Annotated in this window: 50 protein-coding genes and 2 pseudogenes (2 of these 52 only partly in view); 24 read left to right on the top strand and 28 right to left on the bottom strand. The window is 73.3% G+C overall.

Translation table 11 applies throughout. The features are described from left to right. Positions 1-860 carry the 3' portion of an aliphatic sulfonate ABC transporter substrate-binding protein gene (locus AW270_RS09430; protein WP_061292887.1) on the top strand. It extends 151 nt beyond the left edge of the window, so 860 of the gene's 1,011 nt are visible here — the last part of the coding sequence; the start codon falls outside the window, past its left edge; it ends in the stop codon at positions 858-860. Continuing rightward, complete coding sequence (locus AW270_RS41100; RefSeq protein WP_245674642.1) at positions 857-1,711, top strand: ABC transporter permease; 855 nt, start codon at positions 857-859, stop codon at positions 1,709-1,711. Before AW270_RS09430 ends, AW270_RS41100 begins: the two co-directional genes overlap by 4 nt. Here the strand turns inward: AW270_RS41100 and AW270_RS37585 are convergent. Continuing rightward, positions 1,700-2,377 (bottom strand): annotated as a pseudogene (locus tag AW270_RS37585) (TioE family transcriptional regulator); the annotation flags it as partial. The gene AW270_RS41100 and the pseudogene AW270_RS37585 sit on opposite strands and share 12 nt — an antisense overlap. Positions 2,378-2,458: 81 nt before the next feature. Between AW270_RS37585 and AW270_RS09420 the strand changes: the two are divergent. Together AW270_RS09420 and AW270_RS09415 are read left to right on the top strand one after the other, a co-directional pair. Next, positions 2,459-3,586, top strand: a complete 1,128-nt coding sequence (locus AW270_RS09420; protein ID WP_061292885.1) for an erythromycin esterase family protein — start codon at positions 2,459-2,461, stop codon at positions 3,584-3,586. 56 nt (positions 3,587-3,642) lie between these two features. Beyond that, positions 3,643-4,500, top strand: coding sequence for a fumarylacetoacetate hydrolase family protein (locus tag AW270_RS09415; RefSeq protein ID WP_245674641.1), 858 nt, complete (start codon positions 3,643-3,645; stop codon positions 4,498-4,500). A gap of 17 nt (positions 4,501-4,517) precedes the next feature. Here the strand turns inward: AW270_RS09415 and AW270_RS09410 are convergent, their stop codons facing one another. Both AW270_RS09410 and AW270_RS09405 read right to left on the bottom strand, forming a co-directional pair. Then, the gene (locus AW270_RS09410; RefSeq protein WP_061292880.1) at positions 4,518-4,817 is read right to left on the bottom strand and encodes an STAS domain-containing protein; all 300 of its coding nucleotides are present in this window, start codon (positions 4,815-4,817) and stop codon (positions 4,518-4,520) included. A gap of 119 nt (positions 4,818-4,936) precedes the next feature. After that, complete coding sequence (locus tag AW270_RS09405) at positions 4,937-5,371, bottom strand: DUF5994 family protein (protein ID WP_157521784.1); 435 nt, start codon at positions 5,369-5,371, stop codon at positions 4,937-4,939. 151 nt (positions 5,372-5,522) lie between these two features. Here AW270_RS09405 and AW270_RS09400 point away from each other — a divergent pair, with 151 nt between their 5' ends. The 6 genes from AW270_RS09400 (at position 5,523) to AW270_RS09375 (ending at position 10,669) form a co-directional block, all read left to right on the top strand. After that, positions 5,523-6,413: a tyrosine-type recombinase/integrase gene (locus AW270_RS09400; protein WP_061292876.1), complete on the top strand. Its 891-nt coding sequence runs from the start codon at positions 5,523-5,525 to the stop codon at positions 6,411-6,413. A 65-nt stretch (positions 6,414-6,478) separates the two neighbouring features. Then, the gene (locus tag AW270_RS09395) at positions 6,479-7,402 is read left to right on the top strand and encodes a methyltransferase (protein ID WP_061293511.1); all 924 of its coding nucleotides are present in this window, start codon (positions 6,479-6,481) and stop codon (positions 7,400-7,402) included. A 69-nt stretch (positions 7,403-7,471) separates the two neighbouring features. Further along, positions 7,472-8,314 (top strand): ABC transporter ATP-binding protein, encoded by an 843-nt coding sequence (locus AW270_RS09390; RefSeq protein ID WP_061292874.1) that lies wholly within the window; start codon positions 7,472-7,474, stop codon positions 8,312-8,314. Beyond that, positions 8,314-9,021: an ABC transporter permease gene (locus AW270_RS09385; RefSeq protein WP_061292872.1), complete on the top strand. Its 708-nt coding sequence runs from the start codon at positions 8,314-8,316 to the stop codon at positions 9,019-9,021. Before AW270_RS09390 ends, AW270_RS09385 begins: the two co-directional genes overlap by 1 nt. Continuing rightward, positions 9,012-10,079 (top strand): sensor histidine kinase, encoded by a 1,068-nt coding sequence (locus AW270_RS09380; protein ID WP_061292871.1) that lies wholly within the window; start codon positions 9,012-9,014, stop codon positions 10,077-10,079. Before AW270_RS09385 ends, AW270_RS09380 begins: the two co-directional genes overlap by 10 nt. Then, positions 10,076-10,669: a response regulator transcription factor gene (locus AW270_RS09375; protein ID WP_061292869.1), complete on the top strand. Its 594-nt coding sequence runs from the start codon at positions 10,076-10,078 to the stop codon at positions 10,667-10,669. The genes AW270_RS09380 and AW270_RS09375 overlap by 4 nt, the downstream gene beginning before the upstream one ends. 92 nt (positions 10,670-10,761) lie before the next feature. Here AW270_RS09375 and AW270_RS09370 read toward each other — a convergent pair whose 3' ends face one another. Then, a complete protein-coding gene (locus AW270_RS09370; RefSeq protein ID WP_061292868.1) occupies positions 10,762-11,592 on the bottom strand; it encodes an SDR family NAD(P)-dependent oxidoreductase in 831 nt (276 codons plus the stop codon). Positions 11,593-11,625: 33 nt separating this feature from the next. Between AW270_RS09370 and AW270_RS09365 the strand changes: the two genes are divergently transcribed. After that, positions 11,626-12,090 (top strand): MarR family winged helix-turn-helix transcriptional regulator, encoded by a 465-nt coding sequence (locus AW270_RS09365; RefSeq protein WP_218009138.1) that lies wholly within the window; start codon positions 11,626-11,628, stop codon positions 12,088-12,090. Here the strand turns inward: AW270_RS09365 and AW270_RS09360 are convergent. Then, positions 12,044-12,613: a TetR/AcrR family transcriptional regulator gene (locus AW270_RS09360; protein ID WP_245674640.1), complete on the bottom strand. Its 570-nt coding sequence runs from the start codon at positions 12,611-12,613 to the stop codon at positions 12,044-12,046. The genes AW270_RS09365 and AW270_RS09360 overlap by 47 nt on opposite strands. A 93-nt stretch (positions 12,614-12,706) precedes the next feature. Here AW270_RS09360 and AW270_RS09355 point away from each other — a divergent pair, with 93 nt between their 5' ends. Beyond that, on the top strand, positions 12,707-13,720 hold the full coding sequence (locus tag AW270_RS09355; protein WP_061293509.1) for an aldo/keto reductase: 1,014 nt from the start codon (positions 12,707-12,709) through the stop codon (positions 13,718-13,720). 110 nt (positions 13,721-13,830) lie between these two features. On the opposite strand, the gene AW270_RS09350 is transcribed toward AW270_RS09355, so the two are convergent. The 11 genes and pseudogenes from AW270_RS09350 to AW270_RS09305 form a co-directional block, all read right to left on the bottom strand. Then, complete coding sequence (locus tag AW270_RS09350) at positions 13,831-16,140, bottom strand: alpha/beta hydrolase (RefSeq protein WP_061292861.1); 2,310 nt, start codon at positions 16,138-16,140, stop codon at positions 13,831-13,833. Positions 16,141-16,314: 174 nt separating this feature from the next. Beyond that, positions 16,315-17,079 (bottom strand): hypothetical protein, encoded by a 765-nt coding sequence (locus AW270_RS09345; RefSeq protein ID WP_061292859.1) that lies wholly within the window; start codon positions 17,077-17,079, stop codon positions 16,315-16,317. 46 nt (positions 17,080-17,125) lie between these two features. Continuing rightward, positions 17,126-17,971 (bottom strand): hypothetical protein, encoded by an 846-nt coding sequence (locus AW270_RS09340; protein ID WP_061292857.1) that lies wholly within the window; start codon positions 17,969-17,971, stop codon positions 17,126-17,128. Then, on the bottom strand, positions 17,968-18,288 hold the full coding sequence (locus AW270_RS09335) for a PadR family transcriptional regulator (RefSeq protein ID WP_061292855.1): 321 nt from the start codon (positions 18,286-18,288) through the stop codon (positions 17,968-17,970). Before AW270_RS09335 ends, AW270_RS09340 begins: the two co-directional genes overlap by 4 nt. Before the next feature lie 572 nt (positions 18,289-18,860). Further along, a complete protein-coding gene (locus tag AW270_RS09330; protein WP_061292853.1) occupies positions 18,861-19,553 on the bottom strand; it encodes a carbon-nitrogen hydrolase family protein in 693 nt (230 codons plus the stop codon). Positions 19,554-19,692: 139 nt separating this feature from the next. Further along, positions 19,693-20,271, bottom strand: coding sequence for a TetR/AcrR family transcriptional regulator (locus AW270_RS09325; protein ID WP_061292849.1), 579 nt, complete (start codon positions 20,269-20,271; stop codon positions 19,693-19,695). Between the two features lie 13 nt (positions 20,272-20,284). Next, a complete protein-coding gene (locus AW270_RS09320; RefSeq protein ID WP_061292847.1) occupies positions 20,285-20,695 on the bottom strand; it encodes a nuclear transport factor 2 family protein in 411 nt (136 codons plus the stop codon). A gap of 72 nt (positions 20,696-20,767) precedes the next feature. After that, positions 20,768-20,923 carry a hypothetical protein gene (locus tag AW270_RS40500; protein WP_218009137.1) on the bottom strand — a complete coding sequence of 52 codons (156 nt, stop codon included), beginning with the start codon at positions 20,921-20,923 and terminating at the stop codon, positions 20,768-20,770. Between the two features lie 61 nt (positions 20,924-20,984). Next, a pseudogene (locus AW270_RS42100) lies at positions 20,985-21,626 on the bottom strand (LysR family transcriptional regulator); the annotation flags it as partial. Then, positions 21,607-22,602, bottom strand: a complete 996-nt coding sequence (locus AW270_RS09310) for a glycoside hydrolase family 113 protein (RefSeq protein WP_061292844.1) — start codon at positions 22,600-22,602, stop codon at positions 21,607-21,609. The pseudogene AW270_RS42100 and the gene AW270_RS09310, both read right to left, overlap by 20 nt. 57 nt (positions 22,603-22,659) lie before the next feature. Beyond that, the gene (locus AW270_RS09305; protein ID WP_061292841.1) at positions 22,660-23,454 is read right to left on the bottom strand and encodes an alpha/beta hydrolase; all 795 of its coding nucleotides are present in this window, start codon (positions 23,452-23,454) and stop codon (positions 22,660-22,662) included. Positions 23,455-24,057: 603 nt separating this feature from the next. Between AW270_RS09305 and AW270_RS09300 the strand changes: the two genes are divergently transcribed. The 4 genes from AW270_RS09300 to AW270_RS09285 all read left to right on the top strand — a co-directional run bounded on the left by AW270_RS09300 (position 24,058) and on the right by AW270_RS09285 (position 36,999). Next, positions 24,058-24,375 carry a hypothetical protein gene (locus tag AW270_RS09300; protein WP_061292839.1) on the top strand — a complete coding sequence of 106 codons (318 nt, stop codon included), beginning with the start codon at positions 24,058-24,060 and terminating at the stop codon, positions 24,373-24,375. Positions 24,376-24,868: 493 nt separating this feature from the next. Beyond that, a complete protein-coding gene (locus tag AW270_RS09295) occupies positions 24,869-35,269 on the top strand; it encodes a hybrid non-ribosomal peptide synthetase/type I polyketide synthase (RefSeq protein WP_061293506.1) in 10,401 nt (3,466 codons plus the stop codon). A 24-nt stretch (positions 35,270-35,293) separates the two neighbouring features. Beyond that, positions 35,294-36,166 carry a LysR family transcriptional regulator gene (locus tag AW270_RS09290; protein ID WP_061292837.1) on the top strand — a complete coding sequence of 291 codons (873 nt, stop codon included), beginning with the start codon at positions 35,294-35,296 and terminating at the stop codon, positions 36,164-36,166. Between the two features lie 65 nt (positions 36,167-36,231). After that, complete coding sequence (locus AW270_RS09285; protein ID WP_061292835.1) at positions 36,232-36,999, top strand: SDR family NAD(P)-dependent oxidoreductase; 768 nt, start codon at positions 36,232-36,234, stop codon at positions 36,997-36,999. Here AW270_RS09285 and AW270_RS09280 read toward each other — a convergent pair. Further along, positions 36,980-37,564, bottom strand: a complete 585-nt coding sequence (locus tag AW270_RS09280) for an NAD(P)-dependent oxidoreductase (protein ID WP_174549858.1) — start codon at positions 37,562-37,564, stop codon at positions 36,980-36,982. The genes AW270_RS09285 and AW270_RS09280 overlap by 20 nt on opposite strands. A 49-nt stretch (positions 37,565-37,613) precedes the next feature. On the opposite strand from AW270_RS09280, the gene AW270_RS09275 reads away from it, so the two are divergent. Next, on the top strand, positions 37,614-37,976 hold the full coding sequence (locus AW270_RS09275; protein ID WP_245674639.1) for a winged helix-turn-helix transcriptional regulator: 363 nt from the start codon (positions 37,614-37,616) through the stop codon (positions 37,974-37,976). A 4-nt stretch (positions 37,977-37,980) separates the two neighbouring features. Here AW270_RS09275 and AW270_RS09270 read toward each other — a convergent pair whose 3' ends face one another. Together AW270_RS09270 and bla are read right to left on the bottom strand one after the other, a co-directional pair. After that, the gene (locus AW270_RS09270; protein ID WP_061292834.1) at positions 37,981-40,257 is read right to left on the bottom strand and encodes a transglycosylase domain-containing protein; all 2,277 of its coding nucleotides are present in this window, start codon (positions 40,255-40,257) and stop codon (positions 37,981-37,983) included. Continuing rightward, the gene (gene bla / locus AW270_RS09265; RefSeq protein WP_061292832.1) at positions 40,257-41,105 is read right to left on the bottom strand and encodes a class A beta-lactamase; all 849 of its coding nucleotides are present in this window, start codon (positions 41,103-41,105) and stop codon (positions 40,257-40,259) included. The genes AW270_RS09270 and bla overlap by 1 nt, the downstream gene beginning before the upstream one ends. 83 nt (positions 41,106-41,188) lie before the next feature. Between bla and AW270_RS09260 the strand changes: the two genes are divergently transcribed. Genes AW270_RS09260 through AW270_RS09250 form a run of 3 tightly spaced genes read left to right on the top strand, consistent with a single transcriptional unit; the run spans position 41,189 to position 44,248 of the window. Then, on the top strand, positions 41,189-42,058 hold the full coding sequence (locus AW270_RS09260; protein WP_061292831.1) for a LysR family transcriptional regulator: 870 nt from the start codon (positions 41,189-41,191) through the stop codon (positions 42,056-42,058). Next, complete coding sequence (locus tag AW270_RS09255) at positions 42,019-42,948, top strand: serine hydrolase (RefSeq protein WP_061292829.1); 930 nt, start codon at positions 42,019-42,021, stop codon at positions 42,946-42,948. The genes AW270_RS09260 and AW270_RS09255 overlap by 40 nt, the downstream gene beginning before the upstream one ends. Before the next feature lie 52 nt (positions 42,949-43,000). Continuing rightward, positions 43,001-44,248 (top strand): FAD-binding oxidoreductase, encoded by a 1,248-nt coding sequence (locus AW270_RS09250; RefSeq protein WP_061292827.1) that lies wholly within the window; start codon positions 43,001-43,003, stop codon positions 44,246-44,248. 12 nt (positions 44,249-44,260) lie between these two features. Here AW270_RS09250 and AW270_RS09245 read toward each other — a convergent pair whose 3' ends face one another. Further along, the gene (locus tag AW270_RS09245) at positions 44,261-46,213 is read right to left on the bottom strand and encodes an AfsR/SARP family transcriptional regulator (protein ID WP_061292825.1); all 1,953 of its coding nucleotides are present in this window, start codon (positions 46,211-46,213) and stop codon (positions 44,261-44,263) included. Positions 46,214-46,273: 60 nt separating this feature from the next. On the opposite strand from AW270_RS09245, the gene AW270_RS09240 reads away from it, so the two are divergent. Beyond that, positions 46,274-46,939, top strand: a complete 666-nt coding sequence (locus AW270_RS09240; protein ID WP_061292824.1) for a TetR/AcrR family transcriptional regulator — start codon at positions 46,274-46,276, stop codon at positions 46,937-46,939. Here AW270_RS09240 and AW270_RS09235 read toward each other — a convergent pair. From AW270_RS09235 to AW270_RS09225, 3 genes are all read right to left on the bottom strand, one after another. Further along, positions 46,929-47,909 carry a hypothetical protein gene (locus tag AW270_RS09235; protein ID WP_157521782.1) on the bottom strand — a complete coding sequence of 327 codons (981 nt, stop codon included), beginning with the start codon at positions 47,907-47,909 and terminating at the stop codon, positions 46,929-46,931. The genes AW270_RS09240 and AW270_RS09235 overlap by 11 nt on opposite strands. A gap of 13 nt (positions 47,910-47,922) precedes the next feature. Next, positions 47,923-48,591, bottom strand: coding sequence for an SPFH domain-containing protein (locus tag AW270_RS09230; protein ID WP_061292819.1), 669 nt, complete (start codon positions 48,589-48,591; stop codon positions 47,923-47,925). A gap of 259 nt (positions 48,592-48,850) precedes the next feature. Beyond that, the gene (locus tag AW270_RS09225) at positions 48,851-49,423 is read right to left on the bottom strand and encodes a TetR/AcrR family transcriptional regulator (RefSeq protein ID WP_082801423.1); all 573 of its coding nucleotides are present in this window, start codon (positions 49,421-49,423) and stop codon (positions 48,851-48,853) included. A gap of 110 nt (positions 49,424-49,533) precedes the next feature. On the opposite strand from AW270_RS09225, the gene AW270_RS09220 reads away from it, so the two are divergent. Next, positions 49,534-50,445 carry a zinc-binding dehydrogenase gene (locus tag AW270_RS09220; RefSeq protein ID WP_369408984.1) on the top strand — a complete coding sequence of 304 codons (912 nt, stop codon included), beginning with the start codon at positions 49,534-49,536 and terminating at the stop codon, positions 50,443-50,445. A gap of 18 nt (positions 50,446-50,463) precedes the next feature. Here the strand turns inward: AW270_RS09220 and AW270_RS09215 are convergent, their stop codons facing one another. Beyond that, entirely contained in the window at positions 50,464-51,450 is a 987-nt protein-coding gene (locus AW270_RS09215; RefSeq protein WP_061292817.1) for a GlxA family transcriptional regulator, read from the bottom strand. Positions 51,451-51,552: 102 nt separating this feature from the next. Here AW270_RS09215 and AW270_RS09210 point away from each other — a divergent pair, with 102 nt between their 5' ends. After that, entirely contained in the window at positions 51,553-52,191 is a 639-nt protein-coding gene (locus tag AW270_RS09210; RefSeq protein WP_061292816.1) for an HD domain-containing protein, read from the top strand. Here the strand turns inward: AW270_RS09210 and AW270_RS09205 are convergent. Beyond that, complete coding sequence (locus tag AW270_RS09205; protein ID WP_218009135.1) at positions 52,166-53,029, bottom strand: alpha/beta fold hydrolase; 864 nt, start codon at positions 53,027-53,029, stop codon at positions 52,166-52,168. The genes AW270_RS09210 and AW270_RS09205 overlap by 26 nt on opposite strands. Positions 53,030-53,128: 99 nt before the next feature. Further along, the gene (locus AW270_RS09200) at positions 53,129-54,043 is read right to left on the bottom strand and encodes an RNA polymerase sigma factor (RefSeq protein WP_061292813.1); all 915 of its coding nucleotides are present in this window, start codon (positions 54,041-54,043) and stop codon (positions 53,129-53,131) included. 248 nt (positions 54,044-54,291) lie between these two features. Between AW270_RS09200 and AW270_RS09195 the strand changes: the two genes are divergently transcribed. Then, positions 54,292-55,233: a hypothetical protein gene (locus AW270_RS09195; protein ID WP_157521781.1), complete on the top strand. Its 942-nt coding sequence runs from the start codon at positions 54,292-54,294 to the stop codon at positions 55,231-55,233. On the opposite strand, the gene AW270_RS09190 is transcribed toward AW270_RS09195, so the two are convergent. Beyond that, positions 55,193-55,915 carry a hypothetical protein gene (locus AW270_RS09190; RefSeq protein WP_061292809.1) on the bottom strand — a complete coding sequence of 241 codons (723 nt, stop codon included), beginning with the start codon at positions 55,913-55,915 and terminating at the stop codon, positions 55,193-55,195. The genes AW270_RS09195 and AW270_RS09190 overlap by 41 nt on opposite strands. Beyond that, positions 55,912-56,163, bottom strand: the end of a protein-coding gene (locus AW270_RS09185; RefSeq protein WP_061292807.1) for a DUF1349 domain-containing protein. 1,224 nt of this gene lie beyond the right edge of the window; 252 of the gene's 1,476 nt are visible here — the last part of the coding sequence; its start codon lies off the right edge, out of view — the gene reads right to left on this strand; it ends in the stop codon at positions 55,912-55,914. The genes AW270_RS09190 and AW270_RS09185 overlap by 4 nt, the downstream gene beginning before the upstream one ends.

The following is a 56,163-nucleotide window of genomic DNA, read 5'->3' as shown; positions in this document are numbered from 1 at the left end:
CCAGCCTGGTCATCAGGGACCAGAAGTGGCTGGAGACCGAGCTGGCCGCCAAGAACGTCAAGGTCACCTGGACGCTGTCGGCCGGCAGCAACAAGGCCAACGAGAACCTGCGCGGCAACGTCATCGACCTGGGCTCCACGGCCGGCGCCGCCGCGTTCCAGGCCCGGTCGAACGGCACGCCCATCAAGGCCGTCGGCATCTTCAGCCAGCCCGAGTGGGCCGCCGTCGTGGTGGCGAAGGACTCGGGGATCACCGACGTCGCGGGGCTCAAGGGCAAGAAGGTCGCGGCCACCAAGGGCACCGACCCCTACTTCTTCCTCCTCCAGTCGCTGCACGAGGCCGGCCTCGCCGCCACCGACGTCGAGGTGGTCAACCTCCAGCACGCCGACGGCAAGACCGCCCTGGAGCGCGGCGACGTCGACGCGTGGGCCGGGCTCGACCCGCTGATGGCGCAGAGCCAGATCGACGCGGGCTCCAAGCTCATCTACCGCAACCCGGGCTTCAACTCCTACGGCTTCCTCAACGCCAGGGAGGCGTTCATCACCGAGCACCCCGATCTCGTCCAGGCGACGGTGAACGCCTACGAGAAGGCCCGTGACTGGATCCAGAAGAACCCCGACGCCGCCGTCGAGCTGCTGTCGAAGGAGTCGAAGGTCTCCCCCGACGTCGCCAAGCTGGTGCTGACCGAGCGCACCAACCTGACCGTCAGCCCGGTTCCCGGCGCCGACCAGCGCGCGGTGCTGGAGCGCATCCTCCCGACGCTCGTCGAGGAGAAGCAGGTCAAGACCGAGCAGGACGCCAGGACCGCGCTCGACACCCTGCTGGAGCCGAAGTTCGCCGAAGCGGCGGCCAAGCCGTGACCTCACCCGGCACGACCGGCACGACCGGCTCGTCCGAGCACACGGACGAGCCGGGGCCCGCGGCGGGCGGGGCGAGGAGGGCGCGCGCCCCACGGCCGCGGTGGCGGTGGTCGTCGGTGGCCGCCGCGCTGGCGCTGCCCGTCGTGCTGCTGGCCGTCTGGCAGGCCGCGGCCTCGTCGGGGGCCTACTCGACCGCGCAGCTCCCGCCGCCGCTCTCCGTCCTTTCGGCGCTGGGCGAACTCGCGGGCGACGGGTCGCTGTGGACGCACATCGGCATCAGCGTGCAACGGGTGATCATCGGCTTCGCGGCCGGGGCCGGGCTCGGGTTCCTGCTGGGCGCGGTCGTCGGGCTCTCGGCCCGCGTCCGGGCGTTCGTCGCGCCGAGCGTCGCGGCGCTGCGGGCGGTGCCGTCGCTGGCCTGGGTGCCGCTGCTGGTGCTGTGGCTCGGCATCGGCGAAGGGCCGAAGATCACGCTGGTGGCGATCGGGAGCTTCTTCCCCGTCTACACCACGATCTCGGCCGCCCTCGCGCACGCCGACGCCCATCTCGTGGAGGTCGGCCGCGCCTACGGCCTGCGGGGCGGCGAGCTGCTGGGCCGCATCATGCTGCCCAGCGTCGCCCCGGCGATCTTCTCAGGTCTGCGGCTCGGGCTCGCCCAGGGCTGGCTGTTCCTGGTCGCGGCCGAGCTGATCGCCTCGTCGATGGGCCTGGGCTTCCTGCTCACCGACAGCCAGAACACCGGCAGGACCGACATCCTGCTCATGGCGATCCTGCTGCTCGCGGCCCTGGGCAAGCTCTGCGACGTGGTGCTGGGACTGGTCGAGAAGCGGGTTCTGCGCTTCCACAAGTGACAGGTAGTCGCCGAGCCGCGCCGCCGCGCGCAGCGTGGCCAGCCCCTGGCGGGTGAGGCGGCGGCGCCAGTCGTCCAGGGCGTGGACGAGTGAGGCGGTGCCGCCCGCCGTGCGGATCTGCCGCGTCACCGTCGCGATGTGCGCGAGCGGGTAGCCGCCGCGCCGGAGCAGGTGGGCGAGCTCGGCGTCGCGGACGTCGTCGGCGCGGAAGACGCGGTAGCCCGTCGCCGGGTCGCGGGCCGGGTCGAGGATCCCGGCCTGCTCCCATTTCCGCAGCGTCGCGGGGGTCAGCCCGAGCCTGCGGGCGAGCGCGCCGATGGTCCGCACCGCCGGGTCGGCCCGGCCCTCGGTCAGGTGGTGAACGGCCCCGCGGACGACGTCGAGCGTCTCCCGGTCGCGCAGGAGCTGGGCGTGCCCGCGATCGACGATGGCCAGGGCGTCGTCGAGCCGGTCGCCATGCACGGCGTTCATGATGTCGGCGGCGGTCGCGTGCCCGTAGGCGGGGACGAGCGCCAGGAAGGCGCGCAGCGCCGCCGCGTGGGCCTCGGTGTAGATCCGGTAGCCGCTGGGGGTCCGCCGCGCGGGCGGCAGGCACCCGGCCTGCTCGTAGTTGCGCACCGCCTGGGTCGAGAGGCCGTGTTCGCGGGCGAGGTCGGCCGGTCGCATGGTTGGAGACTCTAGCGGCACCGACCAGGCAGAAGGTGCGGAAAAGTCTCAACCGGACGTTCAACGATACGATTGCGGGACATGAGTCAGGACATCCGCGACGTCGTCCCTCCGTCATGTGAACTGCTGGGCCTCGGCGAGCCGGCCCACACCGAGCCCGCCTTCGGGTGGCTCCGCAACGACTTCCTCGCCCGGCTGGCGGGCGAGGGCTTCCGCTCGATCGCGCTGGAGACAGGCCGCACCGCCGCCCTCCTCGTGAACGATCACGTCCAGGGCGGCGGCCAAGACCTGGACACGGTCATGCGCGACGGTTTCACCCACGGCTGGGGCGAGAAGGACCACTTCCGCGCGCTCGTCACCTGGATGCGCGAGCACAACGAGAAGCGGCCGGAGGCCGAGCGCCTCACCTTCCACGGCTTCGACGCCGCCACCGAGAACTACAGCGCGCCCAGCCCGCGCCGCCACCTCGAACACGCCCGCGACCACCTGGGCCTCGACGTCGACCTCGCGGCCCTGCTCGGCGACGACGAGCGCTGGCACCGCACCGAGGCGGTCATGGACCCCGCCGAGTCGCCCGGCGACTCCCCCGGCGCCCGGCAGGCGCGGGTCGTCGCCGACGACATGCTCGTGCGCCTCTACGCCCAGGCCCCCGACAGCCCCCGGGCCGACTGGATCCGGGCCAGGACCCACCTCACCACCGGCATCGGCCTGCTCCGCTACCACGCCGAGGCCGCGGTCCCCCGCGCCGATCCCCGCGAGCGGATGGTCCGGCTGCTCGGCGTCCGGGACGCCCTGATGGCCGAGAACCTCTTCGACATCCGGGACGCCGAGGCCCGCAGGGGCCGCACCCTCGTGTTCGCCCACAACGCCCACCTGCAGAAGAACCCGAGCACCTGGCGGATGGGCGACAAGGCGGTGACCTGGCACGGCGCGGGTTCCATCGTCGCCGCGCTGTGGGGCGACCGCTACGCCTTCATCGCCGGCGGCCTCGGCCGCAGCCGGGCCGTCGGCCTGGCGGACCCCGCGCCGGGCACCTACGAGGCCCGGGCCGGGTTCTCCACGTGGGGCCTCACCACCGAGATGCCCGAGGGCGTGACCCGGACCGACACCACCCCGCCGCAGGGCTACTTCCCGCTCACCTCCGCGACCCTGACCGGCGCCGACGCCCTTCTCCACGTCGCCGACGCGAGCAGCGTGGCTCCCGCCTGAGGGGCTTTGGGAGGATGGCCCGGAGGAACCACCCAAAGGAGCATTTAGTGCACATCGTGCGGTTTATCGGTCCGGTCACCGGCGAGGCCACGATCGGGCTCGACGACGGCGTCCACATCACGGAGATCGGCGGCTCGATCGGCGAACTGCTCCGGCTGACGGTGGCGGAGCTGCGCGACCGGTGCGCCGCCGCCGACGGCCCGCGCCACGACCGGTCCTCGGCACGCCTGCTCCCGCCGGTCGACGACCGCATGGAGGTGTGGGCGGCCGGGGTGACCTACGAGCGGTCGAAGACGGCCCGCATGGTGGAGAGCGAGAAGGCGGCCGACGTCTACGACCTGGTCTACGACGCCGACCGGCCCGAACTGTTCTTCAAGTCGGCGGCCTGGCGGGTGACCGGCCACGGCCAGCACGTGTCGGTGCGGGGCGACTCGGAGATCGACGTGCCGGAACCGGAGCTGGGCCTCGTGGTCAACCGGCACGGCGAGATCGCCGGATACACCGTGGTCAACGACATGAGCTCGCGGACGATCGAGGGCGAGAACCCGCTCTACCTCCCCCAGGCCAAGATCTACCTGGGCGGCTGCGCCACCGGGCCGGCGATCCGGCCGGTGTGGGAGGTGCTCGACCCGTACACGCTGGGGATCGAACTGACGATCACCCGCGACGGCGGGCGGGTCTGGAACGGGCAGGCGAACACCGGCCAGCTGCACCGCAGGCTCGACGACCTGGTCGGTTACCTCTTCCGCGAGGACGTCTTCCCCGACGGCGTGGTCCTGGCGACCGGGACCTGCCTGGTGCCGGAGCTGCCCTTCACCCTGAGGGCGGGCGACGAGATCGCCATCTCGATCGGCGAGGTGGGCACGCTCACCAGCACGGTCGTCGCGGGGAAGGCCGCGATGCCGGGCTTCTGACCGGGCCAGAACGCAGTTCAGGCCAGCACGGTGAAGCGGCCCTCAAGGCCGGTGATGAACAGCAGCCGGGCCATCCGCGGCGTGACGCCGGTCAGCGTGAGGGCGACCCCGATCGCGCGCGCCCGGCGCTGGGCGTGGAGCAGCACGCCCAGCCCGCCCGCGCCGCAGAAGGTCACCGCCGACATGTCCAGCACCAGGGAGCCGGTGCTGCCGTCGAGGGCGCCGAGGATCTGCCGGCGCAGAGCGGCGGTGGTGAAGATGTCGATGTCCCCGGACAGATGCAGAACGGTCGGCACCCCGGTTTCCAGGACGGTCATGACGTAACTCCCTTGCGGACGATTGGATGGCGGATGATTGCCTGCCGGCCGGAGATCGGCCCGCCGCCAGGACGGGCGGTGAAAGGGCCGCTCAATCCGGCCGGCAGGCGGCACAGGGGTTAGACCAGTAATTCGGCGGCGAGGCCGGACAGGTCTGTGGCGTTGGCCCTGGTCTCGGTGCCCGGCGGGACGACCAGCAGGGTCACCTGCTCGAAGCCGTCGAGCGTCAGGGTGACCATGCGCGGATCGGAGTGGCGGAACCAGCCGACGCGGATCTGCCGCCCGCGCGCCGGGATGCGGTGGGGGATGTCGTCCCAGGCGTCGGCGTGGAGGCTGACCCGCATCGTCGCGCGGCCCATCCACTGGTCGACCGCGGCGATGAGGCCGGGCAGTTCGGCCCCGGCGTCCCGGGAATAGGGCCACCAGACCCCGTCGGCCACGGCCCGCCGATCGAGCGCCGGGTCAAGGCTGAACCGGACGGCCTGGTCGATCTGCGGCATCGCGGACGCGACGGAGGGGAGTGGACTTCGCTGGGTGGTGATGGACGGCGTCATGTTCGCCTGGCCCGTCCAGCCCCGCGAGGGGGCCGGTCATGGTTCGCCGGGGGCGACGCCGACCTGAATGCCAACGCTCGAAAAGACCTCGGTGTCTCCACATTACCTCACTACTTCCGGAAATCCGTGTTTCCGGAAGTAGTATGTGGGTGTGACTTCCGGAAAGACCCGGTCTCGGGCCGTCCCGCTGTCGGCCGCGCACGACGCCGTGCTGGCCGGGTACGCGGCCGCGCTCCAAACCGCCCCCCTGGCCGGCTCCACCCGGGAGAAGTACCTCTCCCGCCTGCGCGGATATCTGTCGTGGCTGGCCGAAGAGACCTTCGACGGCGACCCGCTGACGGACGCATCCACGGCGACCGGAGCGGTCAGGGCCTTCCGGCGCCACCTCAAGAGCGCCCACCGGGCGCCCACGACGATCGACACCTACCTGTCGGCCCTCGACGACTTCTACGAGCGCCGCGGTGTCGGCAAACCCCAGGCCCGCCGCGAACGCGACATCCGCCGCCCCGTCCCCCGCTCGCTCGACGCCCGGCGCGTGCGCCACTACCTCGCCCGGGTGCGCGCCACCGCTACCCCGCGCGACCGGGCCATCGCCCTGCTGCCCTACCTGGCCGGGCTGCGGATCTCCGAGGTCGTCGGCCTCGACCTGACCGACGTGGGGCCCGACGGGCTGAGCGTGCGCGGCGGGCGGACCCGGCTGGTGCCCGTCCACCCCGACCTGCGTCAGGTGCTGACCGCCTGGCTGGAGGCCCGCCCGAGCTGGAAGGGCGCCGCCGGCGACCCCGCGCTGTTCCTCAACCACCGGGGCTTCCGCCTGAGCGACCGCGCGGCACGCGACATCATCACCGGCTTCGCCGACCCCGACGACCCCTTCAGCCCGCTGGTGCTGCGCCACACCTTCGCCACCCAGCTCCTCCGCGACGGCAGGGACCCGGTCGTGGTCGCCGAGTTGCTCGGGCTCGAATCCCTCGACAGCACCCGCCGCTACGGGCCGCCGGTCAAATCGGGCAAGGAAGCGGCTCTGGACGCCCTGATCACCTGAGCGGAGACCGCAATGGCACAGCCGTGGGGCGGGCGGCTCTGGCAGGCCGCGACCTCTTCACCCCGATGTCCCTCCGTGTCGCGGCCACGCTGCGGCTCGCCGACCTGATCGCCGCCGGGGTGACGACCGGCCCGGAACTGGCGGCCCGGCTGGGGGTCGCCGAAGATCCTCTTGTACGCGTCCTCGACCACCTCGTCACCGCCGGGTTCCTCCGCCACGAGCGCGGCTCCTACGCGCTGACCGGCGACGGCGAGTGGCTGCGTGACGACCACCCCGAGGGGGTCAGGGCCCAGCTCGACCTGACCGGGGCCATCGGCCGGGCCGACCTGTGCGCGGTCGAGCTGCTCCACACCGTCCGCACCGGCGAGGCGGCCTTCCCGCAGCGCTACGGGCAGGGCTTCTGGGCCGATCTCGCCGCCCACCCGGAGATCGCCGCGTCGTTCGACGCCTCCATGGGCGCGCAGGAGGTCGGCGAGCTCGCCGCGGCCTACGACTGGGCGGCGCTCGGCGAGGTCGTCGACGTGGGCGGCGGCGACGCGACCCTGCTGATCGGCCTGCTCCGCGCCCATCCGAAGCTGCGCGGCGCGGTGGTCGACCTCCCCGGCCCGGCCGCCACCGCCACCGAGGCGCTGGACAAGGCCGGCCTCGCCGATCGCGGGCGCGCCGTGGCCGGGACGTTCTTCGACCCGCTGCCCGCCGGGGCGGGCGGCTACGTCCTGTCCCGGGTGATCCACGACTGGAGCGACGCCGACGCGGCCCGCATCCTCGCCAACTGCGCCCGGGCGGCCGGGCCCGGCGGCCGGGTGATCGTCGTCGAGGAGGCGGTCGGCGGCGTCAGCACGGAGATGAACCTGCGCATGCTGGCCTACTGCCTCGGCCGCGAGCGCACCGTCGACCAGCTCGTCGACCTGGCCCGTGGCGTCGGGCTGGCCCCCGGCGTGATCGTCTCCACCGAGCGCCGGCAGATCGTCGAGTTCCGGCCCGTATGACATTCGTCATCCGGCGCGGGCTGATCGGCGGCACTACAGCCGGGGGCCACGCCGGGCGAGGCTGGCGGCATGCTGGAACTCACCGATCTGACCAAGAAGTACGGCGAGGTCACCGCGCTCGACGGGGTGAGCCTGCGCGTCCGGGAGGGCGAGAAGGTCGCCCTGCTCGGGCCCAACGGGGCGGGCAAGACGACGCTGCTGTCGATCGCGCTCGGCCTGCTCGCCGCCGACTCCGGCACCGCCCGGCTGCTGGGCCGCCCGCCCCGCGAGACGCTGGCCGCCGGGCTGGCGGGCGTGCTGCTCCAGGACGCCGGGCTGCCCGAGGAGGTGAAGGTGGCCGACCTGGTCGCGGCCGTCGCCGGGATGTATCCCACGCCGTCGGCGCCCGACCTCGGCGACCTGGCCGGACGCCGCGTGACGACCCTGTCGGGCGGCCAGCGGCAGCAGGTCCGGTTCGCGCTCGCGCTCGCGGGCGACCCGGCGCTGCTGATCCTCGACGAGCCGACCGTCGGGCTCGACGTCGACGCCCGGCGGGCCCTGTGGCGGCGGATCCAGGGCCGGACCGTCGTGTTCGCCACCCACTATCTGGCCGAGGCCGACGACCACGCCGACCGGGTGGTCCTGCTGTCCGGCGGCCGGATCGTCGCCGACGGCCCGGTCGAGGAGATCAAGGCTCTGGTGGGCGGCACGGAGGTGCGCCTCACCCTCGACGCGATGGACGCCCCCACGCTGCGGTCGCTCCCCGGCGTGCGGGACGTGGTGGTCGAGGGCGCGTCGGCGACCCTGCGCACGGGCGACTCCGACGCGACCCTCCGCGCGCTGTTCGCCGCGTTCGACGGCGTCCGGAACGTGCGCACGTCCGGGGCCGGCCTGGAGAGCGCCTTCGTCAGCCTGACCGGTGAGGAGCGGTGATGCGGTCATTCCTGGGGTTCGAGGTCCGGCGCTCGCTGTCGAGCCCGGTCAACCTGGTCTTCCTGGCCGGGTTCCCGGTGCTGCTCTACCTGCTGTGGACGAAGGTGCTCGACCTGGCGTCCGGGCCGGTCTCGATGGTGTCGATGGCCACCTACGGCGCGATGGGCGGGGCGCTGTTCATCGGGGGCGCGATCGCGATGGAGCGGGCGAGCGGGTGGCTGCGGCAGCTCGCGGTGACGCCGCTGCCCGCCCACGGCTACATCGTCGCCAAGCTGGTCGCCGGGATGCTGGCCGTGCTGCCGAGCGTGGTGATCGTGCTGGCGGCCGGGGCGCTGCTGGGCGGGGTGCGGCTGCCGGCCGGCACGTGGCTGGTGCTGCCCCTGCTCATCTGGATCGGGGTGGCGCCGTTCGCGGCGCTGGGGGTGGCGTTCGGCTACTCGTTCCGGGGCCAGTCGGCCAATATCGTGACGATGGTGGTGTTCTTCCTGCTGGCCGTCCTCGGGGGGCTCTGGTTGCCGGTGTCGCGGATGCCCGAGGGGCTGCGGGTGGTGGCGGAGCACAGCCCGGCCTACCAGGCGGGGTCGCTGGGGTGGCGGGCGCTCGACGGGCTGCCGCCGACCGGGACCTCGGTGCTGGTGCTGGTCGCGTGGACGGCGCTGTTCGTCGTGCTCGGGGTGTGGCGCTACCGGAGGACCGCGTGGAGGTGAGCCGCGGGAGGCTGCTCCTGGCCCGCGCGGCCTCGCTGGTCTGGCTGGGCGTGCTGGGGTGGCCGCTGTGGCAGGTGTTCCGGGCCGGGCCGCCGGCCTGGGAGATCGCCGCGATCGTGGTGCTCACCGGCGTGTTCGCCCTGTCCTGGGGGCGGATCATGTGGGGGGTCTTCAGCGTGCAGGGGCCGGACCTCCGCGCCGCCGGGGTGCTGCTGGTCGCGGTGCTGGCGCTCTATCCGCTGCTGGGGGCGCCGTGGGCGTACACCTCGTGGATCCTGGTGGTCTCGGCGCTGGGGGCGCTGCCCTTCTTCCTGGCCGGGGTGGCCGTGACGGTGGCGGTGAACGTCGCGGCGCTGGCCGCCTTCGGCGAGGGGTTCGTGTGGTGGGTGCCCCTGGCGACGGCGCTGGAGGCGGGGGCGGTCCGCGCGCTGACCCACATGCGGGAGCTGATCGTCCAGCTCGGCGAGGCGACGGCGGAGAGCGAGCGGCTGGCGGTGGAGAACGAACGGCTGCGCTTCGCCCGCGACCTGCACGACATCCTCGGCCACACGCTGACCTCGATCACCATCCGCAGCCAGCTCGCCGCCCGGCTGGCCGCGACCGACCCCGGCCGGGCCGCCGAGGAGATGGGCGGGGTCGAGCGCGCCGCCCGCCAGGCCCTCGACGACGTGCGCGACGCCGTGGCCGGATACCGGGCGGTGTCGCTGCCCGAGGAGCTGCGCAACGCCGAGGCCGCGCTGGACCTCGCCGGGATCGCGCTCACCGTCTCGGGCGCGCGGCCGGTCCCCTCCGGCTCCGAGTCGCTGCTCGCCTGGGCCGTACGGGAGGCGGTGACCAACGTGCTGCGGCACAGCGGGGCCACCCGGTGCTGGATCACCGTCGGCGCCGGATCGCTGGAGGTGCGCGACGACGGCCGGGCCGGCGCGGAGGTCACCGCGGGGGCGGGGCCCGGGACCGGGCTGCTCGGGCTGGCCGAACGGGTCGAGGCGTCCGGCGGCGTCCTGGAGGCGGGCGCCCTGCCGGAGGGCGGCTACCGGTTGCGGGTGGAGGTGCCGTGATCCGCGTGCTGATCGCCGACGACCAGGACCTGGTCAGGGGCGGCCTGGCGGCGCTGCTCGGGCTGGAGCCCGACATCGAGGTGGTGGCCGAGGTGGCCAGGGGCGACGAGGTCCTCGCGTCGGTGGCCGCGCACCGGCCCGACGTGGTGCTGCTCGACATCGAGATGCCGGGGCTGTCCGGGCTGGAGGTGGCCGAGCGGCTCGCCGGGACGCGGGTGGTCATCGTGACGACGTTCGGGCGGCCCGGTTACCTGCGCCGCGCGCTCGACGCGGGGGTGGCCGGGTTCGTGGTGAAGGACGCGCCCGCCGCCGAACTGGCCGCCGCCGTCCGGCGGGTGGTGGCGGGCGAGCGCGTCGTCGATCCGAAGCTCGCCGTGACGGCCCTGGCGGTGGGGGCCAGCCCGCTGACCGTGCGGGAGGGCGACGTCCTGCGCGCCGCCGACGGCGGGGCGAGCGTGGCCGACATCGCCCGCGCCCTCTTCCTCACCGAGGGGACGGTGCGCAACTACCTGTCGTCGGCGATCGGGAAGACGGGCGCCCGCAACCGGGCCGAGGCCGTCAGCGTGGCCCGATCGCACGGCTGGCTCTGAGACCTGCGCCTATACCGGGCGTATACCGGCCTGCCGGACGCTCGGACCGGGTTCCGTCCCGGCGTTCCCACCGCTCGGGGCGGGACCGTCCCTCAGCCGTCGAGGAGTCGTTCGGTCTCGCGCCACAGCCGGGCCTGGAGCTCGGGGTCGCCGGCCGGCGGGGCGGGCCGGATCAGGCGCGCTCCGGGGACGGAGTAGTAGCCGCCCGTGTGCCCGTCGAACCCGGGATCCACGGCGAGGCGGACGATGAGGTCCGCGCCCCGGGTGGGGTCGCCGATCGACAGCCGGGTGAGGAGTCTCTCCAGGGTCGCCGCGAAGGGCAGTTCCCGGCCCAGGCCGGTGGTGTTGAAGCCGGGGTTCAGGCAGGTGGCGGTGACGCCGGTGCCGGTCAGGCGGCGGGCGAGTTCGAGGGTGAACATGATGCCGAGCAGCTTGGACCTGCCGTAGTGGGCCGACGATCCGCGCGCGGTGAACGGAACGGTCTCGGTCAGGTCCTCCGGCAGCCGGAGCCCGCCGTGACGGCGGGCGGCCTCGGAGGCGACGTTGACGATCCGGGCGGCCGGGGCCCGGCGCAGCGCGGGGAGGAGGTCGCGGGTGAGCGTCCAGGGGGCGAGGTAGTTCACGGCGACCATCTCGGGATGGCCGTCGGGGGTGGTCCGGGGGGTGAAGGCGTGCAGACCGGCGTTGTTGACCAGCACGTCGACGTGGTCGTGGCGGGCGGTGATCTCCCGGGCGACGCGGCGCACGTCGGCCAGGCGGGTGAAGTCGGCGAGAAAGACCTCAGCCCCCGTGTCGGCGCGGAGCCGGTCGGCCTTGGCGGGATCGCGGGCGACGGCCAGGACGCGGGCGCCCCGCCGGGCCAGTTCGAGCGTGGCCAGGCGGCCGAGGCCGCTGGTGGCGCCGGTGATGACGATAGTTTGCATATACCCATCACTTTAGAGCGATATGGTTTGCATGTGCAAACCAGACGGGAGCTCGAACTCGCGCTGGGCGAGCAGATCAACGCCCTGCTGAGCGCCGGCCGCGCACTGAGCGAGCGCAGCGCAGCCCACTTCCACGCGGGCCTGCAGCCGGCCGCGTTCCACATCGCGCGCTGGCTCTACGCGTTCGGTCCCGCCCGTCCCAGCGCGATCGCCGAGGCCGTCGGCATGGACCGCAGCTCCACCAGCACCCTGATCGGCAGGATGCGGTCACTCGGGCTGCTCGACAGCTCGCCCGCGTCAGACGACCGGCGCAGCGTCATCGTCGGGCTCACCGAGGAGGGGCGTCAGCGGGTCGCGGCCACGCTGGAGGAGCGCGGCAGGGAGTTCCAGGCGCGCACCGAGAACTGGCCGGACGAGGATCTGGCCCGGCTCGCCGACCTGCTCGGCCGGCTCACGAAGGGTGAGCGCGGTAGCGCAGGCCGTCGACCAGGAGGGTGACCATGCGGCGGCTGTAGGCGGCGCCGTGCTGGGAGAGGGTGGCGACGGCGTAGAGGAGGTCCTCGGGGGTCACGTCGGCCTGGATGTCGCCGCTCGCCGCCGCCGCGTCGAGCAGGCCGCCGAGGGTCGGGCCCAGGCGGCCCATGAAGTAGCCGGGCAGCGACTCGAACGCCGGGTCGCCCGAGTGGAGGGCGCTCGCGAGGCCGCGCTTGGTCGCCAGGAACTCGGTGTAGCGCAGCAGCCACTTGGCCAGGGCCTCCCCCGGCGGGTTCGCCGCGCTCAGCGCGGGGGCGGCGTCGGCGGTGGCGTCGACCTCCCGCCGGAAGACGGCCTTGACCAGGTCGGAGCGCTGCGGGAAGTGCCGGTAGAGGGTGCCGACGCCGACACCCGCCAGGTCGGCGATCTCCTTGGCGGGGGCGTCGACCCCGGACGTGCCGAAGACGGTCTTGGCGGCCTCCAGCAGGGCGTCGACGTTGCGCTGCGCGTCGGCGCGCAGCCGGCGCGGCGCCTCGGTCTCCGTCACGGCACTCCTTCGGGTTTGCATAAGCGGAAAGCCTTTCCATATAGTTCCGGAAAGACGTTCCGCTTAATCTACCCTCTGCCAGGAGTGATCCGCATGCGATACCGCCCGCTGGGCCGGACCGGCATCAAGGTCAGCCCCTACGCGCTCGGCGCGATGATGTTCGGCGCGGCCGTCGGCAACCCCGACCACGACGACTCGATCCGCATCATCCACCGGGCGCTCGACGCGGGGATCAACCTCGTCGACACCGCCGACGCCTACTCGCGTGGCGAGTCGGAGGAGGTCGTGGGCAAGGCGCTCAGGGGACGCCGGGAGGACGTCGTCCTGGCGACCAAGCTGAGCCTGCCGATGGGCGACGACCCCAACCGCCGGGGGAACTCGCGGCGCTGGATCATGACCGCGGTGGAGAACTCGCTGCGCCGCCTCCAGACCGACCACATCGACCTCTACCAGATCCACCGGCCCGACCCCGACACCGACGTCGAGGAGACCCTGTCCGCGCTGTCCGACCTGGTGCGCAGCGGGAAGGTGCGGGCGATCGGGTCGTCGGCGATGCCCGCCTCCGACATCGTCGAGGCCCAGTGGACCGCCGAACGGCGCGGGCTGGTGCGGTTCCGGACCGAGCAGCCGACCTACTCGATCCTCAACCGGGGCATCGAGAGCGAGGTCCTGCCGGTGGCCCAGCGTCATGGGATGGGCACGCTGGTGTGGAGCCCGCTCGCCAAGGGGATGCTGACCGGCCGGATCCGCAAGGGCCGGGAGACCGACCTGCGGCGGGCCGGCCGGTTCCGTTCGTTCGCCGACGAGCGGCGGCTGGACGCCGTCGAGCGGCTGGTCCCGCTGGCCGAGGAGGCGGGGCTGCCGCTGACCCATCTGGCGATGGCGTTCGCGACCGCCCACCCGGGCGTGAGCAGCGCGATCCTGGGGCCGCGCACGATGGAGCACCTCGACGACCTGCTCGCGGGCGTCGACGTCGTGCTCTCCGCCGACCTCCTCGACCGGATCGACGAGATCGTCCCGCCGGGCACGGACGTCGGCGCGCCGGACGAGTCGGCCTACCTGCCTCCGGCGCTCGTGGACCCCGCCCTGCGGAGGAGGGCCGCTTGAGGAGCCGGGCGGGATCAGCTGGTCGGGTGGCCGGCCAGGCGGAGCCGTAACGGAAAATGCTCGAAAAAGGGCCGGTCCGCCATCGCGGACCGGCCCCCTTCTCACGGAGATCAGTCGTCGTCGGTGACGACCAGGCGGGCGAAGCCGTCGCCGATGGTCGCGCCGGCCGAGACGCCGGCCACGACCTGGTACGACTGCGCGGCCGCCGCCTTGACCGTGTTACCGGTCACCGGGACCGTGAAGGTCCCGCCGGTGGAGCCCGCCGGAATCGTGACGGACGCCGCCAGCGACGCCACCACCGGGTTGGTGCCCGCCGTGAGGGCCTGCACCGACACGGTCACCGGCTGGGCGGAGACCCTCGACAGGGTCAGCGGGATCGTGGCCGTGCCCGGCCCGTTGCCCTCCACCACGGTCACGTCGCCCACCGACACCTGCGGCAGCGTGGCGATGGTCTCCTCGCCGACGCGGTAGCGGGTGAACGACAGGTCGGCCAGGTAGACGCCGCCGGTCGCGGACGCGCCGGTCAGCGACACCTCCTTGATGTCCTTCTTGTCGATGCCGCTGAGCCCGGACAGCGGCAGGCGGACCGCCCGCAGCCAGGTCTTCGGCAGCGGCGAGGCCAGTCCGGGCAGCGCCTCCAGCGCGGGGCTCAGCGAGGAGACCGGCACGGTGACGCTGCGGTCGCGGCCGTCGACCAGGGTGAGCGAGAGGTCGAGCGGCTGCGCGGCCGGGATGTTCTCGTCGCGGGCCACCCGGAAGGTCAGGTATTCGGCCTTCGAGATGTTCCGCTCGGCGAGCGGGACGGTGAGCCTGCCGGTGGTGTCGGTCCAGGCGAACCGCATCAGCGAGGTCGCCGTGGCGTTGGGCAGGTACGTCGCCGGGGTCCACGACGGGGCCTGCGAGGTGGTCAGCTTGGTCGCGCACGACGGCAGCCCGCTCTGCGGCGAGCGGTCGAGCATGCTGGCGCAGACGACGCCGGTCGCCGAGCCGCTGACCGTGGCCGTCGTCGACCCGGAGAAGGTGTCGACGTCGATCCGGCTGGAGGCCGGGGCCTGGGCGACGGAGTGGACGACGGCGCGTCCGGCCGAGGCGACCGACTTGCCGCTGCCGTCGAACAGCGGCATCAGCGCGGTCTCCTGGCCCTGGACCAGCCGGAAGAACCCGGCCATGAGGGCGGTGCCCACGTTGTACTGCTCGCTCGCCGACAGGCGCGAGGGCGCGCGGTTGCCGCAGACGGGGTCGTTGTTGTTCGACCAGTCGTCGGAGGCGGGGGCGGTGGCCACGCCGGGCGTCCACTCGGTGTTGAAGAAGTTGTGGTCGGTGCCCATGACCATCTGGACCGACCGGAAGGCGGTGTCGCCGGGGACGGCGTAGAGGGAGTCGTCGTAGAAGTGCTGTCCCTGCTGGTTGGAGACGTCGCCGTCGCAGTACGGCAGGATCGTCAGCGTCGGGATGCCGGGCAGCGACGCCCGTGCGAAGTCGGTCGGCGCGAGCGGCAGCACGGCGCGCACGCCGTAGGGCTTGGCCCGGCCGGCGTTCATCAACACGGCCTTGGCCACGCCCTCGCCGCCGCGCGAGTGGCCCATCATGCCGATGTTGTCCATGTCGACCCGGCCCTGGAACAGGGCGACGAGCTGGGGGTCGCCCTTGCCCTTCTCGGCCTCGTTGATGAGGTCGAGGTGGCGCATGACGACCTCGCCGCGCGCCAGCGCGCCCCGGTCCTCGGAGAAGTTGGCGTCGAAGGCGTTGACCGCGTTGGCCGAGACCGAGACGACGATGTAGCCGTGGCTGGCCAGCGCGTCGGCCGGGCCCTTGTAGCCGGTGTAGCTGTCGATCGGGATCTGCGGCGCCGGGCAGGGCCAGGCGTTGTTGCTGGTCCGCCGGGTCGCCGCGTCGTAGCAGGCCGAGTGGCGGCCGTGCAGGAACAGCACCAGCGGGCGGCGGCCGGTCGCGTTGACGGGGGCGTAGACGCGGGCCTTCAGCTCGCCGAGCCGGCCGCCGAGACCTTCCAGGGCGATGGCCTGTGCGCCCAGGTCGTAGTCGGTTTCGGTGACCGCGAACGGTCCGGGCACCCCGGGGTCGGTGGGGATCGTCGTCGGCTGCGGGTCGGCGGGCGGGGTGTAGATCGCCCGCGACCGCGCCTGCGCCGACGACTCGACGACGCCGTTCCAGGCGACCTCGACGGTCTGCGCGTCCGCCGCCCGGGGGTCGCCGGTGAGCAGCGTCAGGGTGCGGCCGTCGGCGCTCTCGGTGGCGAACCCGAGCGACTGCCCGTCGACCGCCAGCTCAGGCACGGCGTCCCGGACGGGCAGTGGCTCGTCGAGCGTCAGTGTCACCTTGTATCCCCCGTCGACCTCGTCGACCGACCAGGAGTCGGTCGCGGTCGCGGGATGGGGCAGGGAGAACAGCCCCGTAACCACCGCAAGGATCGCGGCAGCCCTAGAAAGCCTCATGGCATTCCTCTCGTGCACTTATGTCACGCAAGCCACACAAAGCTCACGAAACAGCACGAGTTAAACTTTCAACTATTGTCTCAGCATTAACTCCCGTTGCAGCGGAGTAAACGATCACCTACAAACCGGGATCCGGGACCGTTACAACTCCTTCGTCGTCACCAGCTTGGAGTCGGGCGCCTTGACGGAGACCTTGCGGCCCCAGCCCTGGTAGCGGGTCTCGACGGTGACCGGCGTGTCCTCCCAGCTGCCGGCGGGCGGGAACGTCGTGCGCAGCCGCAGCGGCAGCCCGTTGGCCCCGATCGTCAGCTTGTAGGTGACCTTGGAGCTGTCGAACCGGATGGGCATGGTGGCGTCGAACCAGGGCGAGACCCTGCCCAGGTAGCCCATCGTGAGCGTGCCGGAGTAGGTGCCGCCCGACCGCTTGCCCTCCTTGATGAGAGCCGCGAGCGTGCTCGGCTCGGCGGCGTTCACGACCTGGCCGAACCACCCGTTCGTCCCGCCGGTCATGCCGCCCTTGGCCTGCTTGAACCAGCGCTTGCCCTTCGGCAGCGCGCCGGTGTACTCACCGCCCGAGCTGTAGGTGACCCCGCCGATCCGGATCGTCCGCCCGTCGCGGGCGAGGTCACGCAGACGGCTCACGCCGTCCTTCGTGTACGTCGCCGTGATGTCGGAGGCGGCGATCTTCCCCCGCCCGAACCCGAGCTTCCCGGTGCGCCGCATGAGGGTGACGGTGGGCCTGCCCTCGATCGGGAGGTGGGTGACATCGGTGAACGTGACGCCCTTGCCGGGCAGCATGAGCGCCTTGAGCGCCTTCACCGGGTCCTTCGGGGCGGCGGCGGCCTGCGCGGGGGCCGCCGCGAGCAGCAGCGCGGCGACGGTGAGAACGGAGATCGTTGATCGCATCGGACGATGCTGCCACGAAGAAGATCGATTTGTGGCGATCTCCGGATCAGGTTCTCGCCCGGCTCCGCCTGGCCGCCTCCACGGCCGCCCCGGCCAGGAGGGTGAGGACTCCCCAGTAGACCAAGGTCGTCCAGCCACCGTGCGCCCGGCTCTCGACCGCGTAGACCAGGCCCGGGAGCAGGTAGACGGCCGCGGCCAGCGCCCACCGCGCGTCGCCCGCCGCCCTGCCCGCGAACAGGACGACGACCAGGGCGCCCGCCTCGGCGCCCGCCTTGAGCAGTCCCAGGCCCCCGGCCCCGGCGAGGACCGCGCCCCAGTAGGCCACCGGCAGCAGCAGCCACCACCATGACCGCCTCGGTCGTTCACGTTTCCAGGCGAGCACCAGCGGACCCGCCACGAGCAGCCACATCGCCAGAATGGGGCCGAGATCGCCGTGGACCGGAGCCCACGGAGGGATCGGCCAGTGGTTGATCCCCAGGGCCGTCAGGGTCAACGGCCCGCTCGCGTTCAGGGCCAGCGGCAGCGCCAGCAGGGCGGCCTGCCACATCCATCCGAGAGTGAGCGCCACCAGGATGCCGACGACCGCCGCCGCGTACCACGGGCGGAGATAGTCGATCCGGAACGGCGCGTTGATCGCGAACTGGTTGGCCGCGACCAGCAGGAGGCCGAGCTGGAGGCCGTCCGCCCACCACCGCACGCCCGGCGGCCTGGCCGCCCGGACCCTGGCTCCCAGCCCACCCGTGACCAGCGAGATCGCCTCGCGCAGCGGCGGGCGGCGCAGGCCGGGCGGGGCCGCCTCCAGGAGGGTGCCGACGAGTTCGTCTCCGTGCCGCTCCCGGTAGGGCCGGGGATAGGCGGCCAGTAAGCGGCGGTAGCGCTGTTCGAGGGTCATGCGCCCGCCAGTCCGATCCGATCGATGGCCACGGCGGCGGCACGCTGGAGCCGGGCCGCCTCGGCGCGGACAGCCGCCAGTCCCTCTTCCGTGATCCGGAAGTAGCGGCGGGGCCGCCCGTTGACGACCTCCTCCCGGTCGACACGCACCCATCCGGTCTCGGCGAGCCGGTCGAGAGCGCCGTAGAGCGTGCCGACGGCCAGCCGCACCTCACCGCCGGACTGCTCCTGCGCCTGCTTGATGATCCCGTAACCGTGGAGCGGTTCCTGGAGGAGCGCGACCAGGATGAAGTAGGTCGCCTCGGTCATCTTGCCCATACCGGGGACTATATATCGGCAGCCGAAGTATTGCTCAGACCGCTCGTGGACGAACTCACCGCCCCAGCCCGGAACGACCAGGCCGCCTCCGGGCCGCACCCCAGATTCCTGCGACCAGCCGCATCTCCCCTGCGACCCCACCCCCGAGTTCCTTGACCAGCCGCATCTCCCTCCAGGGCTGCACCCCGGAGTCCCGTGACCAGCCGCATCTCCCCTCCGGCCGCACCCCGGAGTTCCTCGGCCAGCCGCATCTCCCTCTAGGGCTGCACCCCGGAGTCCCTCGACCAGCCGCATCTCCCTCCGGGACTGCACCCCCTCAGAGTCCCGTGACCAGCCGCGTCTTCCAGCCGGGGCTGCATGCTGGTTCTCGTCACCTACTGCGCCTCCCAGCAGGAGTTGGACGCCCAGGTCATGTCCCTGCGGGCCCACCCAAGGGTCTGTCACCTGCCGCGTCTCCAGGCGCGGCTGCACGCCGAGATCGTGTCAGCAACCGCGTCCTTTAGCCGGGATCGCACTTCAAGGTCCTGTCACCAGCCGCGCCGCCCGGCCGGGGGCTGCACCGCTGGGTCCTGTCACGCGATGAAAACCACCCGGGCCACCTCGTCAGGGGCGGGGCCCGCCTCGGCGAGCAGGTCGCCGGTGGCGGACCAGATACCCGATCGGCCGGAGGTGCGGTCGAAGCCGCCGCCCGTCGGGCCGGCGAAGGCCGCGGTGGCGACCCACACGCCGTGGTCGGTTGCGACCCGGCGGGCGCGCTCGCCGTGCAGGCCGGCCTCCCGCTCGGCGTGGACGACCCCCGCCACATAGCCGTCGATGCCCAGGGCGGCCGTGGCCGCCGCGTGCTCCGGGATGCCGGTGTCGCGGCAGACAGCGAGCCCGAGCCGCCATCCGTCGACCTCGATGACGGCGTGTTCGCCGGGCACGAAGCGGGCGGCCTCGGTCTCGTGCAGGCAGACCTTTCCGTAGACCACCCGCGCGCCGTCGCCGTCGACGGCCAGGACCCCGATGTGCGGGCCCGGCACGGGCGCGCCGACCAGGGCGATCGTCCCGGTCGCGGCGCACGCGGCGACGATCGGGGCCAGCCGCTCGTCGCCCGGGGATACGGGGACGGCGTCGAGCTCGTAGCCCGTCAGGGACATCTCGGGGAACACCACCACCCGCGCGTCCGCCGCCGTCACGGCCTCCGCGTGAGCTACCGCGTTGGCCGCCACGTCGTGAGCCACACACCTCGGCTGGGCCACCGCGACGCTCAGCGCCCGCTCCATCACGCCTCCCTCTCAGTCCGGTTGCCGCACTCCAGCATCCGCCCTATCACGCGGACCTCCCGGCCAGATCGACGCGATCCAGCGCCCCCACCATCACGCCACCGCTCCGCCAGGTCGACGCACTCCAATGTCCGCCGCGTCACGCTCGTCTGTCGGACAGGTCGACGCATTTGAGGGCCCGTCGGATGACGTCGGCGAAGGGCTCGCCGGCCGCTGGGGCCAGCCAGTGCCGGCCGGCCACCCGGATCGCCGCGACCACCGCCGCGGCCGTCGCCTCGGGGTGGAGGCCGGTCTTTCCGGTGCGTTCCGCGATCGCCTCGGCCAGCGGGCCCTCGGCCACCGTGAAGGCGCGCAGGGCCTCGGCCTCCAGTTCGGGGGTCAGCATGATCATGCGCAGGCCGGCGCGGTCGGGTTCGGGGTCGGTGAACAGGGCGACCATCGCCTCGGTCACCGCCACGTCGAGGGGCTCGTCGGCGGGGCGTGCCCTCAGCGCGTCGCCCGCGCGTCTGGCCTGGTCGGCGTGGTGGCCGCAGATGGCCTCCTCGCGGCTGGAGAAGTAGTTGTTGTACGTGCGGGCCGACACCCCCGCCGCCGAGGCGATGTCGTGGACCCGGACGAGCGCCAGCCCGCCGGGCCCGAACTCGATCGCGAGCCGCAGGGCGGCGGTGGTGATGGCCTCCCGGGTGGCCTGCTTGTTGCGGGCCCGCAGGTCGTTCATGAAGGGAGCATATTCAGCTCACGTAGCGGCCGACACAGTCGGTGAAGGCGCCGTCGGCGACCGCGCAGTCATAGGTGAAACGCTCCTCGCCGCCGGAGCCGGTCGTGAAGTCGTAGCGGGCGACCACCCGGTCGCCGCCCGCGCCGGGGGTGACGTCGAGCAGCGTGTACCGGCCGCCCGCCTCGATCACCTCCGGGACCAGGAAGCGGTCCATGATCTCGGCGCGGCCCGAGTAGACACGGCCGACGCTGTCGAACCGGGCCGACTCCGCGAACATCGCGCCCACCCCCTGCGCGTCGCCCGCGTTGATCGTCTTGACGAAGCGATCGACCAGGGCACGTTGATCGGATGGGATGCTCGGGGCGGGTGCCGGTTCTCCGGTCGAGCATCCGGCCAGCAGGGCCGCCGCGACTACGCCGGTCATCAGTCTCCTCATGAACGTGAGTCTGCGGACGCGGCCGGGAAGTCGTCCAAGACCTGCTGCCATAACCGATGGCTATGGCAGCGCGGCCAGGAACGCGTGGACCGCCGGACGCCGGTCGGCGGCTCGCCAGGCGATCGCTAGTTCGGCCGGGGGCAGGCCGGTGACCGGGCGGCAGACCACCCCCGGTCGCCGGTAGAGCTCGGCGTTGCCCTCGGCCAGCAGGGCCACGCCCAGCCCCCCCGGCGACCGCCTCGAAGACCTCGTCGGCCGAGGTCACCTCCCCGCCGACGATCGCGCGGGGCCGGACGCCGAGCCCCAGCCAGAAGTCGCGGAGCCGTCCGGAGGAGGCGGGCAGCGCGAGGAACGGCTCGTCGTCGAGGTCGGCGAGGTCGATCTCGTCGTGGCCGGCCAGCCGATGGCCCTCGGGCATGGCGGCGAACGTCCGTTCGGTGGCCAGCACGCGGACCTCCAGCCCGTCGGGCACGGGGAGCCAGAGGTAGGCCAGGTCGCTCGACCCGCCGGCGAGGCCGCCGCTGGGGTCGTCCCACGTCACCAGCCGCAGCGAGACGGCCCAGCCCGGCATGCGGTCGGCGAACCGCCGCAGGGTGCCGCGGTGGAGGTCACGGCCGACCGAGGTGTGCATGCCGACCACCAGCGTCCCGGCCGGGACCGCCTCGCGGGCGGTCTCCACCCCTTCGGCCCACTGGGCCAGCAGGTTCCGGGCGACGGGCAGCAGGGCGAGGCCCTGCGGGGTGAGGGAGACCCCGGCGGGTTCCCGGGTGAAGAGGGGGAAGCCGAGGTGGCGTTCGAGCGCGCGGATCTGCTTCGACAGCGCGGGCTGGGAGACGAAGAGCCGTTCGGCCGCGCGGGTGAAGTGGAGGTCGTCGGCGACGGCGACGAAGTAGCGGAGGTCACGCAGGTGTGCGTCCATAGATCTCGGCGAGGGCGGTGAAGGCGGCCTTGGGCTCCCACCGTAGACGGTCGCCGAGCACCTTCACCACGCCCGGACTCGCGACGTCGAACTCCTCCGGCAGGTCCCACCGGGCGAAGGTGTACCAGAACGCGCCGTCGACCCCCTCCTCGTCGAGGATGGTCAGCACCTCGCGCAGGTAGCGGGCTTGCTCCTCCTCGTCGCGGACGACCTCCTGGGAGAGCCCGACCGCCCGCCCGTCGTCGCCCCACTTCACGATCGCGTCGCCGCGCTCCCCCGCGTCGGCCGCGCCCCGGTAGGTCACGCAGCCGAACTCGTTGACCGAGACGGGCTTGCCCAGCGCCCTGCCCTGCTCGACCAGGGCCCTGACCGTCTCGCGGTAGGTCGCGGCGGTGGCGGCCGACCGGTAGCCCGCGTCGGTGGCGACGATGTCGAACAGCGTCCAGTCGACCTGTTCGAACGGCAGCGACGAGTAGGTCACCCGGCCGCCGAACCGCTCGCGCACCAGCGCCACCGCCTCGGCCAGGAACGCCCGCATCTTCGCCGGCACCTCGGCCATCCCGGCGGGCAGCAGGGACAACCGCTCGCGGAAGGTCTCCCCCGGCAGGAATCCGTCGGTCATCATGCTCACCTCCGACCCGGTGACCATGACCACCTCGGCGCCCGACAGCCGCAGCGTCTCGGCGTGGCCGGCCAGGTCGGCGATGACGCCGAGCAGTTCCTCGGCGGTGATGTCACAGGTGAACGGCGACAGCCACACCTCCAGCCCGGCGCGTGCGGCGGCCGAGGCGGCGATCTTGAGCCGCTCCGGGTAGTGCCCGCTGATCCGGACGGCGGTGCAGTGGAGCTCGTCGCGGATGACCCGCATCTCCGCCGCCACGACCTCGGGGTCGAACGGTTCGTGGGTGGTGTGCCCGGCGGCCCGGCCGTAGGAGTCGGCGAAGCCGGTGTCGTAGTTGACGCCTCTGGTGTCCACGCCGCCGAACCTACCAAAGATTGCGTGTCACGCACTAGATGCGTGACACGCAATTCCTCAGGCGTGGTCGAGGGCCCATTCGAGGGCGGTGTCGGCGATCTCCTCCCAGCCGCGCTCGGCGGGCATCAGGTGGGCGCGGCCCTCGTACTCGATGATCTCGGTGATCGTCTTGGCCGACTTGTAGTGCCTGGCGTTCGAGCGCTGCACCTTCGGCGGCATCAGGTTGTCGAGCTCGCCCGAGATGAACAGCAGCGGCGCGCGGTCGTCGTTGTGGTAATTCACCCAGTTGTCGTCCTTGCCCGGGTGGATGTTGGCCAGCGCCGAGCCCCAGAAGATGTGGCCGCTGGCGGGGATGTGGTAGCGCTCGTAGGTCGCGCGGGCCTCGTCCTCCGGGAAGGTGTTGGTGAAGGCGTAACGCCACTGGTCGAAGGTGAAGCCGACCGCGCGGTGCCGGTTGGCCGGGTTCTTCAGCACCGGGAACGTCGCGCGCAGCTGCGAGATCGGGATGACCTGCACGCCCTCGGTCGGCGCCGAGTTGATGGCCACGCCGCAGGCGCCGTAGCCGTGGTCGAGCAGGATCTGGGTGAAAACCCCGCCGGCCGAGTGGCCCATGAGGATGGGCGGGGTGTCCAGGCCGCCGACCAGGGTCTCCAGCGACTCGATGATCTGGGGGACGGTCACGTTCTCGATCGGGGCCGGGTCGGCGTTCAGCGCCTCCACCTCGACCTCGAAGCCGGGGTAGGCGGGCGTCAGCACCCGGAAGCCGCGCGCCTCGTAGCGCGCCTTCCAGTGCTCCCAGCTCCGCGGCGTGACCCAGAACCCGTGGATGAGGACGATCGTGTCGGGCTTCATCAGCGTGAACCTCCGTGGGGATGTCGTGATGACCCGATCGTGCTGCGGCGGGCCCGGTCCGCGAATCCCGTGAAGTACGTAGTCTCTGAGCGGCCAAGGCCCGGGACGGCCGGCGGCGGGAGGTGACGCCGGACTTCTGGAAGATCTTGTGGGGGTGGTGGTCGACCGTGCCGGCGCTGCGGAAGAGCTGCACGGCGATCTCGGCGTCGGTCGCGCCGCCCCTGGCCGTGGTGGGCGACCATGCGTTCCTGCGGCGTCGGTCAGGGATCTGCCGGTACGCGCGGTCGAGGCCGGCTCCCGCCGGGCGCGGTCGGCGTAGCCGGAAGCGCCGATCCGCTCGTAGATCGTGGCGGCGTCGCCGCACGGACATCCGGACTCGCGTTGGTCACCGCGCCTTCGGCCGGTCCCGGCGAGGAGCGGCAAGCCGCCCGCTAAGGGACCGGCACAGAACTGGTCATCGCCGTGCAGGCGCGTCCGGCCGAGGGCCGTCATCGGTCAAATCCCGCTACGGAAACCCCACACACGTCCGCTGGTGATCGCAGCCCATGATCGCCAACGGCAAGGATGACGGCCGACGTCGTGAAAAGCAAAGGAAGGAACCCCATGAAGCGCTTCCTGCTCGGTTCGGCCGCCGCCGTGTCGGCCGTCTTCGGACTCCTGGCCGGTGCCGCTCCCGCCCAAGCGGCGGAGGGTCCGGTCGTCGTCTTCCGGAACGAGCTCCTGCCGCTCTCCGTCTACAACGACCCCTCGGGCTGCCACCAGCTGCCTCTCGCCGCAACCGTGGTCACCAACCAGACCAACGGCAACATCACCGTCTACATCGATCCGTTCTGCACGATCGCCGCCAGGCCTTTCTCCACCATCACGCCGGGCCATGGCGCTCACGTCCTGCCGACGGGAGGAAGCTTCGCGGTTTCCTAGCGAAAGACCGCCGCAACCGCCGTGCCCGTTCACCAGGACCCACCCCGGAGAACGGGCACGTTTCACCAAGCTTTGCACCGGATGGATCAGCGGAGCCCTTTCCTGGGGCAGCACGGAAAGAACGGGGACCGCCGCAGGTCGCCGGGCATGTCCGGTCTCCCCGGCCGGACACATCACGCCTCGGCATCCACGCCGACACCCTTTCCGCGCCAGCATCTCCGACGCCGCCCGCCCACAATCAGCGCTCAGCCGCAACGCCGACGGCCGGCAGGCCCGGCAAGTCGGCGCGGTGTCTCCGCGATCCAGCGGTGACTACGGCATCTCGTGGAATGCGCTCTTGGTCGCCGGCCCGGCACGTGACCGTCCCGGCGACTCGATCGAGACCGGCCCACGATGGTCGCGGCTGCCCAAGACGCGCGAACCCGTCACCCGGAAGCCGATCGGCCACGCCCTCTGTCATCATGTGCCGAAATCCGCGGAAGGTCGGGGGCTCATGGTGCTGCTGGACGTGCTGCTGGGGGCGGCGGACGAGGCCCCGGACCAGGTCGTCGTGCACGTGCGCGGCGACGGCACCGAACACGTCGTCACCCACCGCGAGCTGCGGGACGAGGCGCTGCGGGTGGCGGGGGCCCTCCTGCGGGCCGGGATCCCGCTCGGCACGCCCGTGCCGCTCGTCGCCGATCGGAGCGAGGACTTCCAGCCGCTCTTCTGGGGGCTGGTCGCGGCGGGGCTGGTGCCGGTGCCGCTGGCGCCCGACCCGCGACGGGTCCGGCCGGTGTGGGAGTCGCTGGGGAGGCCGCCGATCGTGGCCGACGTGCCGCCGCTGCCGGAGGCGCGGGTGCTCACCGCCGACCGGTTGCGGGCCGGAGAGAGGGCAACTGACCTGCCGGTACGCTCCCCGCACGACCTGGCCTTCCTCCAGTTCTCCTCCGGCAGCACCGGGAACCCGAAGGGCGTCGAGCTCACCCACGCCGCCGTGGTGGCCAACCTGGCGCAGATCCGGGCGGCGGCCGAGGTCACCGCCGACGACGTCACGGTCAGCTGGATGCCCTACTTCCACGACATGGGGCTCATCGGCACCCATCTCGTGCCGCTGGCCGCGCGGATGAAGCAGGTCAAGATGGGGCCGCTGGCCTTCGCGAAGCGTCCGGCGCTGTGGCTGGAGACGGCCGCGCGGCATCGGGCGACCGTGCTGACGGCGGCCAACTTCGCGCTGGCGCTGGTCGAGCGGCGGGTGCCGGCCGAGGTCGTCCGGGCGCTGGACCTGTCGAGCGTACGGCTCGTGCTGGTGGGCGCGGAGCCGATCTCGCCGCGCGTCTGGCGGGCGTTCCTGGCCGCGACCGGCCTGCCGCCGCACGTCCCGCAGCCCGTCTACGGCCTGGCCGAGGCGACCCTCGCGGTCACCGTGCCTCCCCTGAACGAGGTCGCGACGCCGCTGGTGCTCGACCGTGCGGCCCTGGCCGACGGGCGGGTCGAGTTCACCGGGCCGGGGGCGCACGCGGTCGAGCTCATGGACGTCGGCCTCCCGGTCCCGGGCTGCGAGATCCGGATCACCGGCGGGCGTGAGGTCGGGCCGATCGAGGTCCGGGGGCCGCAGACCGCGCGCGGCTACCACGGCGGCGTCCGGTTCTCCGAGTGGCTCGACACCGGGGACCTGGGGTTCCTCCATGGCGGCAGGCTGTGTGTGACGGGCCGGGCCAAGGACGTCGTGTTCGTCAACGGGGCGACGTTCCACGCCGCCGACCTGGAGGAGGTCGCGTCCGGGGTCAGCCCGGGACCGGTCGCCGTCGTCGGGTCGCCGGGGCCCGAGGGCGAGCGGGTCGTGGTGTTCGTGCGGGCGCCGGCGTCGGCCGAGGCGGTCGGGCAGGTCCGGCAGCGGGTCGCCGGGGCGTGCGGGCACGACGACGTCAGCGTGGTGGCGGTGCCGGCGACGGCGTTCCCCCGGACGACGAGCGGCAAGCTGCGGCGGGCGGTGATGCGGGCGCGGTTCGAGGCCGGTGAGTACACCCCGGCCCCCCGGTCGAGGGCCGACGTCGAGGCGGCGATCACGGCGATCTGGGCCGACGTACTGGGCGTCACCCCCGGGCCGCATGACCGGTTCGCCGCGCTGGGCGGGTCGTCGCTGAGGGCCATGCAGGTCCTCGCCGCCGTGGAGGACCGGTTCGGGGTGGCGCTGACGCCGTCGGACGTCCGCGACCACGACACCGTCGCGGCCCTGGCCACGGTCGTGCTGGCCCCGCCGTCCCGGACGGCCGCCCCGGCCGCGAGCGTGAACGGCGGGCTGGTCGCGATCACCGGGATGGCCTGCCGGTTCCCCGGCGCGGACACCCCGGAGGAGTTCTGGGAGCGGCTCGACGGCGGCTACGACGCCGTCACGCCGATCACCCGCTTCGACCACGACGGCCACGGCGGTTTCCTCGACGACCCGGCCCTGTTCGACGCCGGGTGTTTCGGCCTGTCCGACGAGGAGGCGGCGGCCACCGACCCGCAGGCCCGGCTCCTGCTCGAACTGGCCCACGAGGCGCTCGAACGCGCCGGGTACGCGGGCTCCCGCCGTCGCCGCCGCCGGGTCGGCGTGTTCGCCGCGTCCGGCGAGAGCGGCTACCGCGAGGTCCTCGAACGCGCCCACGGCGCGACCGGCCTCCCGCCCGAGGCGCTGACCGGCAACCTGCCCAACCTGCTGGCCGCCCGGGTCGCGCACACCCTCGACCTGACCGGCCCGGCGCTGGCCGTCGACACCGCCTGCTCGTCGGCCCTGGTCGCCCTCCACCTGGCCCGGCGCAGCCTCCAGCAGGGCGAATGCGACCTGGCCGTGGTCGCGGGCGTCAATCTCAACCTCACTGCGGCCGGATATCGCGCTCTGAGCAAGACACAGGCGCTCTCGCCCACGGGCCGCTGCCGCGCCTTCGGGGCGGCGGCCGACGGGTTCGTCCCGGGCGAGGGCGGCGCGGCGCTGGTGCTGGCCCGGCTCGACGACGCGGAACGTTCCGGCGACACCGTCCTGGCGGTGCTCAGGGGCACGGCGGTCAACAACGACGGCCGGTCGCTGAGCCTGCTCGCGCCCAACCCGCTGACCCAGCGGGAGGTGATCGTCCAGGCCTACCGGGAGGCCGGGGTCGACCCGGCCGAGGTCACCTACGTCGAGGCCCATGGCACCGGGACCCCGGTCGGCGACCCGATCGAGCTCCGCTCACTGCGGCACGCCTTCCCCACCGGCTCCCGGCTGCTCGGTTCGGTGAAGACCAACGTCGGCCACCTGCTCAACGCCGCCGCGATGCCGAGCCTGGTCAAGGTCGTGCTGGCCCTCCAGAAGGGCAGGGTCCCGCCGTCGCTGCACGCCGACCCGCCCGCCGACGGCCTCGACGGGTTCACGGTCCCGGCCGAGACGGCCGACTGGCCGGAACCGAGGACCGCAGGGGTGAACGCCTTCGGCTTCGGCGGCACCAACGCCCACGCGATCCTGTCCGGGGCCCCCGAGCGGCCTGCCCGCCACACCGCGGGTGAAGGCCTGAGCCTGCTCACGTTGTCGGCCCGCAGCGCGCCCGCGCTGCGGCAGGCGGCCGCCGACCTCGCCGCCTTCCTGCCCGGGCACGACGAGGCCGACGTCTGCGCCTCGGTCGCCCAGGCCCGCGACGAGGGCCCGCACCGCCTCGCGCTGGTCGCCGACGGGACCCTGGCCGACCGGCTCCGGGACGCCGAGGGGCGGATCGCCGGGCCGCGCCCCCGGCTGGTGTTCCTGCTGCCCGGCCAGGGCGCGCAGGGGCCGGGCGCGGACCTCTACGCCGGCGCGCCGGTGTTCCGGCAGGTCATCGACGAGGCGTCCGAGCTGGTGGGCCCGGTCGGCGGGCGCACCCTGAAGGACTGGTGCGTGGACCGCGCCGCCGAGGTGGTCCGCACCGATGTGGTGCAGCCGCTCATGGTCGCGTACGGGATCGCGCTCGCCCGCCAGCTCCAGGCCTGGGGCGTGACCCCGGACGCGGTCGCCGGGCACAGCGTGGGCGAGATCGCCGCCGCGTGCGTCTCCGGCCGGCTCACTTTGGCCGACGCCGTCACCTTCGCGGCCGAACGCGGCCGGTTGATGCACGACCTCTGCCCGCCGGGCGCGATGGCCGTGGTCCCCGGCGGCACCGACCTGCCCGGCGACGTGACCGTGGCGGCGGTCAACGCACCGGGCCAGGTCGTCGTGGCCGGGCCCCAAGAGGCCGTCGACGCGCTGGAAGGACGCCGGATCGACGTCGCCTGCGCCTTCCACTCACCCCTGATGGACCCCGCCCTCGACCCGCTGGCCGAGGCCGCCGCCCGGCTCACCGTCCGGCCGCCGGTCCTCCCCCTCCTCAGCACGGTCACCGCCACCTGGAACCCACCCCTCGACCCCGCCTACCTGCGGGACCACGCCAGGCAGCCGGTGTGTTTCGCCGACGCCGTCAGCCGCCTGGTCGCCGCGGGATACGACACGTTCCTGGAGCTCGGCCCCTCCCCCGCGCTGGGCGGCGCGATCAGAGCGGCCTCGGACACGGCGACCACGATGGCCGCCGGTCACGACGGCGGCGCGCGGGACCTGATGGCGGCCGTGGGCGCGCTGTGGCAGCGCGGCTTCCCGATCGACCGCACCGCCATGGACCGGGGACGGGCGCGCGTCGGCGTCCCGACCTATCCGTTCCAGCGGCGGCGTCACTGGCCGTCGTCCCGGCTGCTGCACCGGCTCGTCTGGCGCGAGCAGCCGGTCGAGGACGCGACCATCGCGGTCGAAGGGCTCGCCGAAGCGCTCCAGACGACCGGCGTGACCGTCCTGACCAGCGGAGACGTCACGCTTCTGGTCGCGGGCGCGCCCTGCCCGGCCCGTTCGGCCGACGCGCTCGACGACGCGCACCGCGCGATGACCAAGGCCCTCCTCGACCTCGACGCGGCCCGGGTCCTCGTCGTCACCCAGGACGTCCACGTCGACCGGCCCGAGCAGGCGGTCCTCCACGGGCTGGCCGCCGCGTCGGCCGAGGAGAGCCGCACCGAGGTCAGAGTGGTCGACCTGGCCTCCCGTGAGCCCGTAACGGACAGGGTCGCCGCGATCGGACGCGAACTCGCCGCCCGGGGCGGCGGGCTCGTCGTCTGGCGTGACGGGCGGCGGCTGGCGCGGGAGCCGGAGGCCGTCGTGCCGGCCCCGAGGGAGCTGCCCCCGGACGGCGTCTACCTGATCACCGGCGGCGCCGGTGGGGTCGGGGCGGCGCTGGCGCGGGACCTCGCCGACCGGGGGCGGCCCACGCTCGTGCTGGCCGGGCGGTCGCCCCGCCCACCGGCCGGCCTCCTCGCCGACCTGCGCGGACGCGGCGCCACCGTCGAATATCACGCCGTCGACGTGTCGAAGGACGCCGACGCGCTGCTGCGGGGGCTCCCCCGCCTGGACGGGCTGTTCCACGCCGCCGGTGAGGTCCGCCCCGGCGCCCTCAAGGGCAGGTCGCCGGAGGCGGTCGTCGAGGCCATGGCCGCCAAGACGCGCGGCGGCTACCTGCTCGCCGAGGGCCTGCGCCGCCACGGGCTGACGCCGGTGGTGTGCGTGGCGTTCTCGTCGGTGTCGTCGGTGCTGCCGGGCCTGGCCGGGGGGATCGGCGAGTACGCCGCCGCCAACGCCTACCTCGACGCGCTGTGCGCGGCGGAACGCGCCGCGGGCATGCCGTGGACCGCCGTGAACTTCGCCGCCTTCGCCGAGGTGGGCCTGGCCGCCCGGGCGGGTCTGACGAAGGGCGCGCTCGACACGTCGGCGGCGCTGGCCGCGCTCCGCTCGGCGATCGGGACGGATGCCGCGCAGGTGCTCGTGGCCGATCTCCAGGTCGTCCAGGAGCGAGGGGCCGACACCCCGGGCGGTGAGGTGCGGAGTGTCGTCAGACGGCTGGTCGAAGCCGCGCTCCAGCGGGACGGGATCGGCGACGACGAGTCGTTCCTCAGCCTCGGGCTCGACTCACTCACCGCCGTCGACCTGGTCAAACGCCTGGAGAAGGAGCTCGGGCGGCCTCTGCCGATCACCCTGTTCTTCGAGTTCCGCACTCTCAGGGAGCTGGTGGCCCATCTCGACGCCGACGGGTCGTTCCCGCTCACGCCGGTGCAGCGGGCGTTCCGGACGCAGCAGCGCCTCTATCCCGAGATCTCGGCCTACGGGTATGTCCGCCAGACCGTCACCGGCCCCCTCGACCCGGACCTCCTCCGCCGCGCGCTGGAGCACCTGGTCGACCGCCATCCCCTGCTGCGCCTGCGCCTCCACCCCGACGACACCCAGTCGGCCGGGGCCGCGGCGCTCCCCTTCTTCGAGGTCCGCGACCCCGGCGACACCGATGACCTCGACGCCCTGGAGTCCGAGCTCCGCAACCGCCCCTTCGACCTGTCCCGCGAGAGCCCGCTGAGAGTGGTCCTGGCCGGCCCGCACCTGATCATCGTCGTCAGCCACCTCGCCGCCGACGGCTTCAGCCTGAACGTCCTCGGCGAGGAGCTCTGGACCGTCTACACCGCCCTGGCCCAGGGCCGCGCCCCGGAGCTCCCCCCGCTCACCACGACCTTCGCCGAGTACGCCGCCGCGTCGCCGCCCGCGAGCGCCGGCGATCTGGCGTACTGGACCGAGGTCCTGAAACACACCCCTGACCTGCGCCTCCCTTACGACGGCGACCCGGGCGGACCGCCGCTGGACACTTTCCAGGTCGCGCTGACGAGTGAGCGGTCCGCCGCCCTGCGCGCGCGGGCCGCCGCCCACGGCGTCTCGCTGTTCCACCTGCTGCTGGCCGGATATGTACGCCGCCTCGCCCGCTGGACCTCCGGCGACGAGGTGGCCGTGAACGTCGCGCGGGCCCGCCGCGAGATCCGCCTCCCGGGCGTCGACCGCCTGGTGGGCCCGCTGGCCGACACCCTCCCGCTGGTGACGGGCGTGCGTCCCGGCGAACCGCTGGAGGACCTGGCCGCGCGGCTGCGGGACACCTGGCGGGACGCCGAACGGCACGCCACCCCGACCGGCGTCGACCTGGCCCGCCTGCTGCCGGCCGCCGAGGGTCCCCGCACGGCGAGCCCGGCGTCGTTCAGCTTCGCCCGGTTCCCGGTGGCGACCGACCCGGCCTGCCCGGTGGAGGTCACCGTCACCGCCGCCGGAACGGCGTCGGCCGCGACCAGGCTCAGCCTGCTCTGCTGGGAGTCGGGCGGTGAGCTGCGGTTCACCTGGAACTTCCCGGCCCGCCTGTTCCGCCGCGACACGGTGCGGCGGCTGGCCGCCGAATACCTGGACGAACTCAGCGCGACCCCGGAACGGGAAGGCCTGGCGGCCCGGCTGCGCGCGCAGTTCCGCGCCACCCCCGACGCGGTCGCCGTCGACACCGGCACGGTCCGGGTGACCTACGCCGAGCTCGACCGGCGCTCCGCCGCGCTGGCCGCCCGCCTGCGCGGCAAGGGCGACCTGATCGGCCTGATGACCGAACCCGGCGTCGACACGGTCGTCGGCCTGGTCGGCATCGTCCGGGCGGGCGCGGGCTGGGTCCCGCTCGACGCGACGCACCCGGAGGCCCGCCGCCGCGACCAGCTCGCCCGCTGCGGCGTGACCACCGTCGTCACCGACGTCGACGCCGACCCCGAGGGCTCCTACGACGCCCCGCCCAGCGACGGCGTCGCCTACGTCATCTTCACCTCCGGCTCGACCGGCCGCCCCAAAGGCGTGCCGATCACCTACCGGGCGGTGGAGAACTACCTCGACTGGGCGATCGGCACGTTCGGCTACCGGCGGGGCGACCGCCTGGCCCAGACGGCGTCGATCTGCTTCGACGCGTCGGTCCGCCAGCTGCTGGCCCCGCTGCTGGTCGGCGCGACCGTGGTGACGTTCACGCGGGAGGAGGTCCGCGACCCCGGCCTGCTGGCCGGGCGGCTGCGCGACGTGACGGTCTGGAGCTCGGTGCCCAGCCTGTGGTCCCGGCTGCTGGACGCCGGCCCGTTCGAGCACCGGCTGCGCTGGATCCACGTCGGCGGCGAGGCGCTCCCGCCGGAGCACGTGCGGCGCTGGTACGACCTGTTCGGCCCCGGCGTCCGGATCGCCAACCTCTACGGCCCCACCGAGGCGACGATCAACGCGACCTGCCACGTCATCGACGAACGCCCCGCCGACGACGTCACCGCGATCCCCATCGGCCGCCCTGTCGCGGGCATGTTCGTCGACGTGGACGAGTCGGGCGAACTCCTCATCGCCGGGATCGGCCTCACCCCCGGCTACCTCGACGAGCCCGGCCGGTTCGTCGAACGCGACGGGGTGCGCTGGTACCGCAGCGGCGACCGCGTCCGCCGCGACGCCGACGGCGACCTGGTCTTCCTGGGCCGGATCGACGCGCAGGTCAAGGTGCGCGGCCACCGGGTCGAACCGGGGGAGATCGAGGCGGCGCTCCACACCCACCCGGAGGTCGCGCGGGCCGCCGTGGTGCTGACGGGCGAGCGGCTGAGCGCCTTCGTCGAGCCGCGCCCCGGCTGCGACCCCGATCCCGGGGCGCTGCGCGGGCACCTGGGGGCGGTGCTGCCCGCGTACATGATCCCGGCCCGGATCGCGATCACGCCCGCGCTCCCGCAGACCGGCACGGGCAAGATCGACCGGCGGGAACTGCACGGGACGCCACCCGCGACCCCGACCGAGGAGCGGGTGGCCGAGGTCTGGCGCGCGCTGCTGGAGGTGCCCCGGGTGTGCCGGGAGGACGACTTCTTCGCCCTCGGCGGCGACTCGATCATGATCCTCCAGGTGTTCGCCCGGCTCGGCGAGCAGTTCGCCACCCTGCCGCGCCCGACGGTCGTCTACGAGCACGGCACCCTGGCCGCGCTGGCCCGCGCGATCGACGACGCGGAACCCGCCGAGGCCTTCCCGGCCGACAGGAGCGACGGCCCGTTCCCGCTGACGCCCGCCCAGAAGGGATTCCTGCTGGCGGGTCAGTCGTGGCTGGCCACGCTGCGGGTGCGCGGGCACGTCGACCGCCCGCGCTTCCAGCGCGCCGTCGACGCCTGCGTGGCCCGGCACGGCATGCTGCGCACGGTCTTCCCCGGGGACGGGCAGCAGGAGCTCCCGGCCGGGCTGCGGCTGCCCGTCGTCTTCGAGGAGGCCGCCGACCCCGCCGGGAGGATCGCCGAGGAGAGGGCCAGGGTCTTCGAGCCGTGGGCGTGGCCGCTGCTGCGCCTGCGGCTGATCACGGTGGCTCCCGACGAGCACGTGCTGGTCGTGCACGCCCACCATCTGATCGGCGACGGCTACAGCGCCGCGCTGCTCGCGCGGGAGCTGCTCGCCGCCTACGACGGGATCGACCTCCCGGTCCCGCGCAGCACCTTCCGCGATCACGTGGCCCGGCTTCCCCAGGCAGAACAGGCGCGGGAGGCGTACCGGAGACCGGTGGTGGACCCCGGCCCGGCCCGCTCGGCGGCCTTCACCGTCGACGCCACCGCGCTGCGCCGGGCCGCCGCCGAGGCCGGCACGACCTTGTTCGTGGCTGTGCTGGCCGCCTACCGGCGCGCGCTGGCCGCCTTCACCGGACAGGACGATCTCCTGCTCGGCGTGGCGGTGACCGGCCGGGACAGCGCACCGCCGGACGCCCACCTGGTCTTCGGGCCCTATGCGAGCGCCGTCGCGGTCAGGCCCGTCTCCGGTGAGCTGCGGGCGATGGCCGACGCGGTGACGGCCGCCCGCACGGCCGGAGTCGCCGACATCAGGGCGGCGCGGTTCTTCTTCAGCCACCTCGACTTCACCGCGCTCGGCCCGCTGGAGGGCCGCGAACTGAGCCTGACCTGGGACCTCGACGCGGAGATCGCCCCGGTCGGCGCGGAGACCTTCCTCGCGGTCCGGCCCTCCGTCGATGGCCTGCGGGACGGCCTGCGGGTGGTCCTCCGCGCGACCGTGGCCGGCTTCGACCGCCTCGAACGCCTGCTCCGCGCCGAACTGACGACCCTGGACGCCGCCCTGGTCGGATACCTGCCCTCCCCCGGCGATCTGCTCGCCCTCGCGGGAGCTCCCCCGATGCCCCGCGAGGACCTGCGCGCTCTGCTGTTCCCCAGCGGCCGCTTCCGGCTGGCCGAGGAGCTCACCACCCCGCTCGGCCGCTCGGGCTTCGTCTGCCTGCCGCTGTTCGCCGACGAACTGGCCGCCGCCCCCGACCTGGCCGCCAGAACCGCCGAGGCCGTCGAGTACGCCGCCACGCTCGGCGCCCGCAAGGTCTCGCTGGCCGGGATGATCCCCTCCCTGACCGGCTACGGGTTCGACGTCGCGAGGCGGACCCGGGTGCCCGTCACCACCGGCCACGCCGCCACCGCCGTCTCGGTCGTGCTGACCGTGCGGGCGGCGCTGGCCGGGCGGTCGTTGCGCGACCTGACCGTCGCCTTCGTCGGGCTGGGGTCGATCGGCCGCTCCTCGCTCGGCCTGCTGCTGGCCGTGGAGGACCGGCCGGAGCGGCTGCTGCTGTGCGACCGCGCGGCCCGGCTGGAGGGACTCCACCCGGACGCCGAGATCTGCGGCGTGGACGCCGTCCACGAGGCCGACCTGATCGTGGCGGCGGTGAGCGGCCACGACGTCGTGATCGACGTCGACCGGCTGCGGCCCGGCGCGATCGTCGTGGACGACTCCTTCCCCCACTGCTTCGACGTCGCCAAGGCCCTGGCCAGGGACGACGTGACGATCGTCGGCGGCGGTCTGCTGGCGCTTCCGGGGATCGAGCGGCGGCTGGCCGAGGACGTGCCCGCGCCCTGGCTGCCGGGGACCATCGCGTCGTGCCGCCTGGAGTCCCTGATCGATCTCCCTGTGGTCCACGGGCTGGTGGAGCCGGACCAGGCCCTCGCTCACTGGGAGGCCGTGCGGGCGGCGGGCGTGGAGGCCGCCCCGCTCCACCTGGGCGGGAAGGTTAGGGTGAAGGAGTAGAACTCCCAGCGTGGAGGCGTGTCCATGATCGAGCGGCTCAACCTCGAAGGACTCCGCTACGCGCAGGCGGTCGCCGAGACCAAGTCGTTCAGCGCCGCCGCCCGTGCCTACGGCGTCACCCAGCCCGCCCTGTCCAACGGGATCGCCAAGCTGGAGGAGCGCCTCGGGGGCAAGCTGTTCGACCGGTCGCCGCGGGGCGTGACCCCGACCGCCTTCGGGGCCAGGATCCTGCCGCTGATCGACAGCGCCCTGGTGGCGCTGGGGTCCGTCGCGGCGGAGGCGCAGCGGCTGACCGAGCCCGGCGAGCCGAAGATCCGCATGGGCTTCTCGCCTCTCTGTTCCCATCTCGTCGCCCGGACGTTCGGCGTGGTGCGCCGCCGGCCCGGTTTCCGCGACCTGCTGGTGCGTGAGGCTCTCATCCATGATCTCCAGCAGAGCCTGGCCTCCGGTGAGCTCGACGTCATCCTGATGCCCGCCGTCGCCCCCATGCCCGGCTACGAGCACCGCGTGGTCGACACGGACACGGTCGTCGTCGTCGGCTGCGGCGCGGGCGCCCCGATCGAGCTCGGCGAGGCGAGCAGGGAGCAGATCCTGCTGGTGCCCGTGCAGTGCGGGCTGACGATGTTCATCAGGCGGCTCTTCCGCTCCCACGACCTGCCGCTGCGGCCCTATCCCGGGGAGGTCTCCAGTTACCGCGTCCTGGAGCAGTGGGCCGCGCTCGGCCTCGGAGCGGCGCTGATCCCGCTCGCCAAGCTCAGCTCGCCCGGCGTGCCCCACCGTCCGCTGACGGACGGGGGCCATGAGGTGCGGATCTCCTTCGAGGCGGTGTGGGGCGTCGACTCGGCGCTCGGCGACGAGCTCGCCCGGCTGACCCGAGAACTCGCCAGCCATAAATGAGGCTTATGTCCTGATTCGCCAAGATCCTCTACCGGCGTCCGTCTCCACGTCCTACCGTCGGAAGCATGGACTTCACCAACAGGAAGGTCATCGTCATCGGCGGGACGAGCGGCATCGGCCTCGCCGTCGCGCGGCGCGTCCTGGCGGGCGGCGGCAGCGCCGTCGTCGCCGGCCGGACCCGGTCACGCGCCGACCAGGCGGCGGCCGACCTCGCCGTCCACGGCAAGACCCACGGTCTGGCCGCCGACCTGACCGACTTTGAGGCCGTCGACCGGCTCCGCGCCGACCTGACGGAGTGGCACGCCGACGCCACCCTCCTGGTGAACGCCGCCGGCGTCTTCGCGCCCAAGCTCTTCCTCGACCACACGCCCGAGGACTTCGACCGCTACCAGATCCTCAACCGGGCGTTCTTCCTGATCACCCAGACGGTCGTCCAGAACGTGATCGACCGCGGGGAGCGGGGGGCCGTGGTGAACATCGGCTCGATGTGGGCGCGGCAGGCGGTCGCCGCCACGCCGTCGTCGGCCTACTCGATGGCGAAGGCCGGGCTGCACGCGCTCACCCAGCACCTGGCCATGGAACTCGCGCCCTACGGGATCCGCGTCAACGCGGTGGCACCGGCCTTCGTCCGGACCCCGATCTACGAGGAGTTCATCCCGAGGGAGCGGGTCGACGCCGTCCTCGACAGGTTCGACGGCTTCCACCCGCTCGGCCGCATCGGCACCCCGGACGACGTCGCCGCCACCGTCGCCTTCCTGCTGTCCGACCAGGCCGACTGGGTGACCGGCGCCGTCTGGGACGTGGACGGCGGCGTCATGGCCGGTCGCAGCTGAGCGCCACCAGTTCTCCGTGGTGGCGAGGCTGCTCCACCTCGTCGAGCACGGCCACGGCCAGGTCGGGGTAGCCGAACGACTCGTCGGCGGGCACCCGCGAGCCGCCCGCGCTGACCCGCCCGGTCGCGGGGTCGTCGTGCAGGAAGACCGGCGGCGGGGCCAGCACCACCCAGTCGAGGTCCGACCGCCGCAGCAGCTCCAGCTCCTCGGCATGGCCCTCGGTGAAGGCCCGCGCGTCGGCGGGGAAGCCGGGCGTGAGGTAGAGCGGCACGCCGTCGGCCGTCTCCAGCGTCGTCCCGATCCCGATCACCACCAGCCGGCCGGTCTCCGCGCCGGTCAGGCCCTCGATCAATGCGGCGGCGGCGCGGGGGAAGAAGGCCGGGTCGAGCTGCGAGGCGGCCATGACGGCCGCGTCGTGCCCGGCGGCCAGGGACGCCACCGAGGCGGCGTCGGTGACGTCGGCGACGTCCCGGAAGGCGGCGGTGACCTCGTGGCCGCGCGCCCGCGCCTCGGCCACGATGCGGCGGCCGGCTCGGCCGCCCGCTCCGAAAATCACGATTCTCATGGGGCGTGACGCTAACCGGCCACCCCTCGGTTTCTGCAACGATACTGAGGTGGCTGAGCCTCTGGACCCCGACATGTTCACCGGGTGCGCGCCCGTCACCGCCCCGATCCGGATCGGCGACAAGTGGACCGCCAAGATCATCCGCTGTCTCCAGGACGGGCCCCGCCGGTTCTCCGAGCTCAAGGTCCCGCTGACCGGCATCACCCCGAAGGTCCTCACCGAGTCGCTGCGCGCGATGGAGCGCGACGGCCTGGTGACCCGGACCGCCCATCCGGGGATCCCGCCGAAGGTCGTCTACGAACTCGCGCCCCTCGGCCACTCCCTGGTCGGGCCGCTCGACACGATGTGCGCGTGGTCCCGGGCCAACCTCCCGCAGGTGCTGTCGGCCCGGGAGTCCTACGAGTCCCGCTGAGGCGTCAGTTCCCCCGGCCGCCCTGTCCGCCGCCCTGTCCGCCGCCCTGGCCGTCCCACGGGTTGACGTCCTGGCCACCGCGCGGGCCGCCCTGGTCGTTCCGGCCGGGGCCGTTCTGGTCGCGCGGGCCGGGGCCGTTCTGGCCCTGGTCGTTCCGGCCGGGATCGACCGAGGTCACGCCGGGGTCGTCGGGGCCGGGGCCGAAGTCGTCCGGCGGGCCCTCGCCGTACTCGTCCCAGGGCTCGTCGCCCCAGAAGTCGTCGTACGACCTGACCGCGCCGAACCGCTCCTGGTTGATCGGGGTGAACGGGGTGGCCGGGACGCCCTCCAGGGCCGCCAACATGGTGGCCTTCCAGATCGGGCCGGGGACGGTCGCGCCGAACACCGAGCCGTACCAGCGGCCGCCGATCGTCACGTTGTTCAGCCGGTGGGTGCTCGCGCCGCGCGGGTCGGCCAGGCTGACCGCGCCGGCCAGGTCGGGGGTGAACCCGGCGAACCAGGCGCTCGACTGGTTGTCGTTGGTGCCGGTCTTGCCGGCCGCCGGGCGGCCGATGCCGCCGACGCCCGACATCGTGCCCTTGGTGAAGACGCCCGACAGGATGTCGGCCGCCGCGTCGGCCACCTCGGGGTCGATCGCGTCCTGGCACTTCGGCTCGAACGTCGTCTTCTTCCCGTTCCGGTCGGTGATCGCGGTGATCGCCATCGGCGGGCAGTACTTCCCGCGCGCGCCGATCGCCGCGTAGGCGGTGGCGACGGTGACGGGGTCCATCTCGTTGATGCCGAGCGTGAAGGTCTCGAACTCCTGGAGCTTCTTGCCGTCGGCGCGCTTGATGCCGAGCGACTTGGCCGTCTTCACCGTCTCGCAGAGGCCGACGTGCTCCTCCAGCTTCATGAAGAACGTGTTGACCGAGCCCCACGTGCCGGTCTGCAGGGTGGTGTGGCCGGGCGAGCCCTCGTCGTTGGTCACGGCGTGCGAGGGGTCGCCCACCGCGTTACCGGCGCAGTCGGTGAACGCCGAGGGCGACGGCGCGTTGTAGGAGGCGCCGACGTTGAAGCCGTCGCTCAGCCGCATGCCCTGGTTCAGCGCGGTGAGCAGGGTGAACGTCTTGAACGTCGACCCGGCCTGGACACCGCCCAGGCCCCCGTGGGCGCGGTCGGCGACGACGTTGTAGTCGAGGTTGTTCCGGCTGGCGGCCATCGCGCGGATCGCGCCGGTGCCCGGTTCGACGAGCGCCTGGGCGGCCACCGGGCCGTCCTTCCTGCCGACGTAGGCCTCGATGCCCTTCTGCGCGGCCTGCTGCATCTTCGGGTTCAGGGTGGTCCGGATCGTCATGCCGCCCTGCTTGAGGGCGCGTTCGCGGTCGGCCCGGGTCTTGCCGAAGGTCTTGTCGGCCAGGATCTCGGCGGAGACGTACTGGCAGAAGTAGCGGTAGTCGCTCGTCTCGCAGCCGCCGGGGATCGGGACGCCCTTGTAGCCCAGCTTCGACTTCTTCGCCTTCGCCGCCTCGGCGGGGGTGATCTTGCCGAGTTCGGCCATCCGGTCGAGGACGACGTTGCGGCGGGCCAGCAGCGCGTCGCGGTTGGTCTTGCCGCCCTCCGGGTCGGTGGAGGTGGGCAGCCGGACCGCCGCCGCGAGGGTCGCCGACTGCACCAGGTTCAGCTTCGACGCCGAGACGCCGAAGAAGCGCTTGGCGGCGGCCTGGATGCCGTGGGCGCCCGCGCCGAAGTAGGCGATGTTCAGGTACTTCCCGAGGATCTGGTCCTTGGTGTACTTCTCCTCGACCGACAGCGCGTAACGCAGCTCGTTGAGCTTGCGGACGTAGCTGGGGGCGAGGGCCGCCGCCTTGGCCTCGTCGGTGGTGGCGCTGTTGAGCAGGACCTGCTTGACGTACTGCTGGGTGATGCTGGAGCCGCCCTGGGCGACGCCGCCCGCGTTGAGGTTGGCGGCCAGCGCCCGGATGGTGCCCTCCAGGTCGATGGCGCCGTGCTGGTAGAAGCGGTCGTCCTCGATCGCCACGATCGCGGTGCGCATGATCGGGGCGACCTGGCCGATGTCCACGTTCTCGCGGAACTGGTCGTAGAACTGGGCGATGCGCTTCCCGTCGGCGTCGAGCAGGGTGGTCTTCTCCGCCAGCGGGGGCTCGCTCAGCTCCATCGGGCTGAGGTCGATGGCCTCGACGGCGCCGCTGAGGGCGAGCCCGACCGGGACGCCGATCCCGGCGGTGAGCACCCCCGCGGCGATGCCGGCGACGAGCAGGGCGGGCATGTTGCGCAGGCGCATCAGAGTTTCCCGAGGCCACGGGCCGCGATCGTGGCGGCTCGGGCGATGACGGAGTCGTCGGCGGTGCCGTTCCTCGCGGTGCGGTTGGTGTAGATCGCCATGATGATCGGTTTCTTCGAACCCTTCGGCCAGATGATCGCGTAGTCGTTGGCGGTGCCGTAGGTGCCGCCCGTGCCGGTCTTGTCGCCGATCCGCCAGCTCTTCGGCAGCCCCGCGCGGATCCGCTTGTCGCCGGTCTCGTTGGCCACCAGCCAGCCGGTGAACTTCCGGCGGTCGCCGGCGTCGAGGGCGTTCCCCACGGTGAGGACCCTGAGGTCGGCGGCGATGGCGGCCGGGGTGGTGGTGTCGCGGACCTCCGCGGGGCTCCACTGGTTGAGGCCGGGCTCGGTGCGGTCGAGGCGCGAGACGTGGTCGTTCAGGCCGCGGAAGTAGCGGGTCAGGCCCTTGGGGCCGCCGACCTCCTTCAGCAGGAGGTTGGCCGCGGCGTTGTCGCTCTTGGTGACGGCGGCCCTGGCCAGCTCGGCCACGGTCATGCGCGAGCCGACGTGCTTCTCGGTCTCCGGGGAGTAGGCCAGCAGGTCCTTCTTCTTGATGAGGATCCGCTTGCCGAGGATGTCGGGCTCCTTGTCCAGGACGGCCGCCGCCAGCACGCCCTTGAAGGTCGAGGCCAGCGGGAAGCGCTCACCCGAGCGGTAGGCGACCGTCCTGCCGGTGGCGGTGTCGACGGCGTACACCCCGATCCGGCCTTTGAAGGAGGTCTCCAGCGCGCGCAGGTCCGCGACCGCCGAGGTCTGCGGCGCAGTCACGCCGCCGGTGAGCAGGGCGAGGGACATCACGAGAGGAAGCATGCCGGTGAGTCTGTTCTGTCAGCGTAAATACCGTCAAAGACACTTGAAGCCTACATTATGCATTCATGGCATAATTCCAGTTCGTGGACCTACTGGCGGCCTGGAGAGTGTTCGTCAACGTCAGCGAGCGCGGCAGTTTCACCGAGGGCGCCGCGGCCTCTCAGGTCCCCCAGCCGGTGGCCAGCCGCCGGATCGCCGCCCTGGAACAGCACCTCGGCGCCAAGCTGTTCGACCGGTCCGCGCGCGGCGCGCTGCTGACCGACTTCGGCCGCGACCTCCTCCCCTCGGCCCAGCGGCTGGTCCGGCTCGCCGACGACATGGAGTGGGAGGCCGGCCAGGCGCTGCTGAAACCGCTCCGCCTGGCGGTCCCGGAGATCTGCGCCGTGCGCGACCTGGCGCTGCTGACGGTGGAGGCGCGCGAGGCCGGCGTCGACCTGGAGGTGGTCGGCGCGGGCGCCGGGATCAGGGCCGAGCTGGCCCGGTCGCGGGAGGTCCGGGCCGCCCTGGTGGGCACGCCGGAGGACGGCGCGACGTGGGTGGTCGAACTGGGCCTGGCCGGCGTGCCGGGTCCCCCGGGTCCGGTCGTGTACGTGGAGAGCCTGCGCCCCGTCCGCGCCGACAGGTCCGGCCGGCGGAGGAGGATCTGGACGCAGCCGGAGGACGACGTGCCGCACATCCGGGACCCCCTCTTCCGGATCAGGGACGCCGCCGGCCTGCTGCCCGCCCAGGTCGTCCTCGCCCCGTCGCTGACGACCGCCGCCGCCGAGGTGATGGTCTCCACCGACCTGCTGCTCTGCTCCCCCCGCCAGGCCGCCGAGCTCGGCCTGGACTGGCGGCCGATCGGCGAGATCCGGCTCGTGCGCGGGTACGCTGTGGCCGCCGCCATCGGGGACGACGCCGAGCGGGTGCGGGGATGGCGTCGGGTGGCGGCCTGTCTGGGGGTCGACACGTGATCCGTGAGCTGCGCCGGATGCTCGACGACGGCGGGTTGCGAGGGTCGTTCCTGGTCCGCGACCTGCGCACCGGCGAGGAGATCGGGATCGACCCCGACGTCGAGTTCACCACGGCGTCGCTGGTCAAGATCCCGCTGGCGGTGGCCACCCTGGAGCGGATCAGGCGCGGCGAACTCGACGGCGCGGCCCGCCTGACCGTCGGCCCCGGCGCCCGCTTCTCCCCCGGCCCGACCGGCGTCAGCCGCTTCCGCCACCCGGCCGAGATCGCCGTCGACGACCTGCTCCTGCTGACCATGACGGTCAGCGACAACACGGCGGGCGACGCCCTGTTCGACCTGACCCCGCCCGCGATGGTGGCCGCCCTGCTGGAGGAGTACGGCCTGCGCGGCATCTCCGTCCGCCACACCCTGCGCCACCTGACCGACAGCCCGGTCGAGCACCTCGGCGGCCACCTGGCCCACGTGCTGGCCATCGAGGGCGCGACCGCCGGACGCGGCCACCCGGTCCCCCAGCTCGACGTGACCCGGGCGTCGTCGGGCACCGCCCGCGCCTTCGCCGACCTGCTGGAAGCGCTGTGGCGGCCGTCCAGGATCGACCCGTGGGTGGCCGAACGGGTGCGCGGCCTGATGGCCGACAACGTGCTCCGCCAGCGCCTGGCCCCCGACTTCGCCTCCGACCTGACGACGTGGTCGTCCAAGACCGGCACGATGCTCAACCTGCGCCACGAGGTGGGCGTGGTCGAACACGCCGACGGCCAGGTCTACGCGGTGGCCGCGATGACCGAGTCACGGGTCGCGGCCGTCCGCCAGCCGGGCGCGGAGGCGCTGATGGCCCAGGTGGCCCGCGCGTTGAGAGACGAGATCCGCTCATCCCGTGACCCCGGCGCATGACCTGACGTCGGGCTGTCGCAGCCGTGAAGGCGGCCGGTCCTAGCGTCGCGCCATGACTCTCCTCCGACCTGGTGATCCCGGCTTCGACCCCTTCCGTCACACTTTCGGCCCCGGCGGCTCCCCCGCCCTGGTGGCCTCCTGCGCCGACGCGGCCGAGGTCGCCGACGCGCTCCGGCACGCCAAGGCGCACGGCCTGCGGGTCGCCGTCCGCTCCGGCGGGCACAGCCTGGCCGGGCTGTCGACCAACGACGGCGGCCTGGTCATCGACCTGTCCCCTCTCGACCAGGTCGAACCGCTCGGCGACGACCTGGTGCGGGTGGGCGCGGGCGCCACCTGGGGCGCGGTGTCGAAGGCGCTGGCCCCGCACGGCCTGGCGGTCTCCTCGGGCGACACCTCGAACGTGGGCGTGGGCGGGCTGCTGACCGGTGGCGGCCTGGGCTGGTTGCTGCGCAGACACGGCCTGACCATCGACCATCTGGTCGCCGCCGAGGTCGTGACGGCCGACGGCGGGGTGCTGAGGGTGAGCGCGGCGGACCATCCCGACCTGTTCTGGGCGGTGCGCGGCGGCGCGGGCACCGCCGCGATCGTGACCCGCGCGGAGCTGCGCGCCCACCGTGTCACCGAGGTCGCCTTCGGTCAGATCGGGTACGCCGCCGCCGACGCGGAGCGCGTCTTCAAGGGCTGGCGTGAGGTGCACCGCGCGGCCGGGGACGGCCTGACCAGCGCGGTGGCGCGGGTGCCCGGCGCGACGATGGTGCTGGCCTGCCACGCCGACGCGGGCGCGCTCGACGCGCTGACCACGCTCGCCGAGCCGACCAGCGTGGACGTCAAGGTGGTGCCCTACCCGGACATCCTCGAAGCGGCCGCCCCGCCGCCCGACTGGCAGCCCCACATGCGCAACCGCTTCCTGCGCGAGCTGACCGACGACCACATCCGCGCGATGCTCGCCTTCGCCGAGGCCACCCCGATGGCGGGGGTGTCGGTCCGGGGCCTCGGCGGCGCGATGAACCGGGTGCCCGCCGGCGCGACCGCGTTCCCCCACCGCGACAGCGAGGTGATGGCCCTGGCCGGGCTGCTCGGCACGCCCGATCAGCACCCGGCCCGGCTGCCCGCCTTCGACGCGCTGTGGGCGGCGCTGGAGCCGGAGGCCACCGGCGCGTACGTGGGTTTCCTCAGCGAGCTGAGCCAGGACGACGTCGCGGCGATCTGGCCCGGCGCGACCCGCGAGCGGCTGATCGAGGTCAAGCGGCGGTACGACCCGGCGAACGTGTTCTCCGGCACCGCGAGCGGCACGCTCTGATCCCAGCGCCGGTCAGAGCGGCACCCCGCTCTGGCCCGGCGCGAGCAGCCGCGCCCGCAGCGACTCTGTCATCGACGTCAGCCTCCGGGCGACCCTCGGCCTCCCGTGCCCGGCCGCCCAGCCGGGCAGGGCGTTGAGCACCTCGCAGTGCCAGTCGAGCCATCCCGGGCAGGCGTGGTCGACCCGGTCGAGATACCAGGCCAGCAGGGCGTCGATCCCGGCCTCCCGGTCGTCGGGCGCGATCGGGCGGCCGGCCGCGAACTCCCGGACCAGCGGCGGCACCCGATAGTGGCCCGCCGGGGTCGGCTCGGCCAGATGCCCGGCGACCAGCGTGTCGAGATGGTTCTCGGCACGTTCCGGCGACAGCCGCAGCATGGCGGCCAGCCCGCCCGGGTCGATCTCCCCGGCGGGATGGAGCCCGCCCGCGAACCGCAGCACCCGCTGCGCCGGGGGGTCGAGGGCGTCGTACGACCAGGAGATGGCCGTCTGCACCTCGGTGAACGGCTCGGCCGGGAGCGAGCGCAGCGGCAGGCCGGGCCGCCGGGTGACCCGTTCGCCGACGACCCGGACGGCGAGCGGCAGGTGGTCGCACCGGGCGACCAGCCGCCGGGCCGCCTCCGGCTCCCGGGCGACGCGTTCGGGGCCGACTACCCCGGCCAGCAGCGCCAGCGCGTCGCCCTGCCGCAGCGGGCCGAGGACGATCCGGCGGGCCGTCCCGGCGACGACCAGGTCACGGAGCTGGTCGCGGCTGGTCACGACGGTGACCGCGCCGCGCCCGGGGAGCAGCGCCCGGACGTGCGCGCTGTCGCGCGCGTCGTCGAGCACGACGAGCAGCCTGCGCCCGGCGGTCCGCGACCGGAACAGCGCCGCCGCCTCGGCGAGCTCGGCGGGGACGTCGGTGACGCCCAGGCCGCGCAGCATCGACCGGAGCGCGGCCGGCGGCTCCACCGGCGGACCGGCGGCGCGGCCGCGCAGGTTCACGTACAGCTGCCCGTCGGGGAAGTCGGCGGCGGCCGCGTTGGCCCAGCGCACCGCCAGCGCGGTCTTGCCGACCCCGGCCGGGCCGACGACGGCCGTGACGTCCTGCCCGGCGAGGTCGGCCAGGTCGCTCTCGCGGCCCTGGAAGCCGAGCACGTCGGGCGGCAGCTCTCTCGGCACGGGAATCGGCGGCACAGGGATCAGCACAGGGATCGGCACAGGGATCGGCACAGGGATCGGCACAGGGATCGGCGCGGCCGTCCGGAGCGGCTGTCCGGCCAGGATCGCCTCGTGCTGTTCGCGCAGCTCGGGGCCGGGCTCGATGCCGAGCTCGTCGCGCAGGCGCCGGAAGGCGGCGCGGTAGGCGTCCAGGGCCTCGGCCCGCCGCCCGCCGCCGTGCAGGGCCGCCATGAGCTGCGCCCAGTAGCGCTCGCGGAGCGGGAACTCCGAGGTCAGCGCCCGCAGTTCGGCGATCAGCGCGAGGTCGTGGCCGAGCCGCAGGTCGAGGTCGATGCGGCGCTCCAGCGCCCGCTGGTGCTGCTCGGCGACGACCGGCACGTCGAGCTCCCGCAGCGCGCCGGACGCGACGTCGGCGCAGACCGGCCCCCGCCAGAGCGCCAGGGCCCGGCGCAGCAGGTCGCGCTCGCGTCCGGGATCGCCTTCCGAGGCGGCCTCGGCGAGCAGCCGCCGGAAGCCGAGCAGGTCGAGCCTTTCGTGGTCGAGCTCCATCAGGTAGCCGCCGCCGCGCGTGTGGATCTCGGCCCCGTCCCCGAGCCACCGGCGCAGCCGCACGACGTGGGTCTGCACCACCCGCCGGGGGTTCCCCGGCGGGTCGTCGTCCCACAACCGCTCGGCGAGCTGGTCGATCGTGACGAGCCGGCCCGCCCGCAGCAGCAGCGTGGCGAGCAGCGCGCGGTTCTTCGCCCCGGGAACCGGGCCCTGGTCGACGCTGAGCGGCCCCAGGACCCCAAAACGTAAGACAGCCATCCGCACCCCCGCATATATGCTGTAAATCAAGTTTATGGAATAAACGGGAAAAGGGAAGTTATGGCTGACCTCGATGCGACCGCCGACCTGCTGTGGCGCGCCAAGCCCGTGAAGGAGGCCCGCCCCCGGCTGTCCGCCGACATGATCGTCGGGGTGGCGGTGTCCATCGCCGACGACGAGGGCCTGGCCGCGCTCTCGATGCAGCGGGTGGCCAAGGAACTGGGCTGCACCTCGATGGCCCTCTACCGCTACGTCACCGGCAAGGACGAACTGGTCACCGCGATGGCCGACACCGCGATGGGCCGGCCGCCCGCGCCGTCCGGCGACGACTGGCGGGCCGAGGTCGAGGGCGTGGTCGAGGCGATGTGGCGGATGTTCCTGGCCCATCCGTGGGTGGCCCGGGTGCCCGCGACCGGCGCGCCGCTCGGGCCCAACGGCCTGGCCTGGTTCGAGGCGCTGCTGGCGCCGCTGTCGCGGACCTCCCTCGACCGGGCCGAGCTGATCCCGATGGCGACCTTCGTCACCAGCGCGGTCCGCGACCTGGCCCGGGTCCAGCACGACACCGACACCGCCGCGGCGGCCGACTACGGCCGGGTGCTGGCCCGGCGCGTCACCCCCTACCGCTTCCCGGTCCTGATGAGCCTGCTCGGCGCGCCCGAGGAGAGCGACGTGACCCCGGTGGTGACCGTCGGCCTGCGCCGCCTGCTCGCCGGGATCACAGGATGACCAGCAGCAGCGCCGCCACGAGCAGCGCGAGCACGACGAGCGGCACGGTCAGCTTGACGGCGCTGTAGGGGCGTCGCCCGCGCACCTCGCCGGTGGCCCCGTCGACGGTGAAGCGCCAGGTCTTGCCTTCGACCAGATAGTCCCCGGTCCAGTACGGCAGCAGGACCAGATCCCCGTCCATCGAGGGATACCGGGTGTCGACCGAGTGCAGTCGCCGCTCGTCGCCGCCGATGTCGGCCCGGCAGGCCGCCCGGACACGCCGCGCCACCGAGGTCTTGGCCTGGTGGAGCGCCTCGTCGGGCGGGACGGTGTAGCGCGGCGTCGCCACGCCCGACAGGTATTCGGCCTGGAACGGCACCGGCTTGCCCGGCAGCGTCACCGGCCGCCGCTGCTCCGTCGCCGGCACCACGACGTCGGCGAACCGCCGGGCGACCGTGCCGCTCGCGCGGCTCCAGCGGGTCCGCCGGACCGACCGGGTCCTGGTCTCCCCGCCGCTCTCGTAGGTCTCGACCTGGTAGTAGTGGTCGCCGCGCCGCCCCGTGTAACGGCTCACCGTCTCCAGGTCGAACACCCACGCCGGGACGAACGTGGCCGTGACAGACGCGGTCTCCGACATCCTCGCCGGTGATCCGGGCGCGAACCACAACGTGGCGGCCCAGTCGTCGAGGGCCTTCAGGGCGCGGGACCGGTCGATCGCGAACGGCACCAGCGCGCCGGGCCGCACCTCGCCGCCGAGCTCCCGCACGATCGGCGTCGCGCAGGCCGGGCACCGCGAGGACAGCAGGGAGGGCGTGGACGCGGTCGCGCACCGGGGACAGACCACCCGCTGCTCCTCGGCGGGGGTCACGGGCAGGTGCCCGCGCAGCGTCTCCACCGGCCGCCGCACCGCCGGCCCGGTCGTGAGGAGAGGCTGGAAATCCTGGCAGTACGGGCAGCGCATCCCGTCTGCCCCCGGGACGTACTCGGTCACGCCGCCACACAGATCACACAACATAAGGCCTCGTCAGCCCCCCGATGTCGATGTCGAAGACCTCCAGCCCCGCCTCGGCGAGGTCCCGGCTGACGGCGGCGGCCACCTCGTCGGGCAGCGCCGCGTCGTTGAGCGCGTCGAGCACCGGCCGCGTCGCCGACCAGGCCGCGAGCGTGCTCGTCAGCCGCCGCAGCAGCGGCCCCCTGATCGCCTCGGCCACCTGCTCGGCCTCGACGAGCGGCTGCCCGGCGACGATCTGGTTGAGGAAGCTCGTCGGGTCGGCGACGCGGAAGGAGAAACTCCCGTGGGCGGCGACCATGACCGGTCCCACGTCGGGGTCGCGCAGCGCGACGGGCCGCCGGGTGCCCCATCTCAGGCCGGTGAACCTGCGGGTGCTGACGAAGTGGACCTCGGCCTTGTCGGGGGAGCGGAAGCCGTACCGGAAACCGAGCAGTCTGCTCTTCACCGGCACGTTGGCGGTCTGGAGGGTCTGGGTCCCGGCGTGACACTCCCGGATGATCTGACCGCCCCGCACGAACAGGGCGACCTGCCACTCCCGGACGATCAGCTTGGTCCCGTTCTTGAGCTCGTCGAACGGCCGGTGGTACCGCCAGGCGACGACCCCCGGCCGCCCGCCGTTCCATTCGACGATGTCGATCAGTTCCCCGCGTATCAGGCCCATGTCGCTCCCGCTCCCGTGGACTCACACCCCAGTGGGAACAGAGAACCGTCCGGATCCGGACGGCAGGGCTAACCTCCGGGATAGACACCCCAACCGGCATGCGAGGGGATACGGCGACGGCGCGTCGCGGACGGCCAGGGGAGACGCGCCGAAGGCCCAGCTCAGCCGCCACGGGCTCGCGAGTCCCGAGAGCCCGAAGTCATTCTCACTGTGAGATAACGGCCTGCTCCAATGAACACCTTCCGGCCGGGCCCGCCGGTCAGGTGACGCCCTCGGCCCCCAAGAGCGCGAGCGCCATCTCCTGGACCGACCGGGTGAAGCGCCGCGGATCGCCCGGCGGGGTGAGGTGCCGGATCAGCGCGCCGTCGAAGAGCGCCAGGATGCCGTGCGCGAGGAACCCGGCGTCCAGGTCGGGCCGCGCCTCGGCCAGGAGGCCGCACAGGTGGCCGTGCCAGAACAGGTAGCTCGGGTCGGTGTACTTGTCGTCGGCGCAGGCCTGCCCATGCGCCGACAGCAGCACCGCGTTGCCTTCGGCGATCGCGCCCAGCCCGTCGAGGAAGGCCAGCATCCGCTCACGCACCGGCCCGCCCGGCCCCAGCGGCGGCGCGCCGTCGCGCACCGCCTCCCTGAGCTCGGACGACCGCTCCTCCAGCAACGCCCGCAGCAGCCCGGCCCGGCTGCCGAACCGCCGGAAGACGGTCCCCTTGCCGACCCCGGCGAGCGCGGCGACCCGATCGAGGGACACGTGGTCGCCCCCGCCCTCGGCGAGGAGCCGCTCGGTGGCGCGCAGCACCGCGACCCGGTTCCGGGCCGCGTCGGCGCGTTCGCTCATCCGCTCGCTCCCCGTTGATTCGGACCACTGGTCCGGATATCGTAGCGTCCGCGCCATCCGGACCGATGGTCCGTTTTTCTGCCCGTACGCGACCTCACGGAGCCCTCCCGATGACCATGCGCGCCCTCGTCGTCGACCCCGACGCCCCCGGTTCCCTCCGGCTGGGCACCGCCCCCGTCCCCCGCCCGGCCCCGGACCAGCTGGTCGTGGAGGTGCGGCATATCTCCCTCAACCGGGGCGAGGTGGCCTTCGCCCACCGGCTCCCCGCCGGGACCGTCCACGGCTACGACGCGGCCGGGGTCGTCGTCCGCCCCGCCGCCGACGGCACCGGCCCGGCAGCCGGCACCCCCGTCGCCGCCTTCGGCCCCGGCGCGTGGGCGGAGCACCTGGCCGTGACCACGGACGCGGTCGCCGCCGTCCCGGAGGGGGTGGCGCTGTCCGACGCCGCCGCCCTCCCGATGGCCGGCCTGACGGCGCTGCGCACGCTCCGCTCCCGCCCGATCCTCGGCCGCCGCGTCCTGATCACCGGCGCGTCCGGCGGCGTCGGCCGCTACGCCGTGCAGCTGGCCGCCCTGGGGGGTGCCCACGTCATCGCGTCCGTCGGCTCCCCCGCCCGCGCGACGGGCCTGACCGCGCTCGGCGCCCACGAGGTCGTCGTCGGCCTGGAGGGGATCGACCAGCCGGTCGACCTCGTCCTCGACACGGTCGGAGGGCCTCAGCTGACGGCGGCGTGGGCGCTGCTCGCGCCCGGGGGCGACGTGCAGGCCATCGGCTGGGCCTCGGGCGAACCGGCGGTCCTCGCGCCGAACTCCCTGTTCTCCCTGGGCCGGGCCAAGACCATCACCAGCTTCGGCGACGTGGCCGACCCCGGCCCCGACCTGTCCACCCTGCTCGGCCACGTGGCGGCGGGGCGGCTGTCCCCGGAGATCGGCTGGCAGGGCCCGTGGGACCGGATCGCCGAGGCCGCCGGGGCTCTGCTGGGCAGGCGGGTGGCGGGCAAAGCCGTCCTGAAGGTGACCTGACCCACCACCGGCCGGAGGTCATCCGTCCTGGTGCGCCTCCTCCTCGGCTGCGGAGGTCGTTCCGGTGGTGGCGAACCGCCGGCAGTACGCGGTGGGGGTGACGCCCAGGTGCCGGTCGAAGACGCGGCGGAGGGTCTCGTCGCTGCCGAATCCGCTGTCGCGGGCCGCCGCGGTGACGCTGTGCCCGTCGAGGAGGAGCCGCTGGGCGTGTTCGAGCCGGACCCGCTCGACCCAGCGTGCGGGGGTGGCGCCCAGTTCGGTGTGGAACAGGCGGGTCAGGTGCCGGGTGCTGACGGCCGCCGTCCCGGCCATGGCGGGCAGCGTGTGGTCGGCGGCCGGGTCGGCCAGCACGGAGTCGATCAAAGTCCGCAGGAGCTCGTTGCGCGCGGGCGGAGTGGTGGCGGCGGTGAACTGCGACTGACCGCCCGGCCGCCGCATGAAGACGACTAGTTCCCGGGCGACGCGGCGGGCGGTCTCGGCTCCGTGGTCGTCCTCGACGAGGGCCAGCGTCAGGTCGATGCCCGCGCTGATGCCCGCCGAGGTGATGTAGCGGCCGTCCCGGATGTGGATCGCGTCCGGCTCGACGCGCACCCGGGGATGACGGCGGGCGAGGGTGGCGGCGTGCCGCCAGTGCGTGGTGGCCCGGCGTCCGTCGAGCAGGCCGAGCCCGGCCAGGACGAAAGCGCCGGTGCACACCGAGGCGACCCGCGTCGCGCCGGCGGCCACGGCGCGGGCCGTCGCCAGCAGATCGGCTTCCACGGGCCGCGCGGCCAGGCGGTCGCCGCCGGCGACGAGCACCGTGTCGACCGGGCCGGCGTCGCCGGGCGTCACGACCCCGCTCAGCGGCATGCCGGTCGACGTGGTGACCTGTCCGCCGGACGCGGAGATCAGGACGAGGTCGTAGGGGTGACCGTCCCGGCTCGCCTGGTGCAGGACCTCGGCGGGGCCGCTGACGTCCAGCATCGTCACGCCGTCGAACACCACGAAGCCCACCCGATGGCTCATGTCCGAATCTGTGGTTCGTCCGTCACAAAAGACATGGCCCCCACTCTACGCCTCTCGTGATCCTGGAACTCAGGCCACCTGGACGAGGAAGCGGAGCACATCATGAGCAAGGCGATCGCAGGCGTGCGGATCCCCGACAGCCCCCTGGCGCGAGAGGCGACCGAGCTGGTCGAGGAGGTGGCCTCACCCCTGCTGTTCGACCACTCCCGGCGCGTGTTCCTGTGGGGGTCACTGCGCGGGCGTGATCAAGGGCTTCACTTCGACCCTGAGCTGCTGTACGTGGCCGCGATGTTCCACGATCTCGGGCTGACCGCCCGGTTCGGCACCACCGGGCAGCGGTTCGAGATCGACGGCGCCGACCAGGCGCGCCGTTTCCTGCACCGCCACGGGGTCAGCGGCCCGGAGGCCGACGTGGTGTGGACGGCCATCGCCCTGCACACCACGCCGGAGATCCCGCTGCACATGGCCCCCGAGATCGCCCTGGTCACCCGGGGGGTGGAGCTCGACGTGCTGGGCATCGGCTACCACGCGGTCACCGAGGAGACCCGCGAGGCGGTGGTGGCCGCCCATCCCCGCCCCGACTTCAAGAACCGGATCCTGGCCGCGTTCACCGAGGGGATCGAGAAGCGCCCCGAGACGACGTTCGGCAACGTCAAGGCGGACGTCCTGGCGCACTTCGTGCCCGGCTTCGTCCGGAGCGACTTCGTCGAGGTGATCAGGAATTCCCCCTGGCCCGAATAGGGACGAACTCCGCGACCACCCGGGTGAACTCCTCAGGCTGTTCGAGATGGCCCATGTGACCGCTCTCCTCCAGCACGGCCAGCCGGGAGCCGGGGATGAGCTCGTGGGCGAGGCGGGCCCAGCGCGTACCGCCGAAGAAGTCGTGCACACCGGAGACGATCAGCGTGGGGACCGCGAGCGAGCGGAGCTCCTCGCGCACGTCGAACGGCGCGGGCTCCTCGCCGCGCATCGGGTCGATCCACGCGGTGAGGGCCGCGCGCATCGGGTCGAGGTCCCGCTCGTGAGTCCAGTAGTCGGCGAAGTACGCGGGCAGGATCTCGCGCAGTGACGTCGTGTACGCCTCGTCGTCCTGCGCGGACAGAGCCCGCTGGAACGCCGCGGGGATCTCACCGGCCTCGGGGCGGTGCGGGAGACGCTGCGGGAAGGCGGCGATGCGGGCCATCGCGTCGCCCCAGAACTCCTCCCCGGTGACGGGCGAGGTGGAGTAGAGGATCGCCCCGGCGACGCGGCCGGGGTGGTCGAGGGCGTAGCGCTGGACGACGAAACCGCCGTGCGAGTGGCCGAGCAGGAAGACGGCGGGCTCGCCCAGGTGCTCGACGACGCCGTGGAGGAACCGGGCGTAGGTGCCGATCCGGTAGTCGCGGGGGTCGTCCAGGCGGCCGGAGGAGCCGGTGCCGATCGGTTCGAGGTAGACCATGGTCAGGTGCTCCTCCAGGGCCGGCAGCCGCAGGTACTCCCAGGCGATGCCGGGGCCGCCCGAATGCACCACGCAGACGGGGCCGCTGCCCGCGACGTGGAAGACCTGGCGCACGCCGTCGATGGTGATCTCGTGGGTCATCGTCATCCCTTACGTTCCGTGCCGGGCCCCGGAGCGGGGCCCGGCTGACGTGAACGGGATGCGGCGGCAGGGGATGAAGTTCGGCCGGTTCCGTGTGGCTTACGTCACGCGCGGGTGGAACAGCCGCAGCCGCCGGACCCGCCCCTCGCGGAAGTGGTGCAGCCACACCAGGCTGGGCGGGCAGTGCCCGGGGTCGCCGGGCGGGCTGATCAGGTCGGCCCGCCAGATGCTCAGGCCGGGACCGGCCACCACCTCGACCAGTCGCTGCCGGACCCCCGCCGCCAGGTCGGCCTCCATGCCTCGGACGGCGAAGGCCCGGCCGTCGTCGGCCCGTTCCCCGCCCGGCCCGACGAACTCGACGTCGGGCCGCCAGTGGTCCCGCACCACGTCGGCGAACGCGCCGCGCCGGGCCGCCGCCAGCATCTCCTCGGCCTCCCGGCGGCGGGCCCTGGTCAGCGCGGCGGCGTCGTCGTGGGCCGCGTCGGCCGTGTCCACCAGGGCCGCCGCCAGCTTCGCCCTGGCCTGGCTCAACCGGCTGCGGACGGTCCCGACGGGCACCTCGCACAGCGCGGCGATCTGGTCGTAGGAGGAGACGTCGCTGAAGTAGCGCAGCAGGGCGGCCAGCCTGACCGGTTCGGAGAGGTCCGCCATGGCGCGCCAGACCCAGTCGCGCAGGGCCCGGCGCTCCAGCAGCTCCTCCGGGGTCGGGTCGCGCGAGGGAAGCTCGCCGTCCGGGAGCGGCACGGCGCTCGCCGTCCGCAGCCGGGCCCGGCACGCGTTGCGCGTGATCGCCCTCAGCCACGGGCCCGCGGCGTCCGGGTCGCGCAGCTCGTCGATCTTCCGCACGGCGACGAGCATGGCGTCCTGCACCGCGTCCTCGGCGTCGGGCCCGTGCCCCAGGACGCCCAGCGCGACCGCGTGCATGCCAGCCCGGTGCCGGGAGAGCAGCAGCCCGAGACCGGTCACGTCCCCCGCCACGGCGGCCCGCACCAGCTCCGCGTCCGAAAGTGACACCTTGCCCCCCTTTCAGGCCTCTGACCTGGGCAAGCCTAGGGCCGCGGTGCCCTCACACGTCGAGCAGGGCGGTGAGCATCGAGAGATACGGCGCCACCCGAGCCGTCGCGAAGAACGGCGGTCACGATCCGGACCGGACCGGAGTCGTCATCGGCCCATCCTGACCCGCCGTTCGTGCGGAGAATGAACGTGGGCGGAATCGTCACCCTCCCCATTCGCGTGAACGGCAGACCTCAGCGGAGTGATCAGTGCGTGCAGCGCTCGCCATCATCGCCTTGGCTGTGACTCTCCTGGCCGGCTGGTCCCTCGTCGCCTTCCCCATAGGGGAGGGCGACGAACTGGGCGGGCCGAACGGCCGGCTCGGCGTGGAGTTGTCCAACGACGGCACGGTCTTCCTGGGTGTCCGCGACATCGATCTGCGCGCACGTCAGGCGACCATCAGCGCGGACCTGCAGCTCCGGTTGCCGGAGGTGGACGGAGAAGCTCTGGGAACGATGAGAGTCAGGTCAGGCGCGACGGGGGTGGCCACGGCGGGCACCACCACCGAAACGATCTCCACGCAGATCCGTCTGAGCGACATGTACGCCACCTTCGCGCCGCTCCCGGATTTCAAGGTGCCGCTGACAGGTTCCATGACCGCATATCCGCACGACCGCTACTCCGCAAGATTCCAGATCGAGATCACCGTCCCCGACAGCGTGGAACTCCCACCGCTGGCCGACGGCACCGAGCGGAGTTCTCCGAAGACGCTCATGCTCTACATCTCCACCATCCAGCTCAACAACAATCTGAGTGACTGGACCCTCCCGCGCTTACGCGACAGCGCCTTCGGTTACTACGTGGACACCGGCGGCGAGGTCGCAGGCACCCGGCCCGGCAGCAACGCGATCCACCGGCTGCGCCTGGACACCGCCGTCCAGATCGACCTGACCCGACGTCCCAACGCACTCGTGTTCGTGTACGCCATCCTGGCGACCCCCATCCTGCTCATCCTCGCCCTCGCGTTCGGCCGTCAGAGCAGGAACACCAGCTCCCTGGAGCTGGCGGCCGCTCTGCTGGCGGTCATCTCGCTGCGTCAGGTCCTGGTCCCGTCCGACATCTCCGCATTCACCATCCTGGACAAGCTGCTGGGGATCGAGATCGCGTTCATCACCGCCGTGACCCTCTACGCCTACGCACGCGAACGCTGATCGCCGACTCGCCTCCGCCCATCCGCGACCGCCCGACCGCCAGCGCCCCCGCCGCCCACAGGGCGAGCACGCCCAGCCCGGCCCACGGGCCGATGGGCGGCAGCCCTCCCTGGACGGCCAGCCCCGCTTCCATCGGCGAGACCCAGGCGAGCCGCTCCTGCCAGGCGGGGTCCCGGATCATCCGGATGACCAGCGGGAACCCGTACAGGATCCCGAGCGCGACCCCCATCGCGACGGCCGGGTCCCGGACGGCGGCGGCCACGCCCAGCGCGAACAGCGACACCAGCACCAGGTAGCCGATCGACCCGAAGAAGGCCGTCGGCGTGACGCCCGGCCCGACGAGAGCCGACAGGGTGATCGCGACCAGCGCCCCGGCCAGGGTGACGCCCCCGGCGAGCAGCGCCTTCGCGGCCAGCAGCCGCCCCCGGGCCGGGACGGCGAGGAAGCTGACGGCGATCATGCCGGTCGCGTACTCCCCCGCCATCACCCCGACCGCCAGCGCCACGGCGGCGAGCTGCCCGGCCTGCACGCCCGCGAGCGAGACCCGCGACGGCAGGACGTCGCAGCACGGGACGAGAGCCGTCGCCGCCGCCCCGGTGCCCACGGTCAGGGCCACGAGGAGGAGGACGAGCCACGGCAGACCGGGCAGGGTCCGGAACTTCGTCCACTCGGCCCGGATCACGCGTCCCTCCGGCGCAGCAGCACGATCGCCGCCGCCAGCGCGACCGCCGCGTAGGCGCACATCACCGCGAACCCGCCCAGCGGCGGCAGCGGGTAGTAGCCGAGAGCGGGGATGTAGTAGTCCTCCACCTGCGGATACGCCGGGATGCTCTGCTGGATCGCGAACCCGGCCGCCGGGGTGACCCGCAGCAGCCATTCGGCCGCCGACGACGGGATGACCGAGGCCGTGGCGAGGATCTGCGGCAGCAG

The organism is Herbidospora cretacea (genome assembly GCF_001570605.1).
Taxonomy (GTDB): Bacteria; Actinomycetota; Actinomycetes; order Streptosporangiales; family Streptosporangiaceae; genus Herbidospora; species Herbidospora cretacea.
This window is presented reverse-complemented; position numbering and strand designations above follow the sequence as displayed.

What these genes read in the sequence shown, in the direction of transcription:
- AW270_RS09325 (WP_061292849.1), bottom strand. Translation starts at nt 20,271, where the DNA reads ATGAACGACCTGCGGGCCCGCAACAAGCAGGCCACCCGGGAGGCCATC.
- AW270_RS09280 (WP_174549858.1), bottom strand. Translation starts at nt 37,564, where the DNA reads ATGAGAATCGTGATTTTCGGAGCGGGCGGCCGAGCCGGCCGCCGCATC.
- AW270_RS09395 (WP_061293511.1), top strand. Translation starts at nt 6,479, where the DNA reads ATGTCCCTCCGTGTCGCGGCCACGCTGCGGCTCGCCGACCTGATCGCC.
- AW270_RS09220 (WP_369408984.1), top strand. Translation starts at nt 49,534, where the DNA reads ATGACCATGCGCGCCCTCGTCGTCGACCCCGACGCCCCCGGTTCCCTC.
- AW270_RS09330 (WP_061292853.1), bottom strand. Translation starts at nt 19,553, where the DNA reads ATGGAGCGGGCGCTGAGCGTCGCGGTGGCCCAGCCGAGGTGTGTGGCT.
- bla (WP_061292832.1), bottom strand. Translation starts at nt 41,105, where the DNA reads ATGCTTCCTCTCGTGATGTCCCTCGCCCTGCTCACCGGCGGCGTGACT.
- AW270_RS09230 (WP_061292819.1), bottom strand. Translation starts at nt 48,591, where the DNA reads ATGGGCCTGATACGCGGGGAACTGATCGACATCGTCGAATGGAACGGC.
- AW270_RS09205 (WP_218009135.1), bottom strand. Translation starts at nt 53,029, where the DNA reads ATGACCCACGAGATCACCATCGACGGCGTGCGCCAGGTCTTCCACGTC.
- AW270_RS09370 (WP_061292868.1), bottom strand. Translation starts at nt 11,592, where the DNA reads ATGCAAACTATCGTCATCACCGGCGCCACCAGCGGCCTCGGCCGCCTG.
- AW270_RS09245 (WP_061292825.1), bottom strand. Translation starts at nt 46,213, where the DNA reads ATGGCTGTCTTACGTTTTGGGGTCCTGGGGCCGCTCAGCGTCGACCAG.
- AW270_RS09320 (WP_061292847.1), bottom strand. Translation starts at nt 20,695, where the DNA reads ATGACCGGCGTAGTCGCGGCGGCCCTGCTGGCCGGATGCTCGACCGGA.
- AW270_RS09410 (WP_061292880.1), bottom strand. Translation starts at nt 4,817, where the DNA reads ATGACCGTCCTGGAAACCGGGGTGCCGACCGTTCTGCATCTGTCCGGG.
- AW270_RS09340 (WP_061292857.1), bottom strand. Translation starts at nt 17,971, where the DNA reads ATGACCCTCGAACAGCGCTACCGCCGCTTACTGGCCGCCTATCCCCGG.
- AW270_RS09390 (WP_061292874.1), top strand. Translation starts at nt 7,472, where the DNA reads ATGCTGGAACTCACCGATCTGACCAAGAAGTACGGCGAGGTCACCGCG.
- AW270_RS09345 (WP_061292859.1), bottom strand. Translation starts at nt 17,079, where the DNA reads ATGCGATCAACGATCTCCGTTCTCACCGTCGCCGCGCTGCTGCTCGCG.
- AW270_RS09285 (WP_061292835.1), top strand. Translation starts at nt 36,232, where the DNA reads ATGGACTTCACCAACAGGAAGGTCATCGTCATCGGCGGGACGAGCGGC.
- AW270_RS09300 (WP_061292839.1), top strand. Translation starts at nt 24,058, where the DNA reads ATGAAGCGCTTCCTGCTCGGTTCGGCCGCCGCCGTGTCGGCCGTCTTC.
- AW270_RS09420 (WP_061292885.1), top strand. Translation starts at nt 2,459, where the DNA reads ATGAGTCAGGACATCCGCGACGTCGTCCCTCCGTCATGTGAACTGCTG.
- AW270_RS09225 (WP_082801423.1), bottom strand. Translation starts at nt 49,423, where the DNA reads ATGAGCGAACGCGCCGACGCGGCCCGGAACCGGGTCGCGGTGCTGCGC.
- AW270_RS09405 (WP_157521784.1), bottom strand. Translation starts at nt 5,371, where the DNA reads ATGACGCCGTCCATCACCACCCAGCGAAGTCCACTCCCCTCCGTCGCG.
- AW270_RS09385 (WP_061292872.1), top strand. Translation starts at nt 8,314, where the DNA reads ATGCGGTCATTCCTGGGGTTCGAGGTCCGGCGCTCGCTGTCGAGCCCG.
- AW270_RS09305 (WP_061292841.1), bottom strand. Translation starts at nt 23,454, where the DNA reads ATGAAGCCCGACACGATCGTCCTCATCCACGGGTTCTGGGTCACGCCG.
- AW270_RS09250 (WP_061292827.1), top strand. Translation starts at nt 43,001, where the DNA reads ATGACTCTCCTCCGACCTGGTGATCCCGGCTTCGACCCCTTCCGTCAC.
- AW270_RS09255 (WP_061292829.1), top strand. Translation starts at nt 42,019, where the DNA reads ATGGCGTCGGGTGGCGGCCTGTCTGGGGGTCGACACGTGATCCGTGAG.
- AW270_RS09270 (WP_061292834.1), bottom strand. Translation starts at nt 40,257, where the DNA reads ATGCGCCTGCGCAACATGCCCGCCCTGCTCGTCGCCGGCATCGCCGCG.
- AW270_RS09210 (WP_061292816.1), top strand. Translation starts at nt 51,553, where the DNA reads ATGAGCAAGGCGATCGCAGGCGTGCGGATCCCCGACAGCCCCCTGGCG.
- AW270_RS09355 (WP_061293509.1), top strand. Translation starts at nt 12,707, where the DNA reads ATGCGATACCGCCCGCTGGGCCGGACCGGCATCAAGGTCAGCCCCTAC.
- AW270_RS09295 (WP_061293506.1), top strand. Translation starts at nt 24,869, where the DNA reads ATGGTGCTGCTGGACGTGCTGCTGGGGGCGGCGGACGAGGCCCCGGAC.
- AW270_RS09215 (WP_061292817.1), bottom strand. Translation starts at nt 51,450, where the DNA reads ATGAGCCATCGGGTGGGCTTCGTGGTGTTCGACGGCGTGACGATGCTG.
- AW270_RS09335 (WP_061292855.1), bottom strand. Translation starts at nt 18,288, where the DNA reads ATGGGCAAGATGACCGAGGCGACCTACTTCATCCTGGTCGCGCTCCTC.
- AW270_RS09240 (WP_061292824.1), top strand. Translation starts at nt 46,274, where the DNA reads ATGGCTGACCTCGATGCGACCGCCGACCTGCTGTGGCGCGCCAAGCCC.
- AW270_RS09290 (WP_061292837.1), top strand. Translation starts at nt 35,294, where the DNA reads ATGATCGAGCGGCTCAACCTCGAAGGACTCCGCTACGCGCAGGCGGTC.